Origin of the sequence: Streptomyces qinglanensis, from assembly GCF_900111245.1 — a bacterium.
Classification (GTDB): Bacteria; Actinomycetota; Actinomycetes; order Streptomycetales; family Streptomycetaceae; genus Streptomyces; species Streptomyces qinglanensis.
Genome location: NZ_FOGO01000014.1, coordinates 1 through 56,545 on the forward strand (window position 1 = coordinate 1; position 56,545 = coordinate 56,545).

The 56,545-nt window shown below is 74.9% G+C and carries 49 protein-coding genes (1 of these 49 cut by a window edge); 23 read left to right on the forward strand and 26 right to left on the reverse strand.

Features of this window, described 5'->3' with window-relative positions; all coding sequences use genetic code 11:
• The 4 genes from BMX65_RS24845 to BMX65_RS24860 form a co-directional block, all read left to right on the forward strand.
• On the forward strand, window positions 1-344 hold a 344-nt coding region (locus tag BMX65_RS24845; protein WP_177214345.1), incomplete at its 5' end, for a transglycosylase SLT domain-containing protein.
• 398 nt (window positions 345-742) lie between these two features.
• Window positions 743-1,057, forward strand: coding sequence for a hypothetical protein (locus tag BMX65_RS24850; RefSeq protein WP_239502303.1), 315 nt, complete (start codon window positions 743-745; stop codon window positions 1,055-1,057).
• Between the two features lie 206 nt (window positions 1,058-1,263).
• Window positions 1,264-1,914 carry a sensor domain-containing protein gene (locus tag BMX65_RS24855; protein WP_239502304.1) on the forward strand — a complete coding sequence of 217 codons (651 nt, stop codon included), beginning with the start codon at window positions 1,264-1,266 and terminating at the stop codon, window positions 1,912-1,914.
• 215 nt (window positions 1,915-2,129) lie between these two features.
• On the forward strand, window positions 2,130-2,930 hold the full coding sequence (locus BMX65_RS24860) for a VOC family protein (protein WP_075002598.1): 801 nt from the start codon (window positions 2,130-2,132) through the stop codon (window positions 2,928-2,930).
• Window positions 2,931-3,093: 163 nt separating this feature from the next.
• Here the strand turns inward: BMX65_RS24860 and BMX65_RS24865 are convergent, their stop codons facing one another.
• The 3 genes from BMX65_RS24865 to BMX65_RS24875 all read right to left on the reverse strand — a co-directional run bounded on the left by BMX65_RS24865 (window position 3,094) and on the right by BMX65_RS24875 (window position 7,236).
• The gene (locus BMX65_RS24865) at window positions 3,094-4,689 is read right to left on the reverse strand and encodes a PTS transporter subunit EIIC (RefSeq protein WP_075002599.1); all 1,596 of its coding nucleotides are present in this window, start codon (window positions 4,687-4,689) and stop codon (window positions 3,094-3,096) included.
• Between the two features lie 153 nt (window positions 4,690-4,842).
• Complete coding sequence (murQ, locus tag BMX65_RS24870; protein WP_075002600.1) at window positions 4,843-6,003, reverse strand: N-acetylmuramic acid 6-phosphate etherase; 1,161 nt, start codon at window positions 6,001-6,003, stop codon at window positions 4,843-4,845.
• A 219-nt stretch (window positions 6,004-6,222) separates the two neighbouring features.
• Window positions 6,223-7,236, reverse strand: coding sequence for a MurR/RpiR family transcriptional regulator (locus BMX65_RS24875; protein ID WP_075002601.1), 1,014 nt, complete (start codon window positions 7,234-7,236; stop codon window positions 6,223-6,225).
• Between the two features lie 260 nt (window positions 7,237-7,496).
• Here BMX65_RS24875 and BMX65_RS24880 point away from each other — a divergent pair, with 260 nt between their 5' ends.
• Window positions 7,497-7,844 (forward strand): hypothetical protein, encoded by a 348-nt coding sequence (locus BMX65_RS24880; protein WP_075002729.1) that lies wholly within the window; start codon window positions 7,497-7,499, stop codon window positions 7,842-7,844.
• A gap of 70 nt (window positions 7,845-7,914) precedes the next feature.
• A complete protein-coding gene (locus tag BMX65_RS24885) occupies window positions 7,915-8,172 on the forward strand; it encodes a DUF4031 domain-containing protein (RefSeq protein ID WP_075002602.1) in 258 nt (85 codons plus the stop codon).
• Window positions 8,173-8,315: 143 nt separating this feature from the next.
• Here BMX65_RS24885 and BMX65_RS24890 read toward each other — a convergent pair whose 3' ends face one another.
• From BMX65_RS24890 to BMX65_RS24905, 3 genes are all read right to left on the reverse strand, one after another.
• Window positions 8,316-9,611 carry a Cmx/CmrA family chloramphenicol efflux MFS transporter gene (locus tag BMX65_RS24890; RefSeq protein WP_075002603.1) on the reverse strand — a complete coding sequence of 432 codons (1,296 nt, stop codon included), beginning with the start codon at window positions 9,609-9,611 and terminating at the stop codon, window positions 8,316-8,318.
• A gap of 200 nt (window positions 9,612-9,811) precedes the next feature.
• Window positions 9,812-10,081, reverse strand: coding sequence for a hypothetical protein (locus BMX65_RS24900; protein ID WP_398760708.1), 270 nt, complete (start codon window positions 10,079-10,081; stop codon window positions 9,812-9,814).
• Between the two features lie 55 nt (window positions 10,082-10,136).
• Entirely contained in the window at window positions 10,137-10,814 is a 678-nt protein-coding gene (locus tag BMX65_RS24905; protein ID WP_075002730.1) for an HD domain-containing protein, read from the reverse strand.
• Window positions 10,815-11,145: 331 nt separating this feature from the next.
• On the opposite strand from BMX65_RS24905, the gene BMX65_RS24910 reads away from it, so the two are divergent.
• Window positions 11,146-11,850 carry a copper homeostasis protein CutC gene (locus tag BMX65_RS24910; protein WP_075002606.1) on the forward strand — a complete coding sequence of 235 codons (705 nt, stop codon included), beginning with the start codon at window positions 11,146-11,148 and terminating at the stop codon, window positions 11,848-11,850.
• A gap of 62 nt (window positions 11,851-11,912) precedes the next feature.
• On the opposite strand, the gene BMX65_RS24915 is transcribed toward BMX65_RS24910, so the two are convergent.
• Complete coding sequence (locus BMX65_RS24915; protein WP_239502305.1) at window positions 11,913-13,448, reverse strand: MFS transporter; 1,536 nt, start codon at window positions 13,446-13,448, stop codon at window positions 11,913-11,915.
• A gap of 221 nt (window positions 13,449-13,669) precedes the next feature.
• On the opposite strand from BMX65_RS24915, the gene BMX65_RS24920 reads away from it, so the two are divergent.
• Window positions 13,670-14,050 carry an ArsR/SmtB family transcription factor gene (locus BMX65_RS24920; RefSeq protein ID WP_075002607.1) on the forward strand — a complete coding sequence of 127 codons (381 nt, stop codon included), beginning with the start codon at window positions 13,670-13,672 and terminating at the stop codon, window positions 14,048-14,050.
• Window positions 14,051-14,374: 324 nt separating this feature from the next.
• A complete protein-coding gene (locus tag BMX65_RS24925; protein ID WP_483316228.1) occupies window positions 14,375-15,439 on the forward strand; it encodes an NsdA family TPR-like regulatory protein in 1,065 nt (354 codons plus the stop codon).
• Between the two features lie 70 nt (window positions 15,440-15,509).
• On the opposite strand, the gene BMX65_RS24930 is transcribed toward BMX65_RS24925, so the two are convergent.
• Window positions 15,510-16,727, reverse strand: coding sequence for an erythromycin esterase family protein (locus tag BMX65_RS24930; RefSeq protein WP_075002609.1), 1,218 nt, complete (start codon window positions 16,725-16,727; stop codon window positions 15,510-15,512).
• A 58-nt stretch (window positions 16,728-16,785) separates the two neighbouring features.
• On the opposite strand from BMX65_RS24930, the gene BMX65_RS24935 reads away from it, so the two are divergent.
• A complete protein-coding gene (locus BMX65_RS24935; RefSeq protein ID WP_075002610.1) occupies window positions 16,786-17,712 on the forward strand; it encodes a TioE family transcriptional regulator in 927 nt (308 codons plus the stop codon).
• 395 nt (window positions 17,713-18,107) lie between these two features.
• Here the strand turns inward: BMX65_RS24935 and BMX65_RS24940 are convergent, their stop codons facing one another.
• On the reverse strand, window positions 18,108-19,151 hold the full coding sequence (locus BMX65_RS24940; protein WP_075002611.1) for a serine/threonine dehydratase: 1,044 nt from the start codon (window positions 19,149-19,151) through the stop codon (window positions 18,108-18,110).
• Window positions 19,152-19,219: 68 nt separating this feature from the next.
• Window positions 19,220-21,493 (reverse strand): HelD family protein, encoded by a 2,274-nt coding sequence (locus BMX65_RS24945; RefSeq protein WP_075002612.1) that lies wholly within the window; start codon window positions 21,491-21,493, stop codon window positions 19,220-19,222.
• Window positions 21,494-22,694: 1,201 nt separating this feature from the next.
• Between BMX65_RS24945 and BMX65_RS24950 the strand changes: the two genes are divergently transcribed.
• A complete protein-coding gene (locus tag BMX65_RS24950; protein WP_239502306.1) occupies window positions 22,695-24,008 on the forward strand; it encodes an AMP-binding protein in 1,314 nt (437 codons plus the stop codon).
• 177 nt (window positions 24,009-24,185) lie between these two features.
• Here BMX65_RS24950 and BMX65_RS24955 read toward each other — a convergent pair whose 3' ends face one another.
• Window positions 24,186-25,892, reverse strand: coding sequence for a DNA repair helicase XPB (locus BMX65_RS24955; RefSeq protein ID WP_075002613.1), 1,707 nt, complete (start codon window positions 25,890-25,892; stop codon window positions 24,186-24,188).
• A 145-nt stretch (window positions 25,893-26,037) separates the two neighbouring features.
• Window positions 26,038-28,716 carry a helicase-associated domain-containing protein gene (locus BMX65_RS24960; protein ID WP_075002614.1) on the reverse strand — a complete coding sequence of 893 codons (2,679 nt, stop codon included), beginning with the start codon at window positions 28,714-28,716 and terminating at the stop codon, window positions 26,038-26,040.
• A gap of 349 nt (window positions 28,717-29,065) precedes the next feature.
• Between BMX65_RS24960 and BMX65_RS24965 the strand changes: the two genes are divergently transcribed.
• Window positions 29,066-30,148, forward strand: a complete 1,083-nt coding sequence (locus BMX65_RS24965; protein ID WP_075002732.1) for a hypothetical protein — start codon at window positions 29,066-29,068, stop codon at window positions 30,146-30,148.
• 196 nt (window positions 30,149-30,344) lie between these two features.
• Here the strand turns inward: BMX65_RS24965 and BMX65_RS24970 are convergent, their stop codons facing one another.
• Complete coding sequence (locus BMX65_RS24970) at window positions 30,345-31,577, reverse strand: serine hydrolase domain-containing protein (protein ID WP_075002615.1); 1,233 nt, start codon at window positions 31,575-31,577, stop codon at window positions 30,345-30,347.
• A 208-nt stretch (window positions 31,578-31,785) separates the two neighbouring features.
• Window positions 31,786-32,355, reverse strand: a complete 570-nt coding sequence (locus BMX65_RS24975; RefSeq protein ID WP_143081885.1) for a hypothetical protein — start codon at window positions 32,353-32,355, stop codon at window positions 31,786-31,788.
• A 265-nt stretch (window positions 32,356-32,620) separates the two neighbouring features.
• On the opposite strand from BMX65_RS24975, the gene BMX65_RS24980 reads away from it, so the two are divergent.
• Both BMX65_RS24980 and BMX65_RS24985 read left to right on the forward strand, forming a co-directional pair.
• Window positions 32,621-33,220, forward strand: coding sequence for a hypothetical protein (locus tag BMX65_RS24980; RefSeq protein WP_075002617.1), 600 nt, complete (start codon window positions 32,621-32,623; stop codon window positions 33,218-33,220).
• Between the two features lie 250 nt (window positions 33,221-33,470).
• Entirely contained in the window at window positions 33,471-34,172 is a 702-nt protein-coding gene (locus tag BMX65_RS24985; RefSeq protein ID WP_075002733.1) for an HAD family hydrolase, read from the forward strand.
• A 151-nt stretch (window positions 34,173-34,323) separates the two neighbouring features.
• Here BMX65_RS24985 and BMX65_RS24990 read toward each other — a convergent pair whose 3' ends face one another.
• Window positions 34,324-34,560, reverse strand: coding sequence for a hypothetical protein (locus BMX65_RS24990; RefSeq protein WP_075002734.1), 237 nt, complete (start codon window positions 34,558-34,560; stop codon window positions 34,324-34,326).
• A 301-nt stretch (window positions 34,561-34,861) separates the two neighbouring features.
• Between BMX65_RS24990 and BMX65_RS34010 the strand changes: the two genes are divergently transcribed.
• Window positions 34,862-35,245: a cold-shock protein gene (locus BMX65_RS34010; RefSeq protein ID WP_019357479.1), complete on the forward strand. Its 384-nt coding sequence runs from the start codon at window positions 34,862-34,864 to the stop codon at window positions 35,243-35,245.
• A gap of 179 nt (window positions 35,246-35,424) precedes the next feature.
• Here BMX65_RS34010 and BMX65_RS25000 read toward each other — a convergent pair whose 3' ends face one another.
• The 4 genes from BMX65_RS25000 to BMX65_RS25015 form a co-directional block, all read right to left on the reverse strand.
• Window positions 35,425-36,312: a 1,4-dihydroxy-6-naphtoate synthase gene (locus BMX65_RS25000; RefSeq protein WP_075002618.1), complete on the reverse strand. Its 888-nt coding sequence runs from the start codon at window positions 36,310-36,312 to the stop codon at window positions 35,425-35,427.
• Window positions 36,313-36,413: 101 nt separating this feature from the next.
• Window positions 36,414-37,091, reverse strand: coding sequence for a futalosine hydrolase (locus BMX65_RS25005; protein WP_079172063.1), 678 nt, complete (start codon window positions 37,089-37,091; stop codon window positions 36,414-36,416).
• A gap of 90 nt (window positions 37,092-37,181) precedes the next feature.
• Complete coding sequence (locus BMX65_RS25010) at window positions 37,182-37,709, reverse strand: DUF2771 domain-containing protein (protein ID WP_079172064.1); 528 nt, start codon at window positions 37,707-37,709, stop codon at window positions 37,182-37,184.
• Window positions 37,710-37,831: 122 nt separating this feature from the next.
• Window positions 37,832-39,295, reverse strand: a complete 1,464-nt coding sequence (locus BMX65_RS25015) for an MFS transporter (RefSeq protein ID WP_075002737.1) — start codon at window positions 39,293-39,295, stop codon at window positions 37,832-37,834.
• Between the two features lie 402 nt (window positions 39,296-39,697).
• Between BMX65_RS25015 and BMX65_RS25020 the strand changes: the two genes are divergently transcribed.
• The 3 genes from BMX65_RS25020 (at window position 39,698) to BMX65_RS25030 (ending at window position 44,497) form a co-directional block, all read left to right on the forward strand.
• On the forward strand, window positions 39,698-40,585 hold the full coding sequence (locus BMX65_RS25020) for a DUF3027 domain-containing protein (RefSeq protein ID WP_075002619.1): 888 nt from the start codon (window positions 39,698-39,700) through the stop codon (window positions 40,583-40,585).
• A 320-nt stretch (window positions 40,586-40,905) separates the two neighbouring features.
• Window positions 40,906-44,100, forward strand: a complete 3,195-nt coding sequence (locus BMX65_RS25025) for a sacsin N-terminal ATP-binding-like domain-containing protein (protein ID WP_075002620.1) — start codon at window positions 40,906-40,908, stop codon at window positions 44,098-44,100.
• A 160-nt stretch (window positions 44,101-44,260) separates the two neighbouring features.
• Complete coding sequence (locus tag BMX65_RS25030; protein ID WP_019357472.1) at window positions 44,261-44,497, forward strand: hypothetical protein; 237 nt, start codon at window positions 44,261-44,263, stop codon at window positions 44,495-44,497.
• 60 nt (window positions 44,498-44,557) lie between these two features.
• On the opposite strand, the gene BMX65_RS25035 is transcribed toward BMX65_RS25030, so the two are convergent.
• The gene (locus BMX65_RS25035; protein ID WP_107437570.1) at window positions 44,558-46,975 is read right to left on the reverse strand and encodes an HAD-IC family P-type ATPase; all 2,418 of its coding nucleotides are present in this window, start codon (window positions 46,973-46,975) and stop codon (window positions 44,558-44,560) included.
• Window positions 46,976-47,142: 167 nt separating this feature from the next.
• The gene (locus BMX65_RS25040) at window positions 47,143-47,409 is read right to left on the reverse strand and encodes a DUF2530 domain-containing protein (protein ID WP_075002738.1); all 267 of its coding nucleotides are present in this window, start codon (window positions 47,407-47,409) and stop codon (window positions 47,143-47,145) included.
• Between the two features lie 223 nt (window positions 47,410-47,632).
• On the opposite strand from BMX65_RS25040, the gene BMX65_RS25045 reads away from it, so the two are divergent.
• Window positions 47,633-49,111, forward strand: a complete 1,479-nt coding sequence (locus BMX65_RS25045) for an NCS2 family permease (RefSeq protein WP_075002622.1) — start codon at window positions 47,633-47,635, stop codon at window positions 49,109-49,111.
• Window positions 49,112-49,226: 115 nt separating this feature from the next.
• Here BMX65_RS25045 and BMX65_RS25050 read toward each other — a convergent pair whose 3' ends face one another.
• Window positions 49,227-49,478, reverse strand: coding sequence for a hypothetical protein (locus BMX65_RS25050; protein ID WP_075002623.1), 252 nt, complete (start codon window positions 49,476-49,478; stop codon window positions 49,227-49,229).
• A gap of 286 nt (window positions 49,479-49,764) precedes the next feature.
• Here BMX65_RS25050 and BMX65_RS25055 point away from each other — a divergent pair, with 286 nt between their 5' ends.
• The 3 genes from BMX65_RS25055 (at window position 49,765) to thpR (ending at window position 52,428) form a co-directional block, all read left to right on the forward strand.
• Window positions 49,765-50,142: a MarR family winged helix-turn-helix transcriptional regulator gene (locus BMX65_RS25055; RefSeq protein WP_051019546.1), complete on the forward strand. Its 378-nt coding sequence runs from the start codon at window positions 49,765-49,767 to the stop codon at window positions 50,140-50,142.
• A gap of 33 nt (window positions 50,143-50,175) precedes the next feature.
• Window positions 50,176-51,681, forward strand: coding sequence for an MFS transporter (locus tag BMX65_RS25060; RefSeq protein WP_075002624.1), 1,506 nt, complete (start codon window positions 50,176-50,178; stop codon window positions 51,679-51,681).
• A 147-nt stretch (window positions 51,682-51,828) separates the two neighbouring features.
• Entirely contained in the window at window positions 51,829-52,428 is a 600-nt protein-coding gene (gene thpR, locus BMX65_RS25065; protein ID WP_075002625.1) for an RNA 2',3'-cyclic phosphodiesterase, read from the forward strand.
• A gap of 156 nt (window positions 52,429-52,584) precedes the next feature.
• On the opposite strand, the gene BMX65_RS25070 is transcribed toward thpR, so the two are convergent.
• From BMX65_RS25070 to BMX65_RS25080, 3 genes are all read right to left on the reverse strand, one after another.
• Window positions 52,585-53,586, reverse strand: a complete 1,002-nt coding sequence (locus tag BMX65_RS25070) for an aldo/keto reductase (RefSeq protein WP_075002626.1) — start codon at window positions 53,584-53,586, stop codon at window positions 52,585-52,587.
• A 52-nt stretch (window positions 53,587-53,638) separates the two neighbouring features.
• Window positions 53,639-54,313 (reverse strand): TetR-like C-terminal domain-containing protein, encoded by a 675-nt coding sequence (locus BMX65_RS25075; RefSeq protein ID WP_075002627.1) that lies wholly within the window; start codon window positions 54,311-54,313, stop codon window positions 53,639-53,641.
• Window positions 54,314-54,725: 412 nt separating this feature from the next.
• Window positions 54,726-55,400 carry a GDSL-type esterase/lipase family protein gene (locus BMX65_RS25080; RefSeq protein ID WP_075002628.1) on the reverse strand — a complete coding sequence of 225 codons (675 nt, stop codon included), beginning with the start codon at window positions 55,398-55,400 and terminating at the stop codon, window positions 54,726-54,728.
• Window positions 55,401-55,518: 118 nt separating this feature from the next.
• Here BMX65_RS25080 and BMX65_RS25085 point away from each other — a divergent pair, with 118 nt between their 5' ends.
• Window positions 55,519-56,481, forward strand: coding sequence for a hypothetical protein (locus BMX65_RS25085; RefSeq protein ID WP_079172082.1), 963 nt, complete (start codon window positions 55,519-55,521; stop codon window positions 56,479-56,481).
• A 58-nt stretch (window positions 56,482-56,539) separates the two neighbouring features.
• On the opposite strand, the gene BMX65_RS25090 is transcribed toward BMX65_RS25085, so the two are convergent.
• A protein-coding gene (locus BMX65_RS25090) for a methionyl-tRNA formyltransferase (protein ID WP_244905678.1) crosses the window boundary here: on the reverse strand, window positions 56,540-56,545 show its end. 663 nt of this gene lie beyond the right edge of the window; only the last 6 of its 669 coding nucleotides appear in the window; its start codon lies off the right edge, out of view; its stop codon occupies window positions 56,540-56,542.

Sequence of the window (56,545 nt, forward strand, 5' to 3'; positions counted from 1 at the left end):
AGGGCGAGGGCAAGGGCAAGTACGCGGACAACCTCGACGGCTGGATCCGCGAGGCCCGCGCCGTCATGGCCAAGCACGACATCCCCGGCAGCTACGACGGCATCAAGCGCAACATCATCCGCGAATCCGCAGGCGACCCCGACGCCGTCAACGACTGGGACATCAACGCCCAGAAGGGCATCCCCTCCAAGGGACTCCTCCAGGTCATCCAGCCCACCTTCGACCAGTACCACGTCAAGGGCACCCCCGACGACCTCACCGACCCCGTCGCCAACATCGTCGCCGCCTGCAACTACGCCGCCGACCGCTACGGCAGCATGGACAACGTCGACTCCGCCTACTGACAACACCCCCCCACACACGCCCACAGGCACACTGGCACCACACCAGCACCACCGCCACACCAGCACCACCGCCACACCCCCCCAGGGAGCGGGCGGGAGGAACCCCCTCCCACCCGCTCCCTCGCATGTCCGCTCGTCTGTTCTGTGGAGTATTCGGCTCATCAGGTGGGGATGCCTGAAATGCCCGTCACTGCACTGCTGTTGCGGGTGGACGCTATCGCTCTCACGAGAAGAGGCCGCACACGATGAGCGCAACATTCCGCCTCCGTCCCGCCGTTGCCGGTGTCCTGGCCGTGGGCCTGATCGGTGCAGCGGCCGCGACCGCGGCCGCGACCGGCCCCGGGATCGGGCACGGGGGGAACGGGAACGGAGCCGACCCCGGAACCGGGAGTGCGACGGTGAGCACGGCGCCGAGCACGCCCGGCGGTCCCTCGGCGGCGGCCAGGACCAACACCGTGACGGCCGACCGGGAACGGGTGCGGCAGTGGGAGGAGTTCCGGCTGCACGGGAAGGTGACCGGAATCAAGGCGGGGACGGCCGTGCGTCTCCAGCAGATGCAGCACGGATCGTGGAAGACGCTGCCTGCTGAGTCGGTCGTCAACCGGTCGCTGGACTACTCGATGCGCGTCAAGCTCGGTATCAGGGGCGTGAACCGGGTCCGGACGGTGGTCGCGGGCCAGCCCTCCGCGCCGGTGACGGTGACCGTCCGCTGAGCGAAGCGCTCGGCAGAGACCGGGCGGAGCGCCGCACGGAGGCCGGGTGGAGGGTGGGCGCGCCGGGCCCGGCGGGGCGCGGTCCGGAGAGGCGGACCGCGGGACGTCGACCGTCCCTCCGCCCGGCCCGGGGTGTAGCCAGCACCACCCCGGATCCGGGCCCCAGCGGTATGGGAACGGCTCCGCTGCCCGGCGACAGTGGATCCATGGCGACGATGACAACGCAGGTGCAGCAGGGACCGGACTCCTTCCCCCGTCGGCGGGGACGCTTCGGCCAGCAGGTGGGCTATCTGCTCTCCGGGCTGCCGCTGGGCATCGCCGCCTTCGTGCTGATGGTGACCGGGTTCGCGCTCGGCGTCTCGACGCTCGTCCTCGTCGTCGGGGTGCCGGTGCTGGCCGGGACGCTGTCCGTGGCCCGCTTCCTGGCGCGGGTGGAGGCGGAGCAGATCGCCGCCGTCACCGGCCGTCCGCTGCCCGCCCGTCCGGGCGGGGCGGCGGAGGGTGCGGGGCGCGGGGGCAGCCGGTGGAAGGGGGTGGCGGACCCGCAGGCGTGGCGGGACCTGGTGCACGCGGTGCTGGTCTTCCCGGTGCGGGTGGCGACCTTCTCGTTCACGCTGACCTGGCTGGTGGGCGGGGTCGGCGGGCTCACCTACGGCCTGTGGTCCTGGTCGATCCCCCGTGGTGAGGAGGACGGGCTGATGGAGCTGGCCTTCGGGCTGGACGGGCGCGGACCCGACATCGCCTTCAACACCGCGCTCGGTGTGTTCTTCCTGCTCACAGCGGTTCCGATGGTCCGGGGGCTGACCGTGGCGCAGGCGGGGCTGGGCCGGGTGCTGCTCCGTCGCGAGCGGCTGTGACCCGGAGGCCGGGCCGGGGGCCCGGGGCGGGGGCCCGGGGCTTCCCGAGCGGCGAGTCGGCCGGAATGCTGCCATCCTGAGGCGGTGGGTGGCTGTGAGGAGCGGGTGCGTCCCGCGGCGGCGGCCGCACGGTCGACGGCGGGTGGCGGCTGCGCGCCCGCCCGCCGGTGCAGCACCCCGGATCCAGCACACGCCTCGTGCTTCGGAGGTTCCGCATGCTGACGACCGACTTCGTTCCCGGCACTCCCGACTGGCTGGACCTCGGCGCGCCCGATGTGGACGCCGCCGTCGCCTTCTACACCAGCGTCTTCGACTGGCAGTTCCAGTCGGCGGGCCCGGAGGCCGGGGGATACGGCTTCTTCCAGCGCGACGGCCGGACCGCCGCCGCGGTCGGCCCGCTGATGGAGGACGGCGGAAGTCCCGCGTGGACGACGTACTTCCACACCCGGGACGCGGACGCGGTGCGGGCCCTGGTGGAGGAGGCGGGTGGCACGGTACGGGTCGCGCCGATGGACGTGTTCACGGCGGGCCGGCTGGCGCAGTTCACGGATCCCACCGGCGCCGACTTCGCCGTGTGGGAGCCGAAGGACACGGGTGGACTGGAAGTGCTCATGGAGCCGGAGACGCTGTGCTGGACGGAGCTGTACACGACGGACGCGGCGGCGGCGAAGCGCTTCTACACGGCGGTTTTCTCATGGACCTACGAGGACATGTCGATGGGTGACGACCTGGTCTACTCGGTGGTCTCGGCGCCCGGTGGCGGTACGGAGGGCGACACCGGGCAGGGCGGGATCATGCAGCTCCCGCAGGAGAACCTGAGCGCCGGGTCGACCTCGGAGTGGCACCCCTACTTCGCCACCGAGGACTGCGACGCGACGTGCGGGCGGGCGACCGGCGCCGGCGCGAAGGTGCTGATCCCGCCGACGGACGTGCCGGGTGTGGGCCGCCTCGCGATGCTCAAGGATCCGGCCGGTGCGCCGTTCGCCCTGATCAAGGGAGACCCGGACATGAGGTGACGCTTCCGGCCCTCCACGGTGTCCCCGCGGCGGCGTTGCCGCGGGGAGCGTGCACCGCAACCCGCCGCTGCGGCGGTGGGGGACGGCGCTGCGTCCCCCACCGCCGCCGGGTGTTGCGGGAGGCGGCGGATCCCGAGGCGGGCGGGCGTGATCCGGGCTCCCGTCAGACGAGCGAGCCGCCGCCTCCCGCGGGCGCGGGGGCCGGACCCGGGTCCGGGCCGGGGTCCGGGGCGCCGGACGGCGGGGGTTCGGGCGAGGGCCCGCCCGCGGCGGCGGGTGCCTGGGCCACCGCGGGCGCGTTCAGTTCGGTCAGCATCTGCTTGCTGAACCCGAAGAAGTAGGTGGCCACGAAGCCGACCAGATAGCCGGCGGCCAGCCCGAGCGCGTAGATCAGGGCGATGCCGCCCAGGCTGTGGTTGCCCTTGAGGAGAGGGAAGAGCGCCCAGCCGGAGGGGCCGATCGCGGTGGAGCCGACCGAGGTGCCCAACTGGTAGAAGAGGCCCACCACCCCGCCGCCGAAGGCCCCGCCCACGCACGCCGTGATGAAGGGGCGGCCCAGCGGTAGCGAGACCCCGTAGATCAGCGGTTCCCCCACGCCCAGGAACCCCGCGGGGAGGGCCGAGCGGATGGTGCTGCGGATCGAGGTGTTGCGGTGCAGCCGCAGGTAGATGGCGATCGCGGCGCCGACCTGCCCGGCGCCCGCCATCGCGAGGATGGGCAGCAGCACGGTGTAGCCGCTCTGCTCGATCAGCGTCGTGTGGATGGGGATGAGCGCCTGGTGCAGGCCCAGCATCACCAGCGGCAGGAACAGTCCGCCCAGCACGAATCCGGCCACGGCCCCGCCGTGCTGGAGCAGCCAGTCGGCCAGATGTCCGATCCCGGTGGCGATCTCGCCGCACACGTACATCAGCCCGAACAGCGTGACCAGCCCCGCGACCAGCACCGTCACCGTCGGCGTGACCAGCACGTCGACGGCGGACGGCACGAAGCGGCGGCACCCCTTCTCCACGTACACCGCCAGCAGCGCCGCGAACAGTGCGCCCAGCACACCGCCCTGACCCGGGGCCAGCTTCTGGCCGAACGCCGAGACCTCCGCCACCCCGGGGAAGACGATGACGGCCGCGGCCGCACCGCCCAGCACCGGCGTCCCGCCGAACTCCCGCGCGGTGTTCAGCCCGACGAACACGGCGATCAGCGACATGAAGCCGCTGGCGATGGCCGCCAGCGCGGGGGTGAGCGACGGGAGCCAGCCCGCGTTGGTGAACAGTCCGTTGAGTCCGGCGACGATGCCGCAGCCGATCAGCGCCGGGATGAGCGGGACGAAGATGTTGGCGATACGGCGCAGCATCAGCTTCACCGGTGTCGCGTTCTTCTCCTTGCGCGCGGCGCGGAGCGCGGCGCCCTCGGCCGCCAGGTCGGCGGCCGTCCGGCCGGCGCCCGCCGGGGCGGGTTCCGGGGCCGCCGACCGGTCCGGTGCCGCCTGTACGAGTGCCTCGAACTCCGGTGTGATCCGGGCGACTTTGCCCGGACCGAGCACGATCTGGTACGTGTCGTCCTCCACCACGCCCAGCACGCCCGGGAGCGCCCTGAGGGGCCCGTCCTGGACGAGGGAGCGGTCGGCCAGGCCGAGCCGCATCCGGGTCATGCAGTGGCTGACGGAGGTGACGTTCGCGGCGCCTCCCACCAGGGGGAGGATCGCCTCGGCGAGCTGTCTGCCGGGGTTGTCGTCAGGGGTGCTTCGGGCGCTGTGTGTGCTCATGGTGCGGTCGCTCTTCTTCGAGTGGTGCCATGGTCGTTCGGTCGGGTGGTGTCCTGATCGGTCGGTGTCGTGCGGGGTGGTGCGGTGCCGTGCCGAGTGGTGCCGTGCCGAGTGGTGCCGTGCGGTGCGGGGGCAGTGGCCGGGGGCGCGCGGCTACCCCGCGGTCGAGTCGGGGTCGGAGGCTGTGCCGGTGGGGCTGCCGGTTCCGTTGCCGGTCCGGGTCCCGTTGCCGTGCGCACCGGCGGCGGACCGGAGTGCGGCGCGCAGATGTCCGTGCGAGGCGGTGAGCAGGCGGTCCGCTTCCGGTGCCGGGACACCGCCGAGGATGGTCAGGATCGCGGCCTTGACCTCGCCGTCGGTGGCCGTCAGCGCCGCCTCGATCTCCTCGTCAGGCGCTCCGGTCGCCAGCTCGACGATGCGCCGCGAGCGGGCCCGCAGCTTCTCGTTCGAGGCGCGCAGGTCCACCATCAGGTTTCCGTAGGTCTTGCCGAGCCGGATCATCGTGAGGGTGGAGAGCATGTTGAGCACGAGCTTCTGCGCCGTACCGGCCTTGAGCCGGGTGGAGCCGGTCAGCAGTTCGGGCCCGACCACGACCTCGATGCCGTGCTCGGCGGCCGCGCCGAGCGCCGAGTCCGCGTTGCAGGCCAGTCCGACGGTGAGCGCTCCGCGGGAGCGCGCGTACTCGACGGCGCCGACGGCGAAGGGCGTCCGCCCGGAGGCGGAGATCCCCACCACCGTGTCGTCCGCCGTCACCTCCAGCGCCGCCAGATCGGCCGCCGCCGCCTCGGCGCTGTCCTCGGCGCCCTCGACCGAGTTCACCATCGCGCCGGGGCCACCCGCGATCAGGCCGGTGACCTGTCCCGGGGCCGTGTTGAAGGTCGGCGGGCACTCGCTGGCGTCCAGCACCCCCATGCGCCCTGCCGTACCGGCACCCGCGTAGAGGAGGCGGCCGCCGCGTGCCATCCGCTCGGCGATGCCGTCGATCGCCTCGGCGATCACGGGCAGTTGCGCCGCGACGGCGGTGGGGACGGTGCTGTCCTCGCCGTTCATGATCCTGGCGATCTCCAGCGTGGGCAGTTGGTCGATCTCCGCCAGCTCGCTGCGGAACGCCTCGGTGGTGAGGGTGCTCAACTGCCGGCGCAGCTCGTCGTGACGCGAGCGCCCGGCCCTGGAGTCCGGACCGGGGTCCGCCGGACCGGCGGCCTCCGAGCCGGCGGACTGCGGTCCGGCGGATTCCGGACCGGCGGACTGCGGTGCGGCGGGGTGCGGGGCACCGGTCCGGGATGCGGTGGTCTGTGACTGCGAGGTGGTCATCGGGGAGCGGCTTTCTGTGGCTCGGGGCGGCGGGCCCCGGTGGCCGCGGAGCGGTGGGTGCGGCCGGTGGGCCCGCTGGTCGGCGGTCGGCGGGTGCCGTCGGCAGCGGGCTGCCGACGGTGCGGGGCCCGGTGGCGCGCCGCCGGGGGACGGGACTGCGCGGCGGACGTGCCTGGGCCCGCCCCAGCGGTCGGCCGGGTCCGGCCGACCGCGGAGGCGTCAGCGGGTGCGCTGCCTGGGGGAGTGGCGGTGCGCCAGCGCTTCGTAGGAGGCGGAGAGCGCGGGCGCCGCCGTCTCGTACGTACGCTGCGCGACCCCTATGAACAGACAGTCCACGACGAGGAGCTGGCTCGTCCTGCTGGACATCGCCGCCGGGCGCAGCTCGCTCTCGCGGGCCGTGGAGGTGGTCAGTACGTGGTCGGCGTACTGGGCCACCTCGCCGTCCGGCCGGCCGGTGATCGCGATGGTGGTCGCCCCCTGGTCGAAGGCGACCCGCAGCGGCTCGATGACGTCCACCGTCCGCCCCGAATGGGTGATGGCCAGCGCGACGTCGCCCGCCCGCATCTGGACGGCGTTGGTGACGGCCAGATGGGGGTCGACATGGCTGTGCGCCACCATCCCGATGCGCAGCAGCTTCTGCGCCAGGTCCTGGCTGACCAGCCCCGAGGCGCCGACGCCGTACACGTCGACACGCCGGGCCGCCGCCATCGCCGCGACCGCCGCCTCGACCTGCGCGACGTCCAGCGCCGCCGCGGTGTCGGCGAGGGTCTGCTGCTCGTCGAGCGCCAGCTTGGCGACGACGTCGGCGATCGGATCGTCGACGACGATGTCCGCCGTGACGGCGGGGGCCGCGCCGGACTCCTGCTGTGCCGCGAGCCCCGCGAGGGCGAGGCGCAGATCGCGATAGCCGGGATAGCCCAGCAGCCGGGAGGTGCGGACGACCGTGGCCTCGCTGGTGCCGGTGCGCTCGGCCAGCCCGGTGACGGTGAGCTGTGCGCACCCCGCCGGATCGTGGGCGACCGCCTCGGCCACCCGCTGCATGGAGCGCGTCATCGAGGGTGCCATCGTGCGGACCTTGGCCGCGAGGGCCGTGGGTCCCGGTCGGTTGGCTGTCCGGGAGGGGACGCTGCCGTCGGCGTCGCCCGCTGACCGGGGGGCCGGGGGCTGGGTGCCCGGCCTGGCCGTCCGGCGTCCCGGACGGAAGGCGAAATTTTCCTTCAGGTCGCTGCTCACAGACGGAAGATATTTTCATATCGACACCCAGTCAATGCTCGACGCGGCACGAACGTGTGATCCCTCCGCGCGTGCAGTGGTGCAATGGAGGTATGGAACCGAAGGAACCCGCATCCGACTCGGGACCCCCGGAAGAGGGAGCGCCCGGCGGCGCCTCCCACGACGCGGGCCGTGAGCGGGAGCCCCGCGAGGAGCACCGCGACGCGCCCCGCGAGGAGCCTCGCGAGGCGCCCCGGCCGGGCGACCGCCGTCAGGATCCGCTGGAGCGGTCGCTGCACGCGGCCCGCGCGTTGATCCTCGCCGATCTGGAGGCGAGCGACGTCGCGCACGCCGACATCGTCTCGCTGGTCGAGGAGGCGGTCTCGCACCGCCGCTGGTGGGTCGGCGAGTGGCCGGAGGGCGCGGCGTTCGTGGACGGCCTGGTCGCCCAGGACGTGCAGGACGCGCTGCTCGAACGGTACGGGCGCTGGCCCGTCTGCCCGGTGTGCGTCGGCTCCGATCCGCACGCGCTCGACGTCGAACCCGAACTGGGCGAGGAGCCGCACTGGGTGTGCGCCGCCACCTCCACGGTGGTGGCCCGGGTGGGTTCGCTGGGCAGCAAGCTGTGAGCGCGGGCGCGGGCGCGGTTGCGGGCGCGGTTGCGGTTGCGGCCCTCGGCGCGGGCTCGGGACCCGGTCGGTGACCGTCTACATCGACCCGCCGATCTGGCCGGGGCACGGCCGGATGTGGTCGCACGTGGTCAGCGACCTCTCGTACGAGGAGCTGCACGTGTTCGCGGCGGGCATCGGATGCCCGCCGCGCGCCTTCGACCGCGACCACTACGACGTGCCCTCGACGCTGTACGAGACCGCGGTGGGCGCCGGAGCCGTCCCGGTCGGCTCCAAGGAACTGCTCCAGCGGCTCACGGCCGCGGGCCTCCGGCGCCGCAAGCGCTGACCCGCGGGGCTCCCAGCGACGGCCGGCAGCCACGACCACGGCTCCCGCATCCGCGGCTTCCGCGGTCGCGGGCCCCGCATCCGTGCTGCCCCCGCGCTGCCCCGCGGCGAAGCCTGCCCCCCCCCGCGGAGCTTCCCGGGTGTCTATACCCGGGCCTGCTCCTCTTCCGTCCGCACCTCCCCCCGCTCTTCCTCCCGCTTATCCTCCCGCTTCTCCCTCCGCGGATACGACGCGGCGACCACCCGGGAGCGGGCGTGCACCCGCGCGGAGACGGCGGTCGCGAGCACCGCGACCGCCGCCATGGCCGCGCCGACCCAGGCCACGGCCGGGTACCCCCAGCCCGCCGAGATGGCCAGGCCCCCCACCCAGGGCCCGACCGTGTTGCCGATGTTGAACGAGGCCGTCGTCGTGGCCCCGGCCAAGGTGGGCGCCGCGTCTGCCGCGTTGAACATCCGGGCGTTCAGCGCGGGCGCGGTCGTGAACGCGGTGACGCCGAGCAGCAGGGCCAGTCCGATCGCGGCCCAGCGGTACTCGGCGAGCAGCGCCAGCAGCGCGAGCACGGCGGTCGACGCCGCGATGCCGCCGTACATCGTGCCGAACAGGTGCGCGTCCGCGATCCGCCCGCCGATCACCGTGCCGATCAGCCCGCCGAGCCCGAACAGCGCGAGCACGCTGGGCACCCAGCTCTCCGGCAGCCCGGCGACATCGGTGAGCAGCGGCGCCAGATAGGAGAAGACGGCGAAGACGGCGCCCGCGTTCAGCGCGATGGTCAGCAGGGCCAGCCACACCTGCTTGTCCCGGTAGATCCGCAGCTCCCGCCGGAGATCGGGGGCCTCGGCGCCGGTCGGCACCGGGGTACGGGGCACCAGTGCGAGCACCCCGGCCAGGCCGACGGCCGAGAGTGCGGCGACCGCCCAGAACGCCGCGCGCCAGCCCGCGTGCTGGCCGAGGAACGATCCGGCCGGTACGCCCGCGATGTTGGCGATGCTCAGCCCGCCCACCATGATCGCCATGGCCCGGGCCCGGGCGTTCTCCGGCACCAGCGAGACCGCGACCGCGGCGCCGACCGCCCAGAACCCGGCGCAGGCCAGCGCGCTGACCACCCGGGAGGCGAACAGCACTTCGTAGCCGGGCGCGAGTGCGCCCGCGACCTGCCCCAGCATGAAGACGGCCAGCAGTGCGACCAGCGTCGTCCGGCGCGGCAGCTTCAACGTCGCCGCCGCCAGCACCGGAGCGCCCACGACCATGCCCACCGCGAACGCCGACACCAGCAGTCCGGCCTGGGGGATCGACACGTCCAGATCCCGGGCCAGCGGTTGCAGGATCCCGGAGAGCATGAACTCGGAGGTCCCGAGCGCGAAGACGGACAGGCCCAGCACATGGACGGCCGCCGGGACACGGGCGGCGGAGGGGCGGCCCTCTACGAGATCGTCAGGCATGACACCCTCAACCCCGCTTCGGGGTCCGCGCATTCCGCAGCCGCAGCCGCAGCCGCAGCCGCAGCCGCAGCCGCAGCCGCAGCCGCAGCCGCCGCCGGAGCCGGAGCCGGAGCCGGAGCCGGGGCAGGGACCCGAGCCCGCTCCCGGGGGCCGACCCCGGTTCCGGTCGGTGCTCGGGCGGGCCGCGGCGGGTCACTGGTTCAGCGCCACTGCGGTGGGATGTTCGTCATCTGCTGCAGCAAGTCCCAGCCGTCGGCCCGCTGCCTGCGCTCCTCCAGCCCGTCGTGCCAGGGCGCGCCGTTGGCCACCCAGTAGCCGCGGTAGATGCGCACTCCCGTGACGCTGCTGTCGCCGATGTCGGACTCGTTGCCGCAGCAGGGGCAGAGGCACTCCGTCGGCCACCCGCCCTCCCAGACGACTTGGCCATCGAACCCGCAGATCCGGCAGACGGTCTCCGTCTCTTCCTCCATCAGCATGCTCCTCGTCGTACGGTGCCGGACTCCGGGGAGGCCGGGTGTTCCCGCGTCATGTCTCCAGCAGTCCCAGTTCCGTCGTCAGATTGCGCCGGGCCGCGGGCTCCCAGCGGTCGCGCGCGTAGCCGGTGCGGAACAGGTGCGGGAGGCCGAGGAGCTGGCGCAGGACGGCGGAGCGGCCCTCCCGGAAGGCGGCGTCCGGGACGAAGGCGTACTCCTGGCGGATCTCGGCGGCGTAGTGCGCGTACTGCTCGGGTGTGCCCGCCAGGACGGCGAGGTCCGCGTCGCAGAGCAGTTCGCCGTCGAGGTCGTTCCCGGCGGGGTCGTGGGTGACCGTGAGGCGGACGAGCCGGGCGACCTCGGCAGTACGGGCGGCCGGTACCCCGGCCTCGGGCAGCGCGCGTTCGGCCAGGCGGGCGCTGCGCTCCTCGTTCTCGCTGCGGTCGGGCCGGTAGACGGCGTCGTGGAACCACGCGGCCAGCCGTACGGCGGTGAGGTCGGGGCCCGCGTCGGCGCGCGTGCCGGTTCCGGGGCCGGCCGCCTCCTCCGGGGGGAGCTGCGCGGCGAGCTCGTCGATCCGGTCCAGCACGGCGCGCAGGTGCGCCGTGCCGTGGTAGCGCCGGTGGGGCTCGGCCCAGCGGCCGAGCAGGTCCTCGCCGTAGGGGGCCGGGTCCGGGCCGGCGGTCCCTTCGCGGGCGCTGATCAGCAGCGCGTTCCAGCGGTCGAGCAGCTCCCGGTCTGCTGCGTCCGGGGCGAGGGGCGCCGTCTCCTGGTCCGGACGGGCCGTGCCCGGGTGCGAGGCGTCCGGGGCGGGAGGCGCCGTGCCGGGGGGTGCCGTGCCGGGGTCCGGGCGCGCTGCGTCCGGGGCCGGACGTGATTCCCGGGGGTCCGGACGTGCGGCGTCCGCGGGCTCCCGCGCCGTGCCGTGGGCCGGTCGCCGGACCGTTCCGTCGTCCGGCCGGCCGGACGCGGGTGGGGGCTCTGTCGTCGACATCGGGCAATTGTGGTCCGAAGGGAGTGCCGTCTTCCAGCGTCTTCCGCCGTGTGGCACTCTGTTGCGCATGTCTAGACCAATTCTCGAGGTGGTCGCGCTCAGCGCGGAAGACGCTGCCGCAGCGGAGGTCGGGGGAGCGGACCGCCTGGAGGTGGTCACCGACATGGCCGCCGACGGGCTCACCCCGTCCCTGGAGACCTACACCGCCGTCCGGGACGCCGTCAGCATCCCGCTCCGGGTGATGCTGCGCCTCGCCGACGGCTTCGGCGCCGGGGGCGACGCCGGGATCGAGGAGCTGTGCGCCCGCGGAGCGGCGCTGCGCGCGGCGGGTGCCGAGGAGTTCGTGCTCGGCTTCCTCGACGAGGCGGGGCAGGCGGACCTGCGCGCCGTCGAGGCCGTCACGGCTGCCGTACCGGGGTGCCGGTGGACCTTCCACCGCGCCCTCGACCGCGCTGCCGACCGCGACGCCCTCCGCAAGCAGCTCGCCGACGCGCCCGGCCTGGACACCTACCTCACCGCCGGCTCCCCGGACGGGGTGACCGACGGCTTCCGGACGCTCTGCGCCGAGGCCGCCCGCACCACCGCGGAGGAGCCGGGATACGGGCCCCGGCTGCTGGTCGGGGGCGGGCTCTCGCTCGACCACGTCGCCGGACTGCGCCGGGCCGGCATCGACGCCTTCCACATCGGCAGCGCCGCCCGCCCCCGCGGTTGGGCCGGCCCGGTCGACCCCGCCGCCGTCCGCACCTGGCGCCAGGCCCTCGACCTGGACTGACGGAGCCGGGGAGTGGTTGCCCGGGTCCCGGCCCGGGACCGCACCCGGAGCCGGGCCGTCTGCTACGCGGAGCCGGGCCGGGTGGCGCCGGCCGTCGCCGTGGCTGAGGCGCCCGCCGCGCCCCCGGCGGTCGTGGCGGTCACGGTGGCCGTAGTGGCCGTAGTGGCCGTAGTGGCCGCAGCGGTCGCGGTGACCGCGGTGGCCGTCCCGGCCGGGGCCGCCGGGTGCACCGTCCCGGCCGGTCGCCGGCGCCTGGCCCGCACGAGGCGGTCCCGCGTACCCCGGACGCCCGCTACGCCGTCCTGCGTACCGCGGGTACCCCGCGCGTCCTGCGCGCCGCGGGTGCCGCGGACACCTCCGGCGGGCCGGCCGCTGCGGGAGGTGCCCGCGACGGTGGCGCCGCTGCGGAGGACGGCGGTCGCGCCCGTCAGGACGAGGGCGGCGACGGTGGCGCCGAACACGGCGGCGGCGGTGTCGAGGGAGGTGGCGTCGCTGAGCGCCCCGGCGGCCACCGGCAGCGCCCCGGCCAGCAGGTAGCCGCCCGCGGTGAGGGCGGCGTTGGCCTCGGCCAGGCGTGCGGCCGGGACGTCGGAGCTGAGCATGGTCAGGGCGCCGAGCTGGGTCAGGCCCTGGCCGAGTCCGGCGAGGACGGCGGAGGCGACGAGTGCGGGGACCGAGGTGGTGCGGACGGCGAGGACGAGCACGGCCATGCTCGCCGTGGTCAGTCCGGCGCCGGTGAGCAGGTCCGTGCGCACTCGCAGCCTGCGCGCGGCGAACTGGATCCCCGTCGCGGCGGCGAACAGGACGAAGATGGTCGCACCGGAGAGGATCCGGCTGCGGGTGTGCAACAGGTCGGCGAGCAGGGTGGGGCCGAGGGAGAGCACGAAGCCGGTCGCCGCGATCGCGGGCGCGAAGACGCCCAGGCCCAGCAGGAGCTGGCCGCGGTTGGCCCGTGGCGCGGAGGGGATGCGGACCAGGCGCCGGGCGGTGCCGGGTGCGGCCCGGTCGGCCCGCGGCGGCAGCGGCATCCGGACCACCACGGCGAACGCGGCCAGCAGCAGGCCGATCTGGACCAGGAAGACGGTGACCGAGGGGCCGGGCACCAGCTCGGACAGCAGCCCGGCCAGCAGCGGACCGACGGCGGCGCCGCCGACCATGGAGGACGAGGCGATCAGTCCGGCCGTGCGCTTCTGCGTGCGGTCCGCGAGGTCGGAGACGGCCGCCATCCCGGCGGAGAGGAACGCGCCGACCGCGATCCCGCTCAGCAGCCGCGCCACCAGGAGCAGGGGCACCGAGTGCGCCGTGGCGAACAGCGCCGAGGCCAGCAGGCCGAGCACCAGGCCGGGGAGCAGTACCGGCTTGCGGCCGTAGCGGTCGGAGAGGGTGCCCGCGACGGTGAGGGTGCCCAGCAGTCCGGCGATGTAGGCGGCGTAGACCGCCGTCAGGGCGGCTGCGGAGAAGCCGATCCGGTCCTGCCACAGGACGTAGAGCGGAGCGGGTTCGTTGGAGAGGGCGAGTACGGCGACGACCGGCCAGGCGGCCAGCCACATCCAGCCCCGTCGGGGGGCGGAGGAGGCGGGCGGAGCGGAAGCGGACATGCGGGAGCTCCTGGGCAGAGGAGGGCGGGACACAAGGAGTACGACTGGACTCGTACAAGTAGTACGAGAGAATTCGTACCAGTGGCGAGTAGTACGATGCAAGTCGTACTGCCGTGGTTGGTTGCGGTGCGGTGCGGTGCGGTCGCCCGCACGACCGCCGACCGGCGTCCGCCGACCGTCCACCGCCACCCGCTGACCGCCGACCGCCGAAGGAGGAGCCCGTGAGTGACGCGGCCCTCGACCGGGAGTTCCGTATCCCGCCGCCCCCGCCCGGTGCCGAGGTCCCCGAGCCGCTGCCCGAGCCGGGCCGGGACGAGATCCGGCTGGAGGCGGTGATGGCGGCGCTCAGCGACCCGCTCCGGATCGGGGTGGTCCGCAAACTGCTGCTGGAGTCGGTCGACTTCGACCACACCTGCACCTGGTTCGGGCTGGAGCGGCCCAAGTCCTCGCTGACCCACCACTTCCGTACCCTGCGCGAGGCGGGCCTCGTCCGGCAGCGTCAGTACGGGCCCTCCCGCCGCAACCAGGTGCGCATCGCGGACCTGAAGGCGCGGTTCCCCGGTCTGCTCGCCCTGATCGCCGACTGGACCCCGGCCGAGTAGCCCTCTGCGCGACATCCCGCGCGTTTCCGTGTTTCCTCATCCGCGCGTTTCCGCGTTTCCGCGTTTCCGCGTTTCCGCGTTTCCGCGTTTCGCGTTTCGCGTTTCGCGTTTCCTCGTCCGCGCGATTCCTCGGGCTCCGCTGCGTTCCTGGCCCCGTGGCCACACCCCGTGGCCAGGGGTTCTTTGCCCTCCCTCCCCCCTCCCCGGGGGGCTTCGCGCCCCGGCGAGACGACGGCAGGGTGCGGGCAGCCTTCCGCAGGTGGGCCGCCCACGTCTGCTCCACGTCTGCTCCACGTCTGCTGGTCGAGCCCCGGCGGGTACGCGATGCAGCAAGCGCATGGCGTGATCAGGCCGCGAACGATCGCTTCGCCGTGGTCTCCGCCGCTGTCTCCCACCGGCCGCCGGCGAACGCTCGCGGGTGCGCGTTCCCGAGTACGTGCGGCGCCCGGTGCCGCGGGCGCTGCGTACTCTGGCCGGGTGGGCGACCGGCGAACAGGCAGCGCGGTGGCCGCGGCCCGTCCGCTGCTCCGCCACGAGGACCGGCACGGCGGCGACGCGGTGGCGGGTGCCGCCCGGCGACTGTGGACGTCCGAACGGGCGTGCCTGGGCCCGGCGTCCGACAGCGGGCTGACGGCCGAGGTGGCGGAACTCGCCCAGATCGCGGGCTGGCTCCTCTTCGACGCGGGCCGGCAGGCCGCGGCCCGCCGCGCCTTCACCGACTCGCGCACGCTGGCCCTCCGCGCCGGGGACGCCCGACGGGAGTGGTTCGCACTGGACATGCTGGCCATGCACGCCGTCGACGGCCACCGCCCCGATCGGGCCCTGGCCGTCACCGAGGAGCTCCTGGCCCGCCCCCGGGTGCCGCCGAGGGTGGCACTGCTGGCGCGGGTACGGCAGGCCCGCGCCCTCGCGCAGACCGGTGAGCGGGCCCGGGCCCTGACGGCGATGCGCCGGGCGCGGGGTGCGCTGCAGGACTCCGTCGCCCTGCGGGACCCCGCCTGGACCTGGTGGGTGGACGGGACCGAAGTCCTCGGCCACGAAGCCGAGATGCTGCTGGATCTGGACGCTCCACGGGCCGCGCTCCCGCTGTTCCACGCGCTCGACCAGAGGGTCCGCGCCACCGCGCCCACGGGCCGGATCGCCCTCCACCACGCGGTGGCCGGGCTGACCGGCCACATCCGTGCGGGCGCCTGGCCGGAAGCCGCCCCGTCGCTGGCCCGCGCAGCGCACCTGCTGACCGATGTCACCTCCACCCGCAGCACCACCCGCCTCCGCGGCACCCTGCACGCCCTCCACCGGCACGCCCCCACGTGGCTCCTCCACCACGCGCGCGACACGCTGCACGCGGCCGCCCGCCCGACACCCCCACCCGCACCGCCCGGCCCCTGACGCCGCCCGGCGCCACCTCCGGGCCGTCCATCTCCGGGCCGTCCACCCTTTGTCGGCGTCCCCCGGTGCCCTACGCCTCCTCGGAGGGTTTCTCTCCCGCGTCCCTGACGAACACGACTCCGTCCAGCTCGCCCAACTGGTCCGGGGCGAGTGGTGCGTAGCCGAACCAGGGGGAGGTGCGGGGCGCGGGGTGCGGGGTGCCGAGGGCGGCGGCCAGCCTGGAGGCGTCGACGACGCAGGGGGCCCGCGGGAGTGCGTACAGGAGCCCTTCGAGGGTGTCCGGCGGCGGGGTGTCGACGCCCCGGTGCCGGATCGTGCCGAGCGCCGTGGCCAGGAAGGCGTACTCCGCGCCCAGACGGACCTGCGCGAGCGCGCCGGCACTCCACCACTCCACCTGCCCCTGCCACATCTGCATCGTGCTCTTCGCCCGCTGGAGATGGGAGTTGTGCGCGTGGACCAGCACCGGGCCCCGTGCGGCGAGGTCGAGGAGGTTCTCGGCCATCATCCGGTCCCGCAGCCCCACCAGCCGCGTCATCCGGTTCGGCGAGGTGTCGGCCATCGAGGAGTGGTAGCGCAGCAGGCCGGTGGCGCTCCGCGCGGACAGGCGTGCCCGGTCCCAGTCGTCCCGCGAGGTCGCCGCGATCAGGTGCGGGGCCTGCTCCTCGAGCAGCGCCACCAGGTCGTCGGCGAGCAGCCGCAGTTCCCCGGCCTCGGTGCTCCGCCCCATGGACCGGGCCGGCTCCAGCATCGCGTCGGGATGGGTCCAGCGGTCGTCGGCGCCGAGCAGGGTGTCGAGCGCCTCCGGGGTGCAGGGGAGCAGGTCCGCGTCCCCGTGGGCCGCGAGGTAGCCGTGCAGTGCGGTGAGGGCCTGCCGGGGGCTCTCGGGGCCGGTGATCTCCAGCGGGCCGTCGAATCCGGCGAAGCGGACCTGTTCGGCCGCGGGGCGGCCGTCGTTGTGGGCACGCATCCAGCGCACGAGTGCGCGGTTGGCCGCGGAGGCGCCGAGGCCGTGGCTGAAGCCGTGCTCCATGACGCCGTCGAGGGTGCCTGTGCCAGCGGTGACGTAGTCGTCCACGACCAGGCCGCGCAGGCAGTCGCTCTCCAGCGCAATCGTCCGGTAGCCCTCCTGCTCGACGAGTTGCCGGAAGAGCGTGTTGCGCACCTCCAGCAGGGAGTCCTCGCCGTGGGTGGGCTCGCCCAGGGCGAGCAGCCGGGGCCGGTTCGGGAGCAGTTCCATGACGGCGGCGCCTTCGACAGCGCGGGCCGCGTCCTTGAGGTCAGTAGCCATACCGTCAACGGTATCGTTGAACCTTCGGTGGAAACTTTTCCGCGATATCGTCGGCTGCATGGGGCGAAACCTTCAAAGTGCTGAGCGGCTCAGGCCGGTCGATCTGGCCCGCGGGCACGGTCTGTCCACGCAGGCGGTCAGGAACTATGAGGCGGACGGCATCCTGCCGCTCGCCGAGCGCACGGACCACGGCTACCGCACCTACACTCCGCTGCACGCGCGGGCCCTGCGCGCCTTCCTCGCCCTGCTGCCCGGCCACGGGCACCGGGCAGCGGCGTCGATCATGCGGGCCGTCAACGAGGACGCGGTCGAGGAGGCACTCCGCCTCGTCGACGAGAGCCATGTCCAACTCCTCGACGACCGGCGGACTCTCCAGGCCGTGGAGAGCGCTCTGCGCGACCTGCGGTCCGCCGGGTCGGGCCGGTCTTCCGGGTCGGGCCGGTCCGCCGGGTCGGCAGGCGCTACCGGGGAGGCGGGAGCGCCCGTGTCCGCCGGGTCCGGACCGACTGGGCCCGCACCGGCGTCCGGAGCGGACCGGTCCGGAGCGGACCGGTCCGGAGCGGACCGGTCCGGAGCGGACCGGCCCGGAGCGGACCGGCCCGGAGCCGGGTCCGCCGGGGCTGCGGGCGCCAGGGGCATGTTCATCGGGCCGCTGGCGGAAGAGCTCGGCATCCGGCCCGCGACGCTGCGCAAATGGGAGGCCGCGGGGCTGGTCGGCCCGCGCCGCGATCCGCTGACCGGGTACCGCGTCTACGACGAGGCCGCGGTACGGGACGCCCGGCTCACCCACCAACTCCGGCGGGGTGGCTACCTGCTGGAGCAGATCGCTCCGCTGATCGCCCAGGTGCGGGCGGCCGGCGGGCCGGAACCGCTGGAGGACGCGCTGCGCGACTGGCACGGCCGACTGGCCACCCGGGCCCGGGCACTGCTCTCCGGAGCCGCCGAACTGGACTCCTATCTCGGTGAACGCGAACGCCGCGGGTGAAGCGCCTCGGGCAGCTCGCTGACATATGCCTTGAAGCCTTCGACGGCGTTCCTGCTGAGCGGGCGCACCTGGATCGAGAGCGGCGCCTGCGCCGGGCGGTCGAGCGCCCGGCGCAGGCAGGCAGGCAGGCCGGCCGCCGCGCGGTAGCCGGTGCCACCTGCCGGGCGCCGAACGGCCGGGAGCGCTTCGTCACCGTCCTGCTCGGCTTCCTCCGGACGCACCCGACCCGTCCGCACCCGGGCAGGAGGCCCGGTCCGCGAGGTCCTGACGCCGCCGGTGCCGTCCGCCGCCCGGAGGCGTCCGCCGCCGGGGGAGGGCTCGGCGGACGCACCCGGGAGAGGCCACCGGGCAGAGCGCGGCGAGCGGCCCGGCCGTCCGCCGCGGTCACCGTACGGTCAGTGCGTCGGCTCGCCCGGATCGGCGTTGCCGCCGCACAGCACGACGACGACCCGCTCGCCGGGGGACGGCACGTAGGGCGCGCTCTGCCCGTCGGCTCCGTCCGGCGCGGCGACGGCGCCCCGGATCGCGGACACCGCGGTGGCCGCCCCGTTCTCCACCGCCAGCCGGTACCGCTCCCACAGCTCGCGCCGGGCCGAGACCACGGCCTCGTCGCTCACCAGCACCGACCGCACATTGCGGGTGCCCGCCGCCGCCAGTGCCATCGGAGAGGCCCGGCGGGCGCCCAGCGAGTCGGCGGCGACGGAGTCCACCGGCACATCGACGACGCGCCCCGCCTCCAGCGCGGCGTTCAGCGCCCGGCACCGCTCGGGCTCCACGGCCACCACCCGGATCCCGTGGTGCTGCGCGGCGGCGGCCACCCCGGCGAACAGGCCGCCGCCGCCCACCGACACCACCACGGTGTCCACGAGGGGGACGTGCGCGCGGATCTCCTCCACCAGCGTCCCGGCACCCGCCGCGATGAGCGGATGGTCGTACGCGTGCGACGCCAGCGCCCCGGTGTCCGCGGCGAACGCCTCGCAGGCCGTCGCGGCGTCGGCGTACTCCGTGCCGACCAGCCGCACATCGGCCCCGTACGCGTGCAGCCGCTCGACCTTCACCTGCGGCGCGGTCTCCGGCAGGAAGACCGTGGCCGGCACGCCCAGTCCGCGCGCGGCCCACGCGCACGCGAGCCCCGCGTTGCCGCCGGAGGCCAGGGTGACGCCCGCCGCGGGAAGTTCCTCGCGCTCCCGGTGCGCGAGCAGGAAGTTCAGCGCGCCCCGCGCCTTGAAGCTTCCGGTGTGCTGCATGAACTCGAGGGCGAAGAACAGTTCGAAGTCCGGGGCGCCGGACGCGCCTCCGGTACTCGCCGCCCCGACGTCCCCGCCGACGTCCCCGCCGACGTCCCCGCCGACGTCCGCGCGGGCGACCGCGACGGGGCGGACGCCGGTGCCGACCCGGTCGGCTGCGGTCTTGACATCTCCGTAAGAAAGATGGTGCACGGCGCGACTCCTGGACGTGCTCGGACGTGCTCGGACGTGAAGGGACAAACAACTACGTTACGGCTACGTTACGACCTCCTGGCCACCGCCCCGTACTCGGTCGGCACTTGTGCCGCCAGTGCCTCCGGAAGCGGCCGGGTGTGCACCACGACGAGTCCGGAGACCGCCCGGGTCAGCGCGACGTACAGCCGCCGCAGCCCCGTCCGCTCGTCCGGCTCCCCGGCCACGACCGCGGCCGGCTCGTCCAGCACCACATAGTCGTACTCCAGGCCCTTGGCCAGCACGGCCGGTACGAGCGTCAACCGGGCCGCCGCGCTGGTCTCCGCACCGGGCGACAGCCAGCCGAGCCCCGCCGCGCGCAGTGCCGCGCGCAGCGCCGGGAGCCGTTCCTCCGCGGCGATCAGCCCGACCGATCCCTCCCGGTCCAGCGCCTCCCGGCACGCGTCCACCACCATCCGGTCGGCCGCCGCGGTGGACTCGTCCGTGCCGCCGGGGGCGCGCCGCACGGCGAAGTCCCCCGGCGACTCCCGCACGGAGGTCGCGGGCCGCAGCCCCGGTGCGATGCCCGGCAGCAGCCGCGACGCGTACGCGATCACCTCACGCGGCACCCGGAACCCTTCGGTCAACTCCTCCACCGCGGCGCCCGGTTTCCCCAGATGCTCCAGGGCGGCCTCCCAGCTCTCCGTCGCCCACGGCGTGGTGCCCTGCGCCAGGTCGCCCAGCACCGTCGCCGACCCGGTCGAACAGCGCCGGCCCACAGCGCGGTACTGCATCGCGGAGAGGTCCTGGGCCTCGTCCAGCACCACATGCCCCAGCGAGGGCGTCCGCTGCACGGCGTCGGCGGCCTCGTCCACCAGCACCGCGTCGGCTGCCGACCAGCGGGCGCTCCGGACGCCGCGCGGCGCCTTCTCCCACAGGACCGCCCGCTGCTCCTCGGCGGTCAGCAGCCCCTCCGCCTGCTCGGCGAGGAACTCCGCGTCGGACAGCAGCCGCAGCACCACCTTGGCCGGATCGACGGGCGGCCACACCTGACGCACCACCGCCTTCACCGCGGCGCTCCGCGCCACCGCGTCCTGCACCCGGTCGTCGGGCGCCTCCCCGGCCTGCTCCATCCGCACCAGCACGGCGTGCGCGATCCGCTGCGGCAGCGCCTCGCGGCCCGCCCCGTACCGCAGGCCGCGCTCCAGCAACTCCTCGGCCAGCTCCGCGATCTCGTGCGCGGGGATCCGCCATCGCCGCGAGCCGCGCACCACCACGCACGGCTCCGCCGGAAGCGGACGCACTCCCGCGCGCACCGCCCGGCGCACCACCCCGGCCATCCGGGCGTCGCCCTTGACCCGGGCGGCCTCCGCACCGTCCACCGCCCGTACGGGGACGTCGGGGCGTGCCACCAACGCCTCCACCGTCGTCTGCCGTACGGCCACTTCGCCCAGCGCGGGCAGTACCTGCTCGATGTAGCGCAGGAAGGAGTCGTTCGGGCCGATCACCAGCGTGCCGGTCCGGGCCAGTTGCTCGCGGTGCGCGTACAGCAGGTAGGCGACGCGGTGCAGACCGACCGCCGTCTTGCCCGTCCCCGGGGCGCCCTGCACGCACACCGTCCCGTCGACACCGGCCCGGACGATCTCGTCCTGCTCGGGCTGGATCGTCGCGACGATGTCCCGCATGGGTCCCACACGGGGGCGCTCGATCTCGGCCTGGAGCAGTGCGCTGGTACGCCGTGCCCCCGGTGCGTCCGGTTCCGGCGCACCCGGCCGGGGGCTGCCCGGCTGCGGCACGCGGGCGTCCGGGGGCGGGGTGAGCCGCTCGTCCTCGTAGGCGGTCAACTCGCCGCCCGTGTACCCGAAGCGGCGCCGCAGCGCCACGCCCTGCGGGTCGGTGGGGGAGGCGCGGTAGAAGGGCTGCGAGACCGGGGCCCGCCAGTCGATGACCATGGGGTCGCCGTCCGCGTCGTGCACATGCCGCCGGCCGATGTGGAAGACCTGTGCGTCCGTGCGGTCGAGCCGGCCGAAGAACAGCGGCGTGTGCGCGAGATCGGCCAGCGCCGCGATCCGGTCCTCGATCCCCGCGGCGAGCGCCTCGGCGTTGACCCAGTTCGCGGTCACGTCGCGGATGTCGAGTGCCTCGGCGTCGGCCCGCATGGCACGGAGCGCGGCCCGCGAGGCCGCCAGATGGGCCCGCTCGCGGGCGAGCGGGTCGCGGGACGCGGGGACGCCGCCGGGTGCCGGCCCGCCGCCGCGACCTGGGCCGGGACCCGCGCCGCCGGGATCGGTCCCGGTCCCGGTCTCGGCCTCGGACACGTCGTCCGGTACGTCGCCGGGTGCGGGTGTGGAGTGGTCGGTCATCGGGCTGCCTCCGGAGAGCACGGGCGCCCGCGGGCCGGGCGCCGGGCACGCGTGGTCGGCCCCCTGCGGCCCGGCGGGCGCGCGGCCCGGACGGGGCGGGAGGGGGCGGACGCACGGGCTCGGCACGCGGGCGCGGGCGTACGGACGGACAGGTCTGCGCGGCACCGCCCGCGGGTCCGCTGGTACGGATCCACGTACGGGTCCACGGGTGAGCCCGACCGGTTTCCGTGCGGCGGGCGCCTCGCGCCAGAGGGGCGCCGAGGGGGCAGACCGGGGATTGTAGCCACCGGCCGGCGAGCGGGCGATCCGTTTTCGGGCCCGGAACCCGGCGGCGGAAGGTCCCGGGGCCGGAGGGCTCCGCACGCTGTCCGGCGACGGCGCGGGCGAAGCCGTTTCGGTCTCGGGGCGGTTACTCGATTAGGGTCGACGCCCGGCGGCAATCAACGGCGATCCGGGACGGCCCGTCCTCCCGGTGGCGAGGAGGCGGCACGGGTGACTGGCAGCGGCGCCCCGCGTACCGGGCCCGCGCACGCCGCGAACCCGCTTCCGGAACCCGCCTCCGCCCCCGCCCTCGCCGCAGGCGCGCATGCAGCCGCGTGCCCCGTGGCCTCGCGCCGCGCCGCCCCGCGCACTGCCCGGCAGCCCGCCCCCCCTCCACGCCGTACGCGCCCGTCTCCCCGCAGCACGTACCCGCCTTCGTTCCGTACCCGCCCGCCTCGCCTCTCCGCGGGCCGTGGCCGTACTGGCGCCGCCCGCCCGCGCACCCTCCCGGCGGCCCGTGTGCCGCCGGGCCCGCCCGCACCCGTCCGGCTCGCCGACGCCGGGCATCTCGCCTCCGGGCATCTCGCCTCCGGGCGTCTCGACGCCGTGCACCTCGCCTCCGGGCGCGTCGCCTCCGGGCGCGTCGGCGCCGGACCGCTCCGGAACGCTGACACCGTGCGCCCGCCGGGCAAGAATCAGCAGGGGCGGCCGGGCCGGGAAGCCGGCCGCCCGTCAGGGAAAGCGAAAGCCCCTCGGCAGGACGGGCCGGGGACGACCGTCCCGCAGGAGCAGCGCCCGGAGACCGGAGGGCCGACGGGTGGCAGGGGCGGTACGGGTACGACGACGGACAGCCCTCCGGCCGGTCCCGCCGACAGGCACCCCGCCGACAGGCGCCGGGACGGCCGCCGACCAGAGCGTGAAGAGGCCCGAGGAGGCCGGTGTGCGAAGCACCATGCAGGACATCCCGCTGACCGTGAACCGACTCCTCGTGCACGGCGCGTTCGCGCACGGGACCGCCCGGGTGACCACCTGGACGGGGACCACGGGTGGTGCCGAACCCGACCGTCGTACGTTCCTCGACACGGGCGTCCGCGCCGTGCAGCTCGCCGCCGCCCTGCACGACGACTTCGGGGTCGCGCCCGGGGACACCGTCGCCACGCTGATGGCCAACACCGCCGACCACCTGGAGGCGTATCTGGCCGTCCCCTCGATGGGCGCCGTCCTGCACACCCTCGACCCGTGGCTGCCCGCCGACCAGCTCGTCGCGGCTGCGGTGCGCGGCGACGCGCGTGTGCTGATCACCGACCCGACGGGGCTCGCGCCGCTGGCCTCCGTGCTGCCCCGGCTCGGTCACCTGCGGCATGTGATCGTCGCGGGTGGCAACGACTCCGCGGCCGTCGTCAGCGGCGGTACCGCCTACGGCGCCGAGGTCCACGACTACGAGGAGCTGATCACCGACCGGCGCAGTCACTACGACTGGCCCGCGGTCGACGAGCGCGACGCGGCGGTGCTCTGCCACGCCGCGTCCGAGGACGGCACCGCGCCACGCGGAGTCGCCTACAGCCACCGCGCCCTCTACCTGCACGCCCTCCAGGCGCAGACCCCGCAGGCGTACGGCATCGGCGAGGACGATCTGGTGCTGCCCGTCGTGCCGATGTCCCGGATGCTGGCCTGGGGGCTCCCCTACGCCGCGTTCGCCGGCGGCGCCTCGCTGCTGCTGCCCGGCACCTACGACCAGCCCGCGCCGCTCGCCGAGATGGCAGAGCGGGAGCGGCCCACGCTCGCGGTCGCCGACCCGGCCGTGTGGGACGGCATGCTGGAGGAGTTGGCCGCCCACCCCCGTGACCTGTCCTCGCTGCGGGAGGCCGTGGTGGTCGGTGGGCCCGGCGCGGAGCCCGGCGGGACGCTGCTGGCGCAGGAGCTGCGCTGGCGGCACGGCATCAGCGCGGCGGCGGCCTGGGGAGCGCCCGAGACGCTCTCCCCGGCGTGCGTGGCCCGGCCCGCCGCCGGCCACTACCGCTTCCCCGCCTCGGTCGAATACGGCGTCACCGGGCCCGACCAGCGGCCGCTGCCCTGGGACGGGCAGTCCGAGGGCGAGCTGCTGCTGCGCGGCCCGTGGATCACCGCCTCCTACGTCGAGGACGCGGCGCCGCTGCACGAGGGCTGGCTGCGCACCGGCGAGACGGCGGCGATCACCCCGGACGGCCGCGTCGCGATGAAGCCCCCCGAGGCACCCTCGGCGGAGGGCCGGTAGCGCCGCCGGGAGCCGCCGTCCGCGCGGGCACCGGCGGGTGTGCGCCCTTTCCCGGGTGCGGGCCGGCCCCGGGCACCGGCCCTGCCCCGTCACCCGGACCGGCCCGGACCAACCTGGACTGCCCCGGACGGCCCCGGACCGGCCCCGCTGCCCCCGCCGGGGCCCACTGCCGCTCGTCTACACCTCGTCCGGCTCCTCGGCGTTACCCGCGCTGCCCGCACTCCCGGTGCCCTCCGGGTCCGGGGCAGCCAGCAGGTCGACCGAGTCCATGATCCGGTAGGCGTATCCCTGCTCGGCGAGGAAGCGCTGGCGGTGGGCGGCGAAGTCCTGGTCGATGGTGTCGCGGGCGACCACCGAGTAGAAGCGGGCCTCGTGCCCGTCCGCCTTCGGCCGCAGCACCCGGCCCAGCCGCTGGGCCTCCTCCTGCCGGGAGCCGAAGGTCCCGGAGACCTGTACGGCCACGGTCGCCTCGGGCAGATCGACGGAGAAGTTGGCGACCTTCGAGACGACCAGGCAGTTCAGCTCGCCCGCGCGGAACGCGTCGAAGAGCTTCTCGCGCTGCGCGTTGGTGGTGTCGCCCTTGATGACCGGCGCCCCGATGTGCTCGCCCAGCTCGTCGAGCTGGTCGATGTACTGGCCGATGACCAGCGTCTGCTGGCCCGCGTGGCGGCGCACCAGCGCCTCGGTCACCCGGCGCTTGCTGTCGGTGGTCGCGCAGAACCGGTACTTCTCCTCCGGCTCGGCCGTCGCGTAGGCCAGCCGTTCGGAGTCGGTGAGGCTGACGCGGACCTCGACGCAGTCCGCGGGGGCGATGTAGCCCTGGTTCTCGATCTCCTTCCAGGGCGCGTCGAACCGCTTGGGGCCGATGAGCGAGAACACGTCCGACTCGCGCCCGTCCTCCCGCACCAGCGTCGCCGTCAGCCCGAGGCGGCGGCGGGCCTGGAGGTCGGCGGTGAACTTGAAGACCGGTGCGGGCAGCAGGTGCACCTCGTCGTAGACGATCAGGCCCCAGTCGCGGGAGTCGAACAGCTCCAGATGCGGGTAGACACCCTTCCGCTTCGTGGTGATCACCTGGTAGGTGGCGATGGTGACGGGGCGGATCTCCTTCCGCGTCCCGCTGTACTCGCCGATCTCGTCCTCGGTCAGCGAGGTGCGCCGCACCAGCTCGTGCTTCCACTGGCGGGCCGAGACCGTGTTGGTGACCAGGATCAGCGTCGTCGCCTGCGCCTTGGCCATCGCACCGGCGCCCACCAGCGTCTTACCGGCACCGCAGGGCAGGACGACGACACCGGACCCGCCGTGCCAGAAGCCCTCGACGGCCTGCTGCTGGTAGGGGCGCAGCGACCAGTCCTCTTCCTCCAGCGCGATGGGGTGCGCCTCGCCGTCCACGTACCCGGCCAGGTCCTCGGCGGGCCAGCCCAGCTTCAGCAGTACCTGCTTGATCTGCCCGCGCTCGGACGGGTGCACGGCCACGGTGTCCGGGTCGATCCGCTCGCCCACCAGCGGCTGGATCTTCTTCGAGCGCAGCACCTCCTCCAGCACCGGCCGGTCGGTGCTCGTCAGCACCAGGCCGTGCGTGGGGTGCTTGCTGAGCGAGAGCCTGCCGTACCGGGCCATCGTCTCGGCGATGTCCACCAGCAGCGCGTGCGGCACCGGGTAGCGCGCGTACTCCACCAGCGCGTCCACCACCTGCTCGGCGTCGTGCCCGGCGGCCCGCGCGTTCCACAGCCCCAGCGGCGTCACCCGGTAGGTGTGCATGTGCTCCGGAGCCCGCTCCAGCTCCGCGAACGGCGCGATGGCCCTCCGGCACGCCTCGGCCAGCTCGTGATCGACTTCGAGCAGCAGCGTCTTGTCGCTCTGCACGATCAGGGGGCCACCGTTCACGCGTCACCCTTTCGACGTTCCGGTTCTGCGGGCCAAACGTCCAGTGTGCCTCAGCCCGGCGACGGACCGTCCCGTCGTGCGGCGCAGCTCACCCGCCGAGCACGGGATGCCCGCGCCCGGCCCCTGCTCCCGTCTCCGGTGGCGGTCAGCTCTCCGCCACCTCCGCGACGCCGGTGATGCGGTGCAGGGGGTAGGTGCGGACCTCCTCCGCGGTGTGGTCGTAGCCGGTGACGAAGCCGCCCTCGACCTTCACGGGGGCGATGACGCGCTGCGAGGCGGCGCCGTCGGCGTTGACGTAGCCGATCCACACCGGTGTGCCGGAGAGGGTGGCGGACTGCATCGTGGCGAGGGTCTCGGCCATGACGGTGCGCGGCGGGCCGCCCTCGGGGGGTGCGGCGGCGGGGGCCTTCGGTTTGTGGGTCAGGGTGGCGGCGTGGTCGCCGGCCCGGATGGCGCGGACGGCGGCCGCCAGCAGCGACCCGTCGGGCGGGGGCGGGCCCTCCGGCACCGGCTCGGGCGGGGTGCGGGGCGGTGCGCGGTGCGCGTCCGGGCGCGCCAGCAGCACATCGCCCTCGGCGGACTCGGCCGCGGGTGCGTATCCGGCCTCCCGCAGTTTGGCCAGGAGCTGGTCCGGCGGCGCGGGCGAGGCCAGCACCGTGGGGGCGAGCCGGCGCAGCCGCAGTGGTGCCGAGCGGCGGTCGGCGAGGAGTTCGGTGAGCAGGGCGTCGTCGTCGCAGCGCACGTACGAGGAGGCGGCCCCCACCCGGACCTGTCCGTGGCGGCGGGCCACGTCGTCGACCAGGTAGGTCAGCGGCTGCGGCACCGGCGTACTGGAGTGCTCGGCCAGGAAGGCGTGCAGGTCGGCGGCGGTCCGCCCGGTGTCCAGGGCGCGGCGCACCGAACCGGGCGTGAAGCGGTAGACCGTGGCGCCGCCCTTGGACTCCACGTCCGCCAGCACGGCCAGGAACGCCGCGAGCTCGCGCTCCAGCGGCCCCGGTGCCACGGCGGTCAGGTCCGCCTGCAGCAGGACTTCGGTCAGGGGTTCGGGGAGGTGCGGGGCGAGCTTCGCGGCGACGGCCCGCACGGCCTCGCCGGTGGCCCCGGGAGCTCGGTGCGCTGCCCCGCCGTCCTGCTCCGCGACCAGCAGGGGGCGTACGTAGGAGGCGAGGGCGCCCCGGCCGGTCACCCCCAAGGTCTCCGCCTCGTCCAGGGCCCAGTCCAGCAGCCGGGACCGCAACTGCCGTCCACCGTCGGCTTCGCCCGCTCCGGCTGCCGCGCCCGAAGGCTGTCCCGGCTGCTGTGTCGGCTGCTGTCCCGGTGGCTGTCCGGCGGGCTGGGCCGCTCGGGCCGCCGCCCGGTTGCCGAGCAGGGGGCGTTCCCAGCACAGCCGGTCGCGCAGCGTGTCCCGGTCCGGGGCCGAACCGGGCGCCAGTCCGGCGAGCCGGGCGAGGGCGCGCTGCCGCACCTCGGGTGCCGGGCCGCGGTCCAGTCCGGGGCCCAGCGGCGCCAGGTTCCGGCCCCGCGGGTCCCGCTCGCCCACCAGCCCGGCCGTGCGGGTGGCCGCGTACCAGGCCGCGGCGAGCGCCGCCCACCGCTCGGCGGGCGCGGCGCGGAGCCAGTCGTCGTAGGCAGGGGTCGGCGCGTACACCTCGTCGGCCTCGCCGTCCGAGGCCACCAGCCCCGCCACGTACGCCAGCTCGATCCAGCCCGCGGCGGCCGGTTCGGACACATCCAGCGCGGCGGCGGTCCGCTTCAGGTCGCGGACGCCCAGTCCGCCCGCGCGCAGCACCGGCGGCGGCTCCGCCTCCCAGAGCCCCAGCAGCTCCTCGACGGCCGCCACCGCCGCCATCGCCTGCCCGGCCGCCGTGGCGTCCACGGTCGCCGGCTCGTAGCTGCGGGCCGGCGCGACCTGCGGCGCGGTCGGCTCCAGCACCCGGTGCGCCCGGCCGCCGCGCAGGTGCAGAGCGACCTCCCGCGGCAGGACGACACTGCCGGGCGCGCCGGGGCCGCCGCCCGGCTCGGCGCCGGTCGGCACCAGCAGGGCGCGGTCCAGCAGCCAGCGGACCGCCGGTGGCGGTGCCTCCAGGTCGACCGTGCCGTAGGGCGGCCCCCACTCCAGCTTCCGCAGCACCGCCTCGGCCCCCGCGGGGGCCGAGGCGAGCAGTTCCGCCATCCGGCCGGGGTCGTCGAACAGCGCCGTCAGCGCGGCCAGCGCGCTGACCGGGTCGTGTGTCCCCGCCAGTCCCGCCGCGGCCAGCATCTCCTGCAGCCGGGACGGTGCGGGCTTGGCCGGTCCGGCCGCCGCCACCGCCTCCGCGAGCGTGGGTCCCAGGCCGGTGGGCGAGGGCGAGGTGAGCAGTTCCCGCGCGGTGCGGACGAGCCGCGGCCGCTCCGGAGGGCCCCACACCAGGGCGCGGGCCCGCAGCTCGGCGAGCGCCGGGCGCAGCCGCGCGGCCGCCTCCGCACCGGGGAGCAGCCGGGCCAGCGGCGCCTCGGCCGCGGCCGCGCCCTCCCGGGGCACCGCCCCGTGCGGCGGGGGAGCGCCGGGAGCTACCGCCAGCGCTTCGGCCGTCTGCAGCGTGAACCGGTCCAGGTGCTCCAGCGCGCGGACGACGGAGGCGCGGGTGCCCGCCCGGGTGGCGAGCTGGGTGAGGTCGCCCGGAACGGGGGAGAGGAGGTCGGGGCGGGCACGCAGCAGCGCGGCGAGCGCGCTGTCGTCCCGTGCGCGGAGGTCCTCCGCGAGGGTGCGGGGCCCGGACGACGCTGACGCTCCCGGAGCCGCGTCCGGCTGTGAGGAAGAGCCCCCGTTGTGCTCACTGCTCATCCTCCCCACGGTAGCGGCACGCGGCGGCACCCCCGCCCCGAGCGCCCGTCGGCCCTCCGCCTCGGAGCGTCCCTCGCCGTCGGCCCGGGCGGGTCCCTTCGCGGGTCGGCCCCGGCGGGCCGAAGGGCGCCGGGGTGCCCGGGGCGCTTCGCGGGTGCTGCCAGGTGGGCACCGCTGCGCGGGTGCGGGCCCGCGGGCGTCCGGAGACGGCGTCCTCGGGCCGGACCGGGACGTTCCGCCGAACGGCGGGCGCCGCACCGGCCGGTACTCCCTTCCGGGCGGGTTTGCGCGGTACCGTCTGTGCGGAGGGCTGGAAGGGCTTGAAGGGCTAGTGGGCTGCGGGGACTTGGTGGGGATCGAGAGCGATCGGCTTGTCTTCGACTATCTGAGCCGGGTCGGCGACCTGGCGCACAGTACGCGGATGACCGCTGCCGAACGGGCCAAGCTCGTCGGCGGGTTGCGCGGCGAGATCGACCGGGCGCGGGCCGCGGAAGGCGGCGCGGTGACCAAGGCCGCCGTGCGGAAGATCCTGGACCGGTTCGGTCGCCCCGAGGACGTGGTGGCCTCGGCGAGCGGCGGTGAGGTCCCCCGGCGCGCAGCGCCGACGCCGTCCGAGGCGGCGGCGGACGGCGGGAGCGGTGCGGGCCCGCAGGTGCCGCGGACCTCCGGAGCGGAGCGGTCGGCGCCGTCCCTGCCCGCCCAGCGCACCGGCGGCGGAACCCCCACCGCCGCCTTCGGCGCCTCCTCGCCGCACCTGGCGAGCCTCGACGAGTTGGGCCCCGAGGACTCCGACCCCGACTGGTGGCGGGTCGACCCCAGTCCGTTCGGCACCGGCCCCGGCGGCACCAACGCCGTGGCGGCCGGGGAACCGGTGCCGGGCTTCGTGGGCGGGATCGAACTGCCGGAGGTCCTCAAGCCCCCGCCGGGGGACGCCCCGGAGGCGCCGGGCGCGCCCGCGCCGGCCGGGCAGGTCCCGGTGGCCCCGCAGGGGGCTCCGCCCGCCGAGCCGGCTCCGGCGACGGCCCCCGGGCTGGGCGCGGCCGTGCTGCTGCGGCGGCGGCTGCGCGGCAAGGGCGGCGGCGCCGGGCGGGGCGGCGTGGTCGAGTGGGCCGCCGTGGTGCTGCTGGTGGCCGGCGCCGTGGTCGGTTCCCTCGTCCCGCTGGCACTGGGATGGCTGGCTGCCTGGTGGTCGCCCAAGCTGAGCAGCAACGAGGGCAAGTGGGCGGCCCTGGGCATGCCCGGCCTGGTGGTGGCAGGTACGGGGGTGTGGTTGTGGGGCCGGGCGGACGGCCGGTGGGGCGAACCGCTCGCCGAGGGCAGCGAGGCCCTGAGCGGAGCGATCGGTGACGCCTTTCCGGTGCTGCTGCGCCTGGCTGCGGTCGCCAGTGCCCTCTACCTGGTGTGGCGCTCCCGGCGGTCGGCACCGGAGTGAGAGCCCCGCACGCCGCACGCGTGGGCGCGGACGGCCGAGCCTGCGCGGGACGGCTGCTCCGCGGCTGAGCAGCCCTGCGCGGAACCGTCGTTCCACGGGACGGCTGCTCACCGGACGGCTGCTCACCCGACGGCTGTTGCGCCGGACGGCTGCTCCGCGGGCCGGGGCAGCCGCCCGCGAGGTGTCCGCGCGCCGGTCAGCCGTCCCTACCGCACAGGGCGTGGTCGACCAGCTTCCGGGTGGCGGCGTTGAGCCGTTCCTGGTCGGGGAGGCCGCCGTCGCTGGTGATCGAGACGGTGACCGCGCGGCGGCCGTCCTCGGTGACCCCGGTGCGGGTGTAGGAACCGAAGCCGTCGCCCTCGTGGTGCCGGTAACGTCCCCCGCAGGAGAGCGGGTTGTCGCGCAGGCCGAGGCCGTAGCCGCCCTCGGGCCAGGCGGCGAGGTCCTCGGGGTCGTCGGTCCGCTCCACCGTCTCCTTCATCTGGGCGAGCCGGTCCCGGGGCAGCAGCTTGCCGGTCATCAGGGCGCGGAAGAAGGTGTCGAGGTCCCGGGTGGTGCTGATGACGGCGGAGTCGGCACCGTGCTGGAGGCTGTGCTCGGTCACGTCGAGCGGCTTGCCGTCCTTGCCCGGTATCGGCAGGGCGACCCGGGCGTGCGGGCCGGGCATGAACGGGTTCGCACCGGTGACGCGGGTGCCGCGGAGGCCCAGCGGTGCGATCACGCGGTGTTCGACCTGCTCGCGCCAGGGGAGCCCGCCCGCCTTCTCGGCGATCAGCCCGGCCAGCAGGTAGTTGGTGTTCGAGTACGCCCAGCGCGGGGTGCCGCCGGGACGCGGGGTGAACAGCGGCCGGTGGCGCATCGCGACGGCCACGTAGGAGGCCGCCGGGGTGGCGTCGTGACGGTGGGTGTCGAAGTCCCGCAGCGCCCCGGCCAGTTCCGGGTCCTCGACGTAGTCGTACAGCCCGCTCGTCTGCCGCAGCAGGTCGCGGACCGTGATCCGGGACCCGTCGTTGCCGTTCCCCGCGACCATGCCGGGCAGCCACTTCTCCACCGTGTCGTCCAGGGACAGCTTCCCCTCGTCGGCGAGCTGGAGCAGGACGACGGAGGTGAAGGTCTTGGTGGTGCTGGCCGCGCGGAAGCGGGCGTTCCACGGTACGGGTCTGCCGGAACCGGCGCGGGCCCGCACCCTGGTGCGGCCGTCGCGCACCTCGGCCAGCACCTTGACCTTGCCGCCGCCCGCCGTGCGGACGGCCGCCACGTCCTGCCGCAGCACCTTGCGGCCGGCGCCCGGCCGGTCGCCGCCGTGCCCCCGGTCCGGCCCGTCCCCGGCGCCGGCCGCCCCCGCGTACTGGGCTCCGGTGAGCCCGACGAGCACCGCCACCGTCAGCGCGGCGGTTCCCCTGCGAGTCGTCCGTGTACGGATGCGCATCGTCCGTCCCCCTTGTCCTGCGGCCGCCCGAGTCGGCCGCCGGGCGGGTCCGTCGCCCGCCCGGAGATCAGGCAACCAGCGGGGGAGGCGGCGTACGAGGGCGCTGGGACCCGGCCGCGGGGTGGTGCCGGCACCACCCCGGCCGCCCGCGGGGGCGTTCCGGCGGCGGGGCGGTCCGCGGTGCGGGGACGTGTGCGCGGTGGGCCGTTCAGCGGCGTCGGCCGACGAGGGACGCCATCCCGAAGGTGCCGCCCCCGGCGGCGGCGAGCCCGAGCAGTGCGATGCCGCCCTTGAGGCCCTTCCACCAGAACTCGGCCGGGGCACCGGGCTCGTTCTCCATCATCGACTCGAACACCTCGCTGCCGCCCGCGTTGAGGATCACGAACACGAAGCCGTTGGTGGTGCCCAGGAAGACCGCGGCCATGGCGAACAGGGAGGGGACCACGTACGCGGCGGGGTTGGGCCCGCCCACCTTGCCGGCCACGCCGCCCACGAGCAGGGCGAGCGCCAGCGCGAAGACCACGTACATGATCCGCAGCCCGACCTTCGAGAGGTCCTCGTAGCTGGCGAGGAGCAGGACGGCGAACACCGTCGCCCCGGCGCCGGAGATGAGCCAGCCGAACAGGAACGCCTTGACCCCGCTGCCGCGGCGCTGCGGCGGGAAGCCGGGCCCGCCGGGGTGGTACGGATAGCCGGGCTGCATGGGCTGCATCGGCTGCATGGACGGCGCGGGCGGCATCGGCTGCATCGGCTGTTGCGGCGGCCAGGGCTGACTCATCGTTCCCCCGTGTGTGAAGCGTCGGCCGAGGTGCGCGAAGCGGCGTCGGCCGAGCTGAGCTCTGAGCGCCCAAAATACCCAAGGCGCCCGGGCGCGGAAGTCCCTGGGCGGCAGGAGAGTCCGAGGCGTTCCCCGTCGGTTACTCTTCCGCTCCAGTGCACCGAGACTGTCATGAACCCGCAACGGACACGACGTCAGCACGGTCTTCAGTACAAGCTTGGACAGGGCTGTCCAGTCCACGCGCTCACGCACACCGGGGGATCACATGCGCACACGCCGCGCCATCGGCGCCGCCAGTCTCGTCCTCGCCAGTACGGCCGTCCTCGCGGGCTGCGCCGACGACCCGAAGGACAAGGCGTTCGGCGGCCTGGGGGATCTGGACGACATGCCGTCGGCACCGTCCGCGCCCTCGTTCCCCTCGCCCTCCGACAGCCCCGGACTCAGCTCGGGCGGCGGCTACAGCGGAGGTTCCGGCAGCGGGTCCGACTCCGGTGGCCTGACCGGCGGCAGCAGCCCCACGCCCACGGTGTCCGCGCCGCCGACCTACAACCCGAGCGCGGTCGGCGAGGTCGACGGCGAGAGCTGCGACTACTCCCGGTCGAGCGGCCGGATCACCTACCAGGTGAAGATCCAGAACGCCTCCGCGGACCAGGCGTTCCGCTACAGCTTCAGCGTCCGGTTCAAGGTGGGTTCCTCGCCGAGCTCCACGATCGCGACCCGGACCGTCGGCACCGCCTTCAAGACCGTGACGGTCCGCGGCGGTGCCGACCGCACGGTCTCGGTGCACGCCTCGTACTCCAACAACCAGCGGTTCGTGTACTCCTGCCAGGTCACCACCGCCAGCAAGTCCCCGACCTCGTCCTGACCCGTCGGCCGTGAGCCGTCGGCCGTGAGCCGTGACCCGTGACCCGTGACCCGTGCCCCGTCGGCGGCGAGCCGTGAGCCGTGGGCCCCAGGGCTGCGGACGGCGAGCTGCGGGCCGTGGGGCTGCGGACCGCGAGCTGCGGGCCGTGCCGGTCGGGTCCGGCCGTGCCCCCACCGGACGGTCGGACCGGGTACCCCGCGGGCAGGGGCGGGCAGGAGCGCAGAAGCGCGGGCCGGGCACAATGACCGGCATGGATACGCCCGTCCCGCCACCCGCCCCGGCGCCGCGCACCCGGCCCGGCCCCACCGTGGGCTTCGATCTCGACATGACGCTGATCGACTCCCGCCCCGGTATCCACGCCACCTGGCGGCGGCTGGCGGCCGAGACGGGCGTACGCATCGACGCGGACCTGGTCGTCACCCGGCTCGGCCCGCCGCTCGCCCAGGAACTGGCGTACTGGTTCCCCGAGGAGGAGATCCCGGCGATGGCGGCGCGCTACCGGGCGCTCTACCCGGACCACGCCATCGCGCCGACCACCGCGCTGCCGGGCGCCCGCGAAGCGCTCGACGCCGTACGGGCCGCGGGGGGCCGCACGCTGGTCGTCACCGCCAAGCACCGGCCCAGTGCCGCGCTGCATCTGGACCACCTCGGCCTCGCCCCCGACGTGCTGGTCGGCGAGCTGTGGGCGGAGGGCAAGGCGGAGGCGCTGACCGCGCACGGGGCCGCCGCCTACGTGGGCGACCACGTGGGCGATGTGCGGGGCGCGCGGACGGCGGGCGCGCGGTCCGTGGCGGTCGCCACCGGGCCCTGCCCCGAGGCCGAGCTGGCCGCGGCGGGCGCCGATGTGGTGCTGCCGGACCTGACGGCCTTCCCGGCCTGGCTCGCCGCGTTCACCCGCGGGGAGGCGACCGGCGGCCGACCGCCGCGCCCCTCGGGCGCCGGGCGCCGGTGAGGTGACCCCGGCCTGCGGACTGCCGTCGTCCGGCGGTCGGGCCGGCGTCAGGAGTGCCGGGCGGTGCCGACATGCCCCGCGGAGTCAGCGGTGCAGACATGCCCCGCGGAGTCAGACGTGCCCTGCGGTGCCGGACGCGTGCCTTGCGGTGTCAGACGTGCCCTGCGGCCCGGCGCCGCTGCGCCACCGCGGTGCGTACCACCCCGGCGGCTGCCAGCAGGAACCCGAGGCCCATCAGCATGCAGACGAAGTACGCGGGTGCCGGGAACGGGTCGGTGCCCAGGAACAGCGGGGCGACCGTGACCAGCGTGGCCAGCGCGCCGACCAGAAAGACGATTCCGCCGATACGCACGAGAAGATCACCGGCGGTCGGAGTTTCAGTGTTCACCCACACAGGGTAGGTCCGGGAGCGAGTGCTCACCCAGCGGGCACTCGGGCCGCCCGGAGCCTTCCCGGCCGGGAGCCACCCGGCGGCACCCCGCCTCCGGTGGCACCTTGCCACGGCGCCCCGGGCCATTAACCTTGGTGGCGGCGGGTCCTACGGCCCGCCCGACTGCTGTTCCGGGGGATCGGGGGTCGGGTACGGGGAAGATCTCGGGGCGTGGACACCGCCCCGACGCAGCAGGACCAGCCAGTTTCCAGCAGCCGCAGCCCGGTGCATCCGGACGAGTACGAGGACGAGGACAGACGTGCCTACCGGCAAGGTCAAGTGGTTCAACAGCGAGAAGGGCTTCGGCTTTCTCTCCCGCGACGACGGCGGCGACGTCTTCGTGCACTCGTCGGTGCTCCCGGACGGCGTCGAGGCGCTCAAACCGGGCCAGCGGGTGGAGTTCGGCGTCGTCGCCGGGCAGCGCGGCGACCAGGCGCTCTCCGTCACCCTGCTGGACCCGGCACCCTCCGTGGCGGCGGCGCAGCGTCGCAAGCCGGACGAGCTGGCCTCCATCGTGCAGGATCTGACGACGCTGCTGGACGGCGTCTCCCAGTCACTGGAGCGCGGCCGCTACCCCGACAAGCAGCACGGCCGGAAGATCGCGGGCATGCTGCGCGCCGTCGCCGACCAGCTCGACGTCTGACCGGGCGGTCCCGGACCGTCCCGAGCGGTCCCGGACGGCCGTGAGCGGCCCCGGGTGCGGACCCGCCGGGTGCTGACCCCGCGCCCGGCCCGCGCCCGGCCCCGCGGCGGCCTCGCGGAGCAGCTCCGGAGGAGCCGCCCCGCCGGGCAGCTCCGCGGGAACCGCCCCGCCGAACCGCTTCACGGGAAGGCCAGCGCCTCCGGCGCCACGGGCGGTACGAGCCCTTCGGCCGCGGCCCGTTCGAGCAGCCCGCGCACGGCGGCGTAGCCGTCCGCACCCAGTTCCGCGGTGAACTCGTTGACGTACAGGCCGATGTGCTGCTCGGCCACCGCCGGGTCCATCTCCTGCGCGTGCTCCAGCACATACGGCCGGGAGGCCGCGGGGTCCTGCCAGGCCGCCCGCACCGAGGCGCTGATCGTCGCGGCCAGTGCGCGCAGCGTCGGCGCGCCCAGCGACCGCTTCGCGATGATCGCGCCCAGCGGGATCGGCAGCCCGGTCGTGGCCTCCCAGTACTCGCCCAGGTCGGCGAGGCTGTGCAGCCCGTAGTCCTGGTAGGTGAACCGTGCCTCGTGGATGACCAGGCCCGCGTCCACCTTGCCGTCCCGCACCGCGGGCATGATCTCGTGGAACGGCAGCACCACGATCTCGCCCACGCCGCCGGGCACCTCGGCCGCTGCCCACAGCCGGAAGAGCAGATACGCCGTCGACCGCTCGCTCGGCACCGCCACCCGCCTGCCGCTCAGCGCCGCGGCGCCCGTCGCGCCGGGGCCTTCCGCGGCTCCGGGCAGGGTGAGCACGAGCGGCCCGCAGCCCCGGCCCAGCGCCCCGCCGCAGGGCAGCAGCGCGTACTCCTCCAGCACCCAGGGCAGGACCGCGTAGGAGACCTTCAGCGCGTCCAGTTCGCCCCGCTCGGCCATGCCGTTGGTGACGTCGATGTCCGCGAACGTCACCTCGGGCGGCACCGCGTCCGGCAGCCGCCCGTGCACCCAGGCGTCGAAGACGAACGTGTCGTTGGGGCAGGGCGAGAAGGCGAGGGAGAGCGGCGCTGCTATGGCGTTCGTGTCCATGGGGAAGCCCTTCTGTGCGGGGCCGGGAGCCGGCCCGGGCGGTGCCGGGAGTCCTGCGGTGCGGTGCCGGGGGCCTGCGGGTCCTGCGGTGCTGGTGAGTGCTAGGCGACCAGCTTGCCGAAGGCGGCGGTGAGTGCGGCCAGCGCGTCCGGGATGCGCCAGGCCGCCCGGTCCCGGGGGCCGACGGCGTTGGAGACGGTACGGAGTTCGAGCACCGGAAGCGCGATGCCGCGGGCCGCCGCGTGCGCCGCCGCGGCCTGCGCGACGCCGAAGCCCTCCATCGCTTCCGCTGCCGCGTCCGGATGCCGGGCCAGCAGCTCCTCGGCGCGCTCCCGGGTGCCGGTGACCGTGGAGACGCTGAGCACCGCACCGGTGCGGGCGCCGGTCGCCTCGGCCGCTGCCCGCACCGGGTGCGGGGGCGGGGTGTGCTCGGCGGTGCCGAACCCCAGCTCCGCCACCGAGGCGAAGCCGTCCGGGGTCCGGGCGCCCAGGTCGGCGGCGACGATGCGGTCGGCGAGCACGGTGTCACCGATCTGCACGCCGTGCGCGGCGAAGCCGCCGGCGATGCCGGTCGCCACCACCAGGTCGTAGGGGTGTGCCCGCTCGGCGGCGGTCACCAGCGCGGTCGCGGTCGCCGCCGCGGCCGCGGCCGGACCCACCCCGCCCGCGAGCACGTCGAACTGCGGGGCGCCGCCGGTGGCGGCGAGGACGGCCTCGCGTTCCGCGGGGACCGCCGCGACCACCAGCACGCGCCGGTACGCCGACAGCGCCGACAGCACTGCACCGCCTCCTGGGTGGATGGATCGCCGTGAGCCGTGCCCCGGAGCGGCGCCGGTGGCCTTCCGGGGCGGTCGGGCGGGGACGGCTGCCTACTCGCCCGCCGTGTTCTTCAGGGTGAAGTGCCAGACGCCCTTGAAGTCGCCGCCGGAGGTCTGCACGAGGGTCAGGTTGATGCTCTTCTTCGGGCCCGTGGGCTTCTCACCCGGCTGCTGGGACCGAGGCTGGAAGAACACCTCGCCCACGAAGGAGTAGTAGGTCTTCTTCAGCGTCTCGGAGAGCATCGGCTCGCCGTCGGCGAAGATCTGCCAGCCCGCGTCGGCCGTCTCCGGGGGAACGCCGAGCCGGACCTTCTCGGCCGCGTCGACGGAGATCGTCTTGCTGGGTGCCTTGCTCAGGCACTTGCGCAGCTCGTCCTTCGGGATGGTCTTGCCGTCGTTGTAGCAGGATGCCTCGGCGGAGACCGAGTCACCGCCGACCGTCGCGGTGGCCATGGGGCGCGGCTGCTCGCACCCGCTGAGGGCGACGAGGCCGAGCGAGGCGGCACCGAAGGCGGCGGCGGTGCGCACGCCCCGCCGCGACTGTGACGACATGCGGCCCTGCCGCGCGAGCTTGCTCATGCGGGCAGGCTATCGGGCCCGTACCGCTGTGCGACGTGGGGGTACGGCGTGCCGCGCGTCTTGCGGCACACCTGTCCGGGTGCCGGTCGGTTGCCGGAGCCGCGTGCCGGGTGCCGGGGGCGTCAGGCGACCCGGGGGCGGGCCGCTCCGCGCCGGGCCGCACCCAGCAGACCGCGGACGGCGGTGAGCACCCCCGTGGCGACCACGGCGGCCGCGACCGCCATCCCCAGCCACCCCACCAGCGGCAGTGCCATGGCCAGGGCGCCGCCGACGACCCAGGACATCTGCATCAGCGTCTCGGAGCGCGCGAAGGCCGAGGTGCGGACCTCCTCGGGGACGTCGCGCTGGATGAGCGCGTCCAGCGACAGCTTGCCGAGGGCCTGCACGATCCCGGCGGTGGCGGCGAGGACCGTCACCGTGACGGTGCCGTACAGCGCGGCGGCGGCGACCGCCGCCGCGAGGGCGCAGAACAGTACGCAGGTGATGATCACCTCGGGGCCGCGGGCCCGCAGCCAGGCGCCGATGGCGGTACCCAGCGCGTTGCCGCCGCCCGCCGCGACACCGGCCAGGCCGAGTGAGACGGCGGCACCCCACCCGTCGAACGGGTGCTCGCGGAGCAGGAAGGCGAGGAAGAAGGTGAGGAACCCCGAGAGGGCGCGCAGCGCGGAGTTCGCGAACAGCGCGCTGAGCACCGAGGCGCCGACGGTACGCAGCCCCGGACGCGAGCGCTGCTCCCGGGCGGACCGCTCCGGAGCGGTCCGCCCCGCACCGTCCGGCTCCTCGCTGGATCGCTCATGACCGGAGTGCTCCCCGGCGGACTGCTCCGGGCCTGGCTGCGGCTGTGCCGCGGGCCGGTGTCCCCCCGGTGCGCCGCCGGGTACCGGCAGTACCGCGGCCGCCGGGGCCAGCCGCGCCGGGCGTTCGCCCTTGGCGGAGTCGACCTTGGGGGCGAGCGAGAAGGACAGGAAGGTCCCGACGAGGAAGACCGCGCAGGCGGCGTACAGCGGCCAGCGCTCGCCCAGCAGATGCAGCCCGGCGCCGGCCGGTGCCGCCAGGCCGGTGGCGAGCAACCCGGCCAGCGTCACCCGGGAGTTGGCCTTGACCAGGGAGATCCGCGGGGGGAGCAGCCGCGGCACCACGGCGGAGCGGATGACCCCGTACGCCTTGGAGGAGACCAGTACCCCCAGCGCCGCCGGATAGAGCTCCAGCCCACCGGTCGCCACGGCGCCCGCCATGGTCAGCGCCAGCAGCGCCCTGGCCAGCATCGCCGCGGCCATCGCGGCCCGCCGTCCGTGCGGGACGCGGTCCAGCAGCGGGCCGATGACCGGCGCGAGGAGCGCGAACGGCGCCATCGTCACCGCCAGGTACAGCGCCACCCGGCCGCGGGCCTCGCCGGTGGGGACCGAGAAGAAGACGGTGGAGGCGAGCGCCACCGTGATGAGCATGTCGCCCGCGGAGTTGACCGCGTGCAGTTCGATCAGTTTGCCGAGCCCGGACTCGCCCGCGCCCTCCGCGTGCGTGGCGCGCCGGACGCGGCGGGCCAGCGCGGCCGGGGGGCGGCGCAGCGCGCGCGCCACCCGTCCCATGGCGTTGGGTTCGCCGCGTGTGCGGGGTTTGCCGGGCTTGTCGACAGGCACGCCGTCAGTGTGCCCCGAAACACGCCGTTCAGTTCCCCCCTTCTCGCCGCTTCTCTCCTCCGTCCGGGGCGCCTCCGGTCCGCTCCCGGGCCGCCTCCGGTCCGCTTCCCGGGTCCTCGGGCCGTCCCCGGCGAGGGCGGGGAAGGCTGGCTGCGGATTCTTCGGGTGACCCCGTGGGGTAGCGTGGGTGAACGGTGCGCACCGTAGGGCCTTTGAGCGCGGGCGCGGACGTCGCAGCGGCCATCCGGTGCCGCTCCGTCCCCGACCCCGCCCCTCCACTCGTGGCCGTACGGGCAGCGCACGCCGACAACGGCGCGACGGCGTAGGAGAGACGATTCTTGTGAGTGCTGCATGAGTGCCGCGACGCGGAGTACGAGCCGTGGCGCGCGGAGTCGGCGCGCCCCCGACAGACTGTGTGCCGAGGCCGTGGAGCAGGCCAGGGCCGCGGCCGAGGAAGCGGCGGCGCCCGGTTCCGTCGGCCCGTGGCTGGAGGCGGTCGCCGACCCGGGCGCGGACCGGGTGGTCACCCACCTCTTCGAGGCGCAGGAACCCGGGTACCGGGGCTGGCGCTGGGCGGTGACCGTGGCGCGGGCCTCCCGCGCCAAGAACGTCACCGTCGACGAGTCCGTGCTGATGCCGGGCCCGGACGCGCTGCTGGCCCCCGAGTGGGTGCCCTGGAGCGAGCGGCTGCGCCCCGGCGATCTGGGCCCCGGCGACCTGCTGCCGACCGACGCCGAGGACCTGAGGCTGGAGCCCGGCTACTCGGGTGCGGACGAGCCGCCCTCCGACTCGCCCGTCGCCGACGAGCAGCCCGAAGCCCGGGGCCCCTCCCGTGCCACCATCGGCGGGGTCGCCGAGGAGATCGGCATGGAGCGCCCGCGGGTGCTCTCCCGGTACGGGCTGCACGCGGCGGCCGACCGCTGGGAGGAGTCCTACGGCCCCAAGACGCCGATGGCACAGGCGGCCCCGGCCAACTGCATGAGCTGCGGCTTCCTGGTGCCGCTGGCGGGCTCGCTGCGGCAGGCGTTCGGAGTCTGCGCCAACGAGTACAGCCCCGCCGACGGCCACGTCGTCTCCCTCGGCTTCGGCTGCGGCGGGCACTCGGAGGCGGCCGTCATGCCCCGCACCCCCCAGCCGCCGCCCCCCGTCGTCGACGAGACCGTGGCCGATCCGTTCGGTCTGGGGCGCGAGTCGGACCCGTCCCCGGACGAGCCCGCGCCGCAGGGGGAGCAGGGCTGAGACAGCCCTTCCGCCGCCCCGCCGTACGGCTCCGGGGCGTGGACCCGGGCCGGTCCCGGGCCACCCGCTGCCGGCCGGCCGGCAGTCGTCCGGCCGCTGGTCAGCAGCCGTCCGGCCGTCGGTCAGCACTCGGCCGGCCGCCGGTCGGCGGCGGTGCCGCCGGGGCGGCCGGGGCTCTGACGCGGAGCGGGGTCCGCGCCCGTGTGCCGTAACCTTCCCTCTCGCCGCTGGGGCGGCGGGTCCGCCCGCCCCTCCGCGAACGGGGGAGCGGGACAAGCGGGACAAGGGGACGGGATGCGAGTGCCGAGGAGGCCGGTGGCGTGAAGGACACGTTCGGAACCGAGGGGTTGCGCCGGAGCGTGCTGGACGCCTGGACGGCGTCCGCGGCCCGGTTCCGGGAGGACGCCAACGCCGAGCAGGACCTGGCGCTGGGCGGCTACCGGGACCGGCTGGTCGTGGAACTGGCGCAGAACGCCGCGGACGCCGCGGCCCGCGCCGGTGCGGACGGCCGGCTCCGGCTGGTCCTGGCGGACGGCACGCTGACCGCCGCCAACACCGGGCAGCCGCTGGACGCCGCAGGTGTCGAGTCGCTCTCGACGCTGCGTGCCTCCGCCAAGCGGGACGCCGCCGACGAGGGCGCGGTGGGCCGCTTCGGCGTCGGCTTCTCCGCCGTACTCGCCGTCAGCGACGAACCCGCCGTGGTCACCCGCGCCGCAGCCGCGCCGGACACCGCCGAGGGCGTGCGCTGGTCGCTGGCCGAGGCCCGCGAACTGACCCGGCGGGCGGCCGCCGCCGAGCCCGGACTCGCGGCCGAACTCGACCGGCGCGAGGGGCAGGTACCGCTGCTGCGGCTGCCGCTGCCCGCGCCGTACGACGCCTCCGTCGTCCCGGCGGGCTACGACACCGCCGTCCTGCTCCCGCTGCGGGACGAGGCGGCCGAGTCGCTGGCCCGGCGGCTGCTGGCCGCCGTGGACGACGCGCTGCTGCTGGCGCTGCCCGGACTCGCCGAGGTCGTCATCGAGACCGGCGACGGCCAGGTCCGCACTCTGACCCGGCATCAGGAGGGCCCCTACGTCCGGATCGAGGACTCCGCCGCGGGTGCCACCCGGTGGCGGCTGGCGGGCGACAGCGGCCTGGCCGGGCCCGAGCTGCTGGCCGACCGGCCGGTCGAGGAGCGTGCCCGGCCCGGCTGGACGGTGACCTGGGCGGTGCCGGTGGACGCCGAGGGCGCGCCCCGCAAGCCGCGTACCGCCGCCTGCCTGCACGCGCCGACGCCCACCGACGAGCCGCTGGGCTTCCCGGCGCTGCTGCTGGCCTCCTTCCCGCTGGAGCCGACCCGGCGCCATGTGGCGCCCGGCCCGCTGACCCGCTTCCTGCTGGCCCGCGCCGCCGACGCCTACGCCGCGCTGCTGCGCGACTGGCGGCCGGTGGCCACCAGCACCGTGGATCTGGTGCCCGGGCCGCTGGGCGCGGGCGAGTTGGACGGCGAGCTGCGCGCCCTGGTGCTGGAGCGGCTGCCGGAGGTCCCGTTCCTGGCGAGCGCGGTCTCCCGCGGCGGTGCCGGGGAGGAACCCGGGGAGGGGCTGGAGGAGGTTCCCGGTCCGGACGAGCCGTACGCGCTGCGCCCCCGCGACGCCGAGATCGTCGAGGGCGCGGGCGCGGCGACGGTCGAGGTGCTGGCCGAGCTGTTCCCCGGCCTGTTGCCCGCCGGGCTCGAACGCCGCACCGAGCTGCGGATGCTGGAGGTCCCGCGCGTCCCGCTGGGCGAGGCCGTGGACCGGCTCACCGGCGTCGAGCGGGAGCCGGACTGGTGGTGGCGGCTCTACGGCTCGCTCGCGGGCGTCGACCCCGAGCGGCTGACTGGCCTGCCGGTGCCGCTGGCCGACGGCCGCACGGCGGTCGGGCCCCGGCATGTGCTGCTGCCGCAGCCGGACGGTGCCGTGCCACCCGAGCGGCTGGCCCGGCTCGGGCTGAAGGCCGCCCATCCGGACGCCGTGCACCCGCTGCTGGAGAAGCTGGGCGCCACGCCCGCCACTCCGCGTGCCGTGCTGACGACCCCGCAGGTGCGGGCCGCGGTCGCGGGCTCGCTGGAGGCGGAGGAGGCGTGGGACGACGGAGCGGAAGCCGCCGGTCCGGACCCCGACGAACTCGCCGAGACCGTCCTCGGTCTCGTCCGCGACGCGCACCTCGCGCCCGGCGACGAGCCGTGGCTGGGCGCGCTCGCGCTGCCCGACGAGGACGGCGAGCCCGCGCCCGCCGCCGAACTGGTCTACCCCGGCTCCGCTTTCGCACGGGTGCTGCGCGAGGGCGAACTGGCGGCGTGCGACGCGGAGCTGGCCGAGCGCTGGGGCGAGCAGCCGCTGACGGCGGTCGGGGTCCAGGCGGACTTCGCGCTGGTGCGGGCCGAGGACGTGGTGCTCGACCCGGACGGCTTCGAACCCCGCGAGGGCGACTACCCGGAGCCGGACGACCCCGGGCTGCTGGATGCCGTGGACGTCTGGTGCGAGGACGTGCTGGACCAGGTGGCGGCGGACGGCGGTGGCGAAGCCGCACTGGCGGTGCCGCCGGTCGCGGTCGAGTTCCTGGCCGTGCGCGATCTGGACCTGGTGGACGACGCGCACTGGCCCGAGGCTCTGGCGATGCTGGCCCGGCCGCCGCTGCGGGACGCGCTGACGGCCCCGGTGCGGGTACGGCTGGGCGACGGCACGGTCACCGACGTCCGCCCCTACACCGCCTGGTGGCTGCGCGGCCACCCGGTCCTGGACGGCCGCCGCCCGGCGGGGCTGCGCGCTGCCGGGGGCGATCCGCTGCTGCGGGGCCTGTACGAGGAGGCCGACCCGGGGGAGGTCACCGACGAGCGGGTGCTGCGCGCGCTCGGCGTCCGTACGACGGCTGCGGCCCTGCTCGCGGAACCGGGCGGCCCGGCGGAGCTGCTGCGCAGGCTGGCCGATCCGGCCTGCCCCGTCGACCCGGCCCAACTCCACGGGCTGCACACTCTGCTGGCCGCCGCGGGCCTGGACCCCGCCGAGGTCACGTTGCCCGAGGAGCTGCGCGCCGTGCGCGCGGGCGGCACCGCCGTCGTGGACGCCGCCGAGGCGCTGGTCGCGGACGCACCCGACACCCTCCCCCTGGTGGGGGAGCGGCCGCTGCTGCCGGTGGCGCCGCAGTACGCCGCGGAGCTGGCCGCGCTCCTGGAGGTGCGGTCGGCGGGGGAGGCGGCCGCCGGGCTGGTACCTGAGGAGGCGGGGACCGAGCGCGAGGTGCCCGCCGCCGTACGGGAGCTGCTGCCCGGCGCTCCGGAGTACTACCGCGAGCACGAGGAGCTGCGGATCGCGGGCGTCGAACTGGACTGGCGCCGCACCCCTGACGGCACCCTGCACGTGGCCACCCTGGAGGGGCTGGCCTCCGCGCTGGCCTGGGCGGCCGGAGCCTGGCCGCGCCGGTTCGAGGTCACCGCCCTGCTGGAGGACCCCGAGCGGGCGGCGGAACTGGCGGCGGCGCGCTGGTTCGACTGAGCGCCGCGCCGGCTGCCGGACGGCCCGCGGCCTCCGGCAGCCGTGGTCGTGGTGCGGTGTGCCCCTCCAACGGGTGCGCCCGGCCGACTGAGACGGGGTCCGGGGTGCGGTTCGCGGGGTAACGATGTGCTCGCTTCCGCACCCGATCCAAGGAGAGCCCATGCCCGTCTGCGAGGTCTGCGACAACGACTACCCGCACACGTTCGAAGTCCGTGCGGCGGGGCAGGTGCACGTCTTCGACTGCCTGGAGTGCGCCGCGCACAAGATGGCACCCGTGTGCGAGAACTGCGGCTGCCGCATCCTGGGCCACGGCATGGAGTCGGAGGGGCACTACTACTGCTGTGCGCACTGCGCCCGTGCGCAGGGGCGCACCGAGCTGGCCGACAGCGCGCCGTGAGCCCGGCGGCGTGCCGCGCCCGCCCGTCCTGAACCCGCGGGCGCGGCACGCCGCGGCACCTCAGCCGGGGAGCGCCGCGGCCACCCGGCGCCACGCCACCTCCAGCAGGACACCCGCCAGCGCGGCCACCCCCACCGCCGTCCAGGGCACTGCCGCGCCGACCAGGTTCAGCGCGAAGAAGCGCTGCAGCGGCGGTGCGGCCAGGACGAGCAGGAAGGCTGCCCCCATCGTCAGCACCAGCGCCACCCGCCACCAGGTCCAGGGCCGCGCCACGATGGCCAGCACCCACATGGCGACCAGGAACAGCGTCAGGGTCGCGGCGCTGGTCTCGGCGGTGAGCGAGCCGGGCCCGCTGTAGTGGTGCCGGGCCAGCAGATAGGTGCCGAAGGTGGCCGCGCTCGCGATGAGTCCGGACGGCACCGCGTAGTGCAGCACGCGCCGCACGAAGTGCGGCCTGGCGCGCTCCCGGTTGGGCGCCAGTGCCAGGAAGAAGGCGGGGATGCCGATGGTGAGCGAGGACAGCAGGGTCAGATGGCGGGGCAGGAACGGGTAGGGGACCTGCCAGCAGACGACCAGCAGCGCCAGCAGGACCGAGTAGACGGTCTTGGTGAGGAACAGGGTGGCGACCCGCTCGATGTTGCCGATGACCCGGCGGCCTTCGGCGACCACCGACGGCAGGGTGGCGAAGCTGTCGTCCAGCAGCACGATCTGGGCGACCGCCTTGGTCGCCTCCGAGCCCGAGCCCATGCACACGCCGATGTCGGCGTCCTTGAGCGCGAGCACGTCGTTGACGCCGTCCCCGGTCATCGCCACGGTGTGTCCGGCCGCCTGGAGGTCGCCGACCATCTCCTGCTTCTGCTGCGGGCTGACCCGGCCGAAGACGGTACCGCCGGACACCTGCCGGGTCCGCTCGGGCCGGTCCGCGGGCAGCGCGCGGGCGTCGAGGGGGAGTTCGGCCCCGGGCAGACCCAGCTTCGCGGCGACGGCGCCCACCGAGACCGCGTTGTCGCCGGAGATCACCTTGGTGGCCACGTGCTGCTCGGCGAAGTAGCCGAGCGTCTCGGCGGCGTCCGGGCGCAGCCGCTGTTCGAGGACGACGAGCGCGGCGGGCCGGGCTTCGGGCGGGCCGCCGTCCGCCGCTTCCAGCCCGCGGTCCGCCGCTTCCGGCCCGCCGGGTGCCGTCGGCCCGTCCGGCCCGCCGGATGCCTGGGCCAGCAGCAGCACCCGCAGGCCCTCGCGGTCCAGCCGGGCCGCCTCGGCGAGCGCCCGGTCGCCGTCCGCGAGCAGCACGTCGGGTGCCCCCAGCAGCCAGGTGCTGTGCTCTCCACCGGGTTCGGCGAAGGCGGCGCCGCTGTACTTGCGTGCCGAGGAGAACGGCAGCGTGGCGGTGGTCCGCCAGCTTCCGGCGCCGTCCGGCAGCGGCGGATACGCCTCGACGATCGCCCGGAGGCTGGCGTTCGGGTGCGGTTCGGCGCCGCCGAGGGCCCGCAGCACCTGGGCGATCCGCGCGGAGTCGGTCCCGTCCAGCGGCCGCACTTCCGCGACGTCCATGCCGCCCTCGGTGAGGGTGCCCGTCTTGTCCAGGCAGACGACGCTCACCCGCGCCAGACCCTCGATGGCGGGCAGCTCCTGGACCAGGCAGTGCTTGCGGCCCAGCCGGACGACGCCGATGGCGAAGGCCACGGAGGTCAGCAGCACCAGTCCTTCCGGCACCATCGGCACGATGCCGGCCACCATGCGGCGGACGGCTTCCGCGGGGTCGCTGTGCTCGACCACGAGCTGACTGAGGATCAGTCCGACCGCGGCCGGGGCCATCATCCAGGTGATGTACTTCAGCAGGGTGCTGATGCCGCCGCGCAGCTCGGAGCGGACGAGGGTGAAGCGGCCGGCCTCCTCGGCGAGCCGCGCCGCGTACGCCGCGCCGCCCACCTCGGTCGCGGTGAAGGCGCCGCTGCCCGCGACCACGAAGCTGCCGGACATGACCTGGTCGCCGGGGTGTTTGAGCACCGGGTCGGCCTCCCCGGTGAGCAGCGACTCGTCCACCTCCAGGCCGTCGGCCTCCGCGAGCTCGCCGTCGACCACGCACTTGTCGCCGGGCCGCAGCTCCACCAGGTCGCCGAGGACGATCCGCTCGGTGGGGACCTCGGTGCTCCGGCCGTCGCGCCGCACCCGGGGCCGGGTCTCACCGAGGACGGCGAGGCTCTCCAGGGTCCGCTTGGCCCGCAGCTCCTGGACGATGCCGATGCCGGTGTTGGCGATGATCACGAAGCCGAAGAGGCTGTCCTGGATCGGCCCGACGATCAGGATGGTCAGGAAGAGCACGCCGATGATCGCGTTGAACCGGGTGAAGACGTTGGCGCGCACGATGTCGGCGGCCGACCTGCTGTTGCGCGGCGGGACGGCGTTGACCTCCCCGCGTGCGATCCGTGCCGCCACTTCGGCGCCGGTGAGCCCCTGCGGACGGGCCTCGGCGCTCACCGGGCCGCCGGCCCGGCGGGGCGCACCTCGGCTCCCGGACCACCCATCCCGCCTCCCTGTCCGTCGCGGCGGCACTCCTCGGCCCGCTACCGGTGACCGTCCGGTCGCGGGCCCCGTCGCCGAGGCTAGGCACCCGGTCCCGCCGAGCGGGGGACGGACACAGCGGGTCAGCCGTCCTGGGTCTCCTGGGACGCTGCTTGGCGGATGGCCTTCTCGCGGGCCCGGACGTACCAGATCCCCACGCAGCCCAGCGCGGCACCGGCTGCGCAGGTCCACAGCCACCAGGTGTGGTCGTGGTCGGCGAACCAGCCGTAGAAGGGGAGCTGCACCAGGAACAGGGCGAGCCACAGCAGCGTGCCGGTGACGACGGTGGCGACGACGTTGCCCTCCAGCGGCTCGGGCGCCTCGCGCTCGCCGTTGGTCCACCTGTCCATGAGGCTCATCGCCCTGGCTCCCTCGTCTCTCGCCCGTTCCCCGGCTCCAGCCTAGCGAGGGGACGCGGGGAGGCCGCAGCCGGAGTTGGCGATCATCCTGTTCAGTTGTTCATACTGAACCAGGCTGCTCGTGGCCGGTTTTTTTCGTCAGATTATCCAATCTGATCGGCGGCCGCGGTCTGTCCGCCCGCCCGCACGCACCAGCACGTATCCGAGGTCACGCATGTCCGCTTCGGCCAGCCCGGTCGATTCCGGGGGCTCCCCGCAGGGGACCCCGCCCGCCGCCCCGTCCGCACTGGACCGCTTCTTCCAGATCTCGCAGCGCGGCTCGACCGTCAGCCGCGAGCTCAGGGGCGGACTTGCCACCTTCTTCGCGATGGCCTACATCATCGTGCTGAACCCGATCATCCTCGGAGCCGGCGAGGACAAGTTCCACCAGCACCTCGACAACGGCCAGCTCGTGACGGCCACCGCGCTGATGGCCGGGCTCACCACCCTCCTGATGGGCGTCATCGGCAACGTGCCCATCGCGCTCGCCGCGGGCCTGGGCATCAACGCCGTCGTGGCGCTCCAACTCGCCCCGAAGATGAGCTGGCCCGACGCCATGGGCATGGTGGTGCTCGCCGGGATCGTGCTGATGATCCTGGTGGCCTCCGGCCTCCGGCAGCGGGTGATGGACGCCATCCCGAACGGGCTGCGCCGCGCCATCGCCATCGGGATCGGCCTGTTCATCTCGCTGATCGGCCTGGTCGACTCCGGCTTCGTCTCCCGCAACCCGGACAAGGCGGACACCACCGTTCCGCTGGGCCTCGGGACGGGCGGCCAGCTCCAGGGCTGGCCCGTGCTGGTGTTCGTGCTGGGCCTGGTGCTGATGTACGTGCTGCTGGTGCGCAAGACGCGGGGCGCCATCCTCATCGGCATCGTGACCATGGCCGTCGTCGCCATCGTGATCAACGCCCTGGCCGACATCCCGGACGCCGCCTGGGGCCTGTCGGTGCCGAAGCTGCCGGACTCGGTGGTGGGCAGTCCGGACTTCGGGCTGATCGGCGAGATCAGCCTGTTCGGCGGCTTCCAGGAAGTGGGGTGGCTGACCGGCTGCCTCTTCGTCTTCACCGTGCTGCTGTCGGGGTTCTTCGACGCGATGGGCACGATCATCGGCGTCGGAGAGGAGAGCGGGCTGGCCGACGACCAGGCGCACGGACAGCTTCCGCGGATGGGGCGCATCCTGTTCATGGACGGTGTCGGGGTGGCCGCCGGCGGGGTCGGCTCCTGCTCGGCCAACACCTGCTTCGTGGAGTCCACCGCCGGGGTCGGCGAGGGCGCCCGCACCGGCCTGGCCAATGTGCTGACCGGCGGGCTCTTCCTGCTGGCCCTGATCTTCACCCCGCTCGCGAAGGTGGTGCCCTCCCAGGCCGCGACCCCCGCGCTGCTGGTCGTGGGCTTCCTGATCATGGCGTCCAACGTGCGGGAGATCGAGTGGGGCGACTCCACCGTCGCCATCCCGGCCTTCCTGACCATCGTCTCGATGCCGTTCACCTACAGCATCACCAACGGCATCGGCATGGGCGTGATCGCCTTCATCGTGCTGCGGGCCGCCGCCGGGCGGGCGCGGGAGACGCCGTGGCTGCTGAACGTGGTGGGGCTGTGCTTCCTGGTCTACTTCCTGCTGAATCCAATCGAACAGCTTCTCGGCATCGCGTAGGGCTCCTCGGGAGCTCGGTGCGCCCGGCAGCGGCGCGTCCGCGGGCCGGGGGTCCGCAGGCTGCGCGGGGTCCGCGGGCCAGGTGTTCGCGGGCTGATCGCGGTCGGCAGGGGTCTCAGGCGAGGCCCCTGCTGCCCTGGGGCGGGGGGCCGTAGAACTGCTCGGTCCGTTCGACGGACGCCTTGAAGCGCTCGTCGAAGTCGTCGCGGACGAGCATGCGGACCACGTAGTCCTGGACGCTCATCCCGCGTTTCGCCGCATGATCGTTCAGCCGCTCGAAGAGGGCGGCCGCTATCCGCAGGCTGAGAACCTGGGAATCGGGCTGCTCGTGGTGGTCGCTGTCGCACGGCGGAGTCAGGCTGCTCATACGACAACGGTCGCGAACCGACCCCGCCCGCTGTCCGGGGAACGTGTGGGGACTCACTCGTACGTGTGAGCCCCTGTCGGGTAAACCTCTTGGTCCTTAGAGCGGGTAATGAGTTAGGCTAAGGACTATGTCGGAACAGCTCCCCGCGCCGCGCTACGCGGACGGGCCCCCACCGGGCGCGGTCGACCAGCTCGCCGGGCCGGACCGGCCCGTGTCGCCCGACGAGGGCGAACAGGACCTCGCCGAGCTCGACAAGGAAGCCGTCAACGCACTCCGCGCCGCGGTGATGCGGCTCTCCCGGCGGCTCAAGCACCAGCGCGTGGACGAGTCGCTGAGCCCCACGGAGATGTCCGTACTCGGCACCCTCGCCCGCTGCGGCTCCGCCACCCCCAGCGAGCTGGCCCGCAAGGAGCATGTGCAGCCGCCGTCGATGACCCGCATCGTCGCGATGCTGGAGGCCAAGGGCCTGGTCCGGCTGGACGCGCACCCCGAGGACCGGCGGCAGAAGGTGGTCACCCAGACCGAGCAGGCCGAATCCATGCTCGCCGCCGCCCGCGCCAAACGGAACGCCTGGCTGACCGAACTCGTCCAGGAGCTGGACGAGGAGGACCGGGCGACGCTGCGCGCCGCCGCGCCGGTGCTGGAGAAGCTGGCACATCTGTAAGGAGCACGACCCAGAACAGGAGGCGACGCCGCTTTGAGTACGGGCCACGGAGCAGACTCCGCACCCGCACCATCCGCAGCCGACCACACCACCCCGCAGCAGCCCCGCGACGCCCGCGGCCCGGACCCCGTCCGCGGCCCGGACCCCGCGCCCGCCGCATCCGCGCCCTCGCCCGGCGTTCCGGCCTCCACCGCGGCACCCGGCGTGCCCGCGCCCGGCGCCCCCGTGAAGCCCTCGATGTTCAGCTCGCTGCGGATCCGCAACTACCGCCTCTTCGCGATGGGCCAGGTCGTCTCCAACACCGGCACCTGGATGCAGCGCATCGCCCAGGACTGGCTGGTGCACAGCCTCACCGGCTCCTCCACCGCCGTCGGCATCACCACGGCACTGCAGTTCCTGCCCATGCTGCTGTTCGGGCTCTACGGCGGCGTCATCGCCGACCGCTGCTCCAAGCGCAGGCTGCTGTTCGTCACCCAGTCCACGATGGGCGTCATCGGCCTGGTGCTGGCGGCGCTCACACTCAGCGGAAACGTGCAGGTCATGCACGTCTACGTGCTCGCCTTCGCGCTCGGGCTGGTCACCGTCGTGGACAACCCCACCCGGCAGACCTTCGTCTCGGAGATGGTCGGCCCCACCCAGATACGCAACGCCGTCTCGCTCAACTCCGCGAACTTCCAGAGCGCCCGGCTCGTCGGCCCGGCCGTCGCGGGAGTGCTGATCTCCGCGGTCGGCGGCGGCTGGGCGTTCCTGATCAACGGCCTGTCCTTCGGCGCCCCGCTGCTCGGGCTGCTGCTGATGCGCGGCGCCGAACTCCACACCGGCAAGCGGGTGCAGCGCGGCAAGGGCCAGTTGCGCGAGGGCCTGCGCTACGTGGGCCGGCACCCGGAACTGCTGTGGCCGATCGTGCTGGTCGGCTTCATCGGGACCTTCGGATTCAACTTCCCCATCTGGCTGACCGCCTTCACCAGCGATGTGTTCGACGCGGGGGCCGGCACCTACGGCACCCTCAACTTCCTGATGGCGGTCGGCTCGGTGGCCGGTGCGCTGCTGGCCGCCCGCCGCGGGCAGTCGCGGATGCGGCTGATGGCCGGTGCCGCGCTGGCCTTCGGCGTGCTGGAACTCGCCGCCGCGCTGTCGCCCTCGTACTGGCTGTTCGCCGCGCTCATGGCGCCGATCGGGCTCGCCGGGCTGACCTTCAACGTCACCGCGAACTCCAGCGTCCAGCTCGCCTCCGACCCGGCGATGCGCGGCCGGGTGATGAGCTTGTTCATGATGGTGTTCGTGGGCGGTACCCCCATCGGCGGCCCGATCATGGGCTGGATCACCGACACCTGGGGCGCCCGCACCGGCTTCCTCGCGGGCGGCCTCGTCTCGGCCGCGGCCGCGGTGGCGGTCGCCCTCGTGCTGGGTCGCCTCGCCGGGCTGCGCCCGGCAGTGAGCCTCCGCAAGGGCAGCCGCTACGTCCGCTTCGTCCCCCGCGAGACCAGCGAGACCCGCGAGCCCAGCGAGACCCGCGAAGCGGTCACCGAGCCGGCGTGACCGAGCCGGCGTGACCGGGGCGGCGCCGGGGACGGCTTCGACCCGTACGTACCGGTACGCGGGCACCGGCACCGGCACCGGCACGGGCGGCACGGGCCGCACCCGGACACTCCCCGCCCGGGCGCGGCCGTGGCAGGCTGCGCGCCCATGAGACTGTTCGCTGCACTGTGGCCCCCGCCGACGGCGGTGGAGGAACTGGACCGGGAGGTGGCCGCCCTCCAGGAGCTCCCCGACGCGGCAGGGCTGCGCTGGACACGGCCCGCGAACCGGCACGTCACGCTGAGCTTCTACGGCGAGGCGGACGACCGGGCGCGGGCCGACCTCACCGCCCGGCTGGGCCGGGCGGCCCACCGGGCGAGCGGCCCCGTCCCGATGCGGCTGGCCGGCGGCGGCCGCTTCGGCGACCACACCCTGTGGACCGGGCTCCAGCAGGAGGCGCCGGACCGCGACGCGCTCCGGAAACTGGCGGCGGCCACCACCGCAGCGGGCCGCCGCGCGGGCCTGCTGCCCGCCGACGCGCCGCCGTCCTTCCGCCCGCACCTCACCCTGGCCCGCGCCAGGGGCCGCGGACCGGGCGTCGACCTGCGCCCCTACGTGGCCGGGCTGGAGCCGTTCCGCGGCTCCGGCTGGCGGGCCGGGGAGCTGCTGCTGATCCGCAGCGTGCCCCCGACGAGCGGGGTCCCCGGTGAGCAGCCGCACTACGAGCCGCTGGCCCGGTGGCCGCTGGGCGGCGGTCCGGGGCGGTGACGGAGCCGCTTCCCGCTCCGCCACCGGCCCCGGTTACCGTTGTCGCCGTGAACGCTAAGACCAGAATGCGCATCGTGACGGGTGTGCTGGTGGTGCTCTTCCTCGTCGTCGTCCTGGCCTCGGCCCTGGGCGGTCGCTGACCCCTGGCGGGTACGGCTACCAGGCGAAGGCTTCCGGGGAGGGGCCCGGCCCGGGGAAGATCTCGTCCAGCGCCCCGAGCAGCTCGTCGCCCAGCCGCAGCTCGACGGCGCGGAGTGCGGAGTCGAGCTGCCCGGCCGTGCGGGGCCCGACGATGGGGCCGGTGACGCCCGGCCGGGACAGCAGCCAGGCGAGCGCGACCTCGCCGGGTTCCAGGCCGTGCTCGGCGACGAGGTTCTCGTACGCCTCCAACTGCGCGCGGACCGCCGGGTCGGCCAGGGTGGTGGCCGCGCGCCCGGAGGCGGTACGACCGCTGCCGCCGCCCTCGCGTTCCTTGCGCAGCGCGCCGCCCAGCAGTCCGCCGTGCAGCGGGGACCAGGGGATGACGCCGAGCCCGTAGGACTCCGCCGCCGGGACGACCTCCATCTCGGCACGCCGCTCGGCCAGGTTGTAGAGGCACTGCTCGCTGACCAGCCCGAGGGAGCCGCGCCGGGCCGCGGTCTCGTTGGCCCGGGCGAGGTGCCAGCCCGCGTGGTTGCTGGAGCCCACGTAGAGCACCTTGCCCTGCTGTACCAGGACGTCCATGGCCTGCCAGATCTCGTCCCACGGCGTCGCCCGGTCGACGTGGTGGAACTGGTACAGGTCGATGTGGTCGGTGCCCAGGCGGCGCAGGCTGGCCTCCACCGAGCGGCGGATGTTCAGTGCGGAGAGCTTGTCGTGGTTGGGCCAGGGCGCCTCGCCGTCGGGCGCCATGTTGGCGTAGCCCTTGGTGGCCAGCACGGTCTTGTCGCGGCGGCCGCCGCCCTTGGCGAACCAGCTCCCGACGATCTCCTCGGTGCGGCCCTTGTTCTCGCCCCAGCCGTAGACGTTCGCGGTGTCGAAGAAGTTGACGCCCGCCGCCAGGGCGGCGTCCATGATCGTGTGGCTGTCGGGCTCGTTCGTCTGCGGCCCGAAGTTCATGGTGCCGAGAACGAGCCTGCTGACCTTCAGACCGGTGCGTCCGAGCTGCGTGTACTCCATGCCGACACGCTAGGCACCTGGAGCGCACTCGAAGCAAGGCGTACACGGCCGGTTACCCGCGTTCGGCCTCTTCCTCGGCCCTGTCGCCGGTACGGAAGACGCCCTCGACCGCCGCGAGGTAGGCGGTCTCGGCGCTGGTGCGGGCCAGGTTCGCGTCGACGGGGCGGCGGAGCATCAGCAGCCGGTAGTAGAACGGCGCGCCGAGGGCGGCGATGACCTCGAAGCTGTCCGTGTCGGGTGCGACCTCGCCGCGCTCGGCCGCGCGGTCCACCAGGGAGGCGACGTGCCGGACGCGGTCCGCGAAGACGGTCTGCAGCACCTCGGCGGCGCCCGGCTCGCGAACCGCGGCCGTCACGATGGCCTCGGCCAGCCGCTGGTTGCGCGGCTGCGTGTAGAAGTCGGCCAGGGACCGGGCCAGGGCGTGCAGGTCCTGGTGCAGGCTGCCGGTGTCGGGCACCGGGATTGTCCCGCCGCTGCGGCTCAGCAGGTCGCTGATGACGCCCTCGACCGTCCGCCAGCGGCGCCGGATCGTGGCGGCGTGCACTCCTGAGCGCTGGGCGATCCGCTCGATGGTGAGCGAGGCGATGTCCTGGGTGCCCAGCTCGTCCCAGGCCGCCGCGAGGACGGCCGCCCGGGTGCGCGCTGTGCGCCCGCCGGGGCGGGTGGCGCCGTGCGGCCGCGGATGCTCCTGCGGCCGGTCGGATTCCTGCGGTTCTGGGGGATTCATGGGTCCGCGTTGCGTCGAGGCTGGGATTCCGATTACTGTTCCACACACTTAGTGCGCGCTCGCGTGCATTAGTCGGGGGATGCCGCGAGCGCTCCGTGTGTGGTCCAAACCATCGCACTCGGGGTGTTCGCGGCACACAAGGGGCCAGTCTGGCCCAGCGGTCCCCCTGATGGCGCCCTGCGCGTCGGTCCAGGGGAGGTTCCGACGCGAAAGTTACGGCACCTGGCTGGATATGGCCGCACTTGACGGTACTTGACCGTACTTGACGGATCTTGGTGGACCGTTACGTAATGCGCCGGCGTCGCCGCACCCTGGCGCGCGGCGCCCGCACCCGGCGGCCCGGTCCCACCCGGCGGCCCGGTTCCCCGGCGGCCCGGTCCCACCCGGTGCGTCCGCTCCGGCCGGCCTGTCCTTACGGCGTTCCGGCGCGGTACGGGCCACCCACGCCCCACGCCTGGTGCAGCGCCTCGGCGAAGGCGGCGGCCATCCGGTGCTCGCCCTCGGCCGAGGGGTGGGTGCCGTCGTAGGTGTCCCGCCGCGGGGACCAGTCCTCCGGGGCCGAGGCCAGCAGCAGCGGCGACCGCGGCTCCGACCGCTCCGCCACCACCTTGGCCAGCAGCGTGTTGAAGTGCGCGCAGGAGGCGGCGAATCCGGCGTCGGTCACCGCGCGGATGTTGGGCAGGACCGGCAGCAGCACCGCGCGCAGCGCGGGGTCGGCGGCCCGCGCCCGGGTCAGGAACAGTTCGACGTTCTCCAGCGTCTGCTCCGGATCCGTGTAGAACCCGAGGTCTATCAGCCCGAGCGAGACCAGCAGCGTGTCCGCGCCGTGGGCCGCGACCGCCTCCTCCACGGCGGGCGCCATGTGCAGCCATCCCGCACCCCAGTCCGCGAGATGGGCCCGCGCGTGCGGTGGGAAGCGCGGATCTGCGTAGCCGTCGCCGCCGCCGTGCAGCGCCGTGCGGGGGCCGACGATCGACCAGCCGCCGTCAGGCACGGTGCGGGTGAGGTGCTGCCACATCCGGTAGCGCCAGGTGTGGGCGCCGGGCGCGCCGATCGTCATGGAGTCGCCGACGAAGAGAACGCGCATCCGCATATCCTCCGGGATGCCGACTCGCCCTGCACCGTGATGCTGGACACTGGGTGCCATGTCTGTGCGTATGCGTGGGGTCCGGGTCGGGGCGGCGGTCGCCGTGGTGTTGGGCGCGATGACGGCGTCCCCGGGCGTCGCCGCCGCCGCGGACGGCCCGGAGGGTTTCACCATCCGCGACTCCCGCATCACCGAGTCCAGTGGCCTCGCGGCCAGCCGCGCCCACAAGGGCGTCTACTGGACGCACAACGACTCCGACGACGGTCCGTACGTGTACGCGGTCGACAGCTCCACCGGCAAGACCGTCTGCCGCGTGACGCTCCAGGGCATCGACCCCAGGGACGTCGAGGCGATCTCCCTCGGCCCGGACGGCGACCTCTACGTCGGCGACATCGGCGACAACCTGGACGGCACCTGGCCCGAGGTGTGGATCTACCGCTTCCCCGAACCGAAGGAACTGCGCGGGGAGGTGACGGTGACCCCCACCCGCTACACCGTCCGCTACGACGGCGGCCCGCGGAACGCGGAGTCGCTGATGGTGCATCCCAAGACGGGGCGCGTCTACATCGCGAGCAAGAGCGCGAAGGGCGAGGGCGGCGTCTACGCGGGCCCCGGGAAACTGGACCCGAACGGCGTGAACACCTTCTCGCGGGTGGCGAAGATCGACTTCGAGGCGACGGACGGCGCCTTCTCCCCGGACGGCACCCGGCTGGTGCTGCGCGGCTACTTCAGTGCCTACGGCTACATCTGGCGGAACGGCAAGCCGGAGAAGATCGGTTCGGTGCCCGTGCCGCTGCAGCGCCAGGGCGAGTCGGTGACCTTCGCGAACGACGGGCGGACGTTGATGTACGGCTCCGAGGGCACGAACAGCGGTGTCCAGCCGGCCCGTCTGGAGGGCGAGGCGGTGCCGCCCGCCGCGCGCGAGGAGGACTCCGCGGACTCCGCGTCCGACGGCAAGGGCAGCGGCGGGGACTCCTCGGCGGACGACGACCGGAATCTGGCGCTGGGCGCCGGAACCTTCGTCGCGGCCCTGCTCGTCTGGTTCGGCCTGCGCCGCCTCTTCACCCGCCGCCGCGACTGACCGCCTCCGGCGCATGCCCACTCGGCGCCGTGCTCACGGCGCCGTGCTCACGGCGGCGTCATGC

Excerpts from the sequence above, each read along its gene's own strand:
- BMX65_RS24855 (WP_239502304.1), top strand. The coding sequence starts at position 1,264 with ATGGCGACGATGACAACGCAGGTGCAGCAGGGACCGGACTCCTTCCCC.
- BMX65_RS24860 (WP_075002598.1), top strand. The coding sequence starts at position 2,130 with ATGCTGACGACCGACTTCGTTCCCGGCACTCCCGACTGGCTGGACCTC.
- BMX65_RS24865 (WP_075002599.1), bottom strand. The coding sequence starts at position 4,689 with ATGAGCACACACAGCGCCCGAAGCACCCCTGACGACAACCCCGGCAGA.
- murQ (WP_075002600.1), bottom strand. The coding sequence starts at position 6,003 with ATGACCACCTCGCAGTCACAGACCACCGCATCCCGGACCGGTGCCCCG.
- BMX65_RS24890 (WP_075002603.1), bottom strand. The coding sequence starts at position 9,611 with ATGCCTGACGATCTCGTAGAGGGCCGCCCCTCCGCCGCCCGTGTCCCG.
- BMX65_RS24900 (WP_398760708.1), bottom strand. The coding sequence starts at position 10,081 with ATGGAGGAAGAGACGGAGACCGTCTGCCGGATCTGCGGGTTCGATGGC.
- BMX65_RS24910 (WP_075002606.1), top strand. The coding sequence starts at position 11,146 with ATGTCTAGACCAATTCTCGAGGTGGTCGCGCTCAGCGCGGAAGACGCT.
- BMX65_RS24915 (WP_239502305.1), bottom strand. The coding sequence starts at position 13,448 with ATGTCCGCTTCCGCTCCGCCCGCCTCCTCCGCCCCCCGACGGGGCTGG.
- BMX65_RS24925 (WP_483316228.1), top strand. The coding sequence starts at position 14,375 with ATGCAGCAAGCGCATGGCGTGATCAGGCCGCGAACGATCGCTTCGCCG.
- BMX65_RS24930 (WP_075002609.1), bottom strand. The coding sequence starts at position 16,727 with ATGGCTACTGACCTCAAGGACGCGGCCCGCGCTGTCGAAGGCGCCGCC.
- BMX65_RS24935 (WP_075002610.1), top strand. The coding sequence starts at position 16,786 with ATGGGGCGAAACCTTCAAAGTGCTGAGCGGCTCAGGCCGGTCGATCTG.
- BMX65_RS24945 (WP_075002612.1), bottom strand. The coding sequence starts at position 21,493 with ATGACCGACCACTCCACACCCGCACCCGGCGACGTACCGGACGACGTG.
- BMX65_RS24960 (WP_075002614.1), bottom strand. The coding sequence starts at position 28,716 with ATGAGCAGTGAGCACAACGGGGGCTCTTCCTCACAGCCGGACGCGGCT.
- BMX65_RS24970 (WP_075002615.1), bottom strand. The coding sequence starts at position 31,577 with ATGCGCATCCGTACACGGACGACTCGCAGGGGAACCGCCGCGCTGACG.
- BMX65_RS24975 (WP_143081885.1), bottom strand. The coding sequence starts at position 32,355 with ATGAGTCAGCCCTGGCCGCCGCAACAGCCGATGCAGCCGATGCCGCCC.
- BMX65_RS24980 (WP_075002617.1), top strand. The coding sequence starts at position 32,621 with ATGCGCACACGCCGCGCCATCGGCGCCGCCAGTCTCGTCCTCGCCAGT.
- BMX65_RS24985 (WP_075002733.1), top strand. The coding sequence starts at position 33,471 with ATGGATACGCCCGTCCCGCCACCCGCCCCGGCGCCGCGCACCCGGCCC.
- BMX65_RS25000 (WP_075002618.1), bottom strand. The coding sequence starts at position 36,312 with ATGGACACGAACGCCATAGCAGCGCCGCTCTCCCTCGCCTTCTCGCCC.
- BMX65_RS25010 (WP_079172064.1), bottom strand. The coding sequence starts at position 37,709 with ATGAGCAAGCTCGCGCGGCAGGGCCGCATGTCGTCACAGTCGCGGCGG.
- BMX65_RS25015 (WP_075002737.1), bottom strand. The coding sequence starts at position 39,295 with ATGGGACGGGTGGCGCGCGCGCTGCGCCGCCCCCCGGCCGCGCTGGCC.
- BMX65_RS25020 (WP_075002619.1), top strand. The coding sequence starts at position 39,698 with ATGAGTGCCGCGACGCGGAGTACGAGCCGTGGCGCGCGGAGTCGGCGC.
- BMX65_RS25030 (WP_019357472.1), top strand. The coding sequence starts at position 44,261 with ATGCCCGTCTGCGAGGTCTGCGACAACGACTACCCGCACACGTTCGAA.
- BMX65_RS25040 (WP_075002738.1), bottom strand. The coding sequence starts at position 47,409 with ATGGACAGGTGGACCAACGGCGAGCGCGAGGCGCCCGAGCCGCTGGAG.
- BMX65_RS25045 (WP_075002622.1), top strand. The coding sequence starts at position 47,633 with ATGTCCGCTTCGGCCAGCCCGGTCGATTCCGGGGGCTCCCCGCAGGGG.
- BMX65_RS25050 (WP_075002623.1), bottom strand. The coding sequence starts at position 49,478 with ATGAGCAGCCTGACTCCGCCGTGCGACAGCGACCACCACGAGCAGCCC.
- BMX65_RS25055 (WP_051019546.1), top strand. The coding sequence starts at position 49,765 with ATGCGGCTCTCCCGGCGGCTCAAGCACCAGCGCGTGGACGAGTCGCTG.
- thpR (WP_075002625.1), top strand. The coding sequence starts at position 51,829 with ATGAGACTGTTCGCTGCACTGTGGCCCCCGCCGACGGCGGTGGAGGAA.
- BMX65_RS25070 (WP_075002626.1), bottom strand. The coding sequence starts at position 53,586 with ATGGAGTACACGCAGCTCGGACGCACCGGTCTGAAGGTCAGCAGGCTC.
- BMX65_RS25075 (WP_075002627.1), bottom strand. The coding sequence starts at position 54,313 with ATGAATCCCCCAGAACCGCAGGAATCCGACCGGCCGCAGGAGCATCCG.
- BMX65_RS25080 (WP_075002628.1), bottom strand. The coding sequence starts at position 55,400 with ATGCGCGTTCTCTTCGTCGGCGACTCCATGACGATCGGCGCGCCCGGC.
- BMX65_RS25085 (WP_079172082.1), top strand. The coding sequence starts at position 55,519 with ATGACGGCGTCCCCGGGCGTCGCCGCCGCCGCGGACGGCCCGGAGGGT.